37 protein-coding genes and 1 pseudogene are annotated in these 44,774 nt (G+C 35.1%); 11 read left to right on the plus strand and 27 right to left on the minus strand.

The window, feature by feature from the left end; all coding sequences use genetic code 11:
- Positions 1–401: 401 nt before the first annotated feature.
- From Q0X02_RS03590 to Q0X02_RS03620, 7 genes are all read right to left on the minus strand, one after another.
- Positions 402–1,316, minus strand: a complete 915-nt coding sequence (locus Q0X02_RS03590; protein ID WP_297811674.1) for a 1-phosphofructokinase family hexose kinase — start codon at positions 1,314–1,316, stop codon at positions 402–404.
- Positions 1,317–1,323: 7 nt separating this feature from the next.
- The gene (locus tag Q0X02_RS03595; protein ID WP_297811677.1) at positions 1,324–2,514 is read right to left on the minus strand and encodes a zinc ribbon domain-containing protein; all 1,191 of its coding nucleotides are present in this window, start codon (positions 2,512–2,514) and stop codon (positions 1,324–1,326) included.
- Between the two features lie 101 nt (positions 2,515–2,615).
- Positions 2,616–3,104: a dihydrofolate reductase gene (locus tag Q0X02_RS03600; protein WP_297811680.1), complete on the minus strand. Its 489-nt coding sequence runs from the start codon at positions 3,102–3,104 to the stop codon at positions 2,616–2,618.
- The gene (locus tag Q0X02_RS03605) at positions 3,104–3,658 is read right to left on the minus strand and encodes a hypothetical protein (protein WP_297811683.1); all 555 of its coding nucleotides are present in this window, start codon (positions 3,656–3,658) and stop codon (positions 3,104–3,106) included. Before Q0X02_RS03605 ends, Q0X02_RS03600 begins: the two co-directional genes overlap by 1 nt.
- 15 nt (positions 3,659–3,673) lie before the next feature.
- On the minus strand, positions 3,674–4,723 hold the full coding sequence (gene corA, locus Q0X02_RS03610; RefSeq protein WP_297811686.1) for a magnesium/cobalt transporter CorA: 1,050 nt from the start codon (positions 4,721–4,723) through the stop codon (positions 3,674–3,676).
- A gap of 9 nt (positions 4,724–4,732) precedes the next feature.
- A complete protein-coding gene (locus Q0X02_RS03615) occupies positions 4,733–5,068 on the minus strand; it encodes a co-chaperone YbbN (RefSeq protein ID WP_297811688.1) in 336 nt (111 codons plus the stop codon).
- A complete protein-coding gene (locus Q0X02_RS03620) occupies positions 5,055–7,433 on the minus strand; it encodes a glycogen/starch/alpha-glucan phosphorylase (protein WP_297811691.1) in 2,379 nt (792 codons plus the stop codon). Before Q0X02_RS03620 ends, Q0X02_RS03615 begins: the two co-directional genes overlap by 14 nt.
- Before the next feature lie 171 nt (positions 7,434–7,604).
- Between Q0X02_RS03620 and Q0X02_RS03625 the strand changes: the two genes are divergently transcribed.
- Both Q0X02_RS03625 and murF read left to right on the plus strand, forming a co-directional pair.
- Entirely contained in the window at positions 7,605–8,657 is a 1,053-nt protein-coding gene (locus Q0X02_RS03625; RefSeq protein WP_297811694.1) for a D-alanine--D-alanine ligase family protein, read from the plus strand.
- A gap of 2 nt (positions 8,658–8,659) precedes the next feature.
- On the plus strand, positions 8,660–10,024 hold the full coding sequence (gene murF / locus Q0X02_RS03630; protein ID WP_297811697.1) for a UDP-N-acetylmuramoyl-tripeptide--D-alanyl-D-alanine ligase: 1,365 nt from the start codon (positions 8,660–8,662) through the stop codon (positions 10,022–10,024).
- Between the two features lie 66 nt (positions 10,025–10,090).
- On the opposite strand, the gene Q0X02_RS03635 is transcribed toward murF, so the two are convergent.
- Genes Q0X02_RS03635 through Q0X02_RS03645 form a run of 3 tightly spaced genes read right to left on the minus strand, consistent with a single transcriptional unit; the run spans position 10,091 to position 12,986 of the window.
- Positions 10,091–11,350, minus strand: a complete 1,260-nt coding sequence (locus tag Q0X02_RS03635; RefSeq protein ID WP_297811699.1) for a dicarboxylate/amino acid:cation symporter — start codon at positions 11,348–11,350, stop codon at positions 10,091–10,093.
- A 19-nt stretch (positions 11,351–11,369) separates the two neighbouring features.
- A complete protein-coding gene (locus Q0X02_RS03640; protein ID WP_297811701.1) occupies positions 11,370–12,215 on the minus strand; it encodes an NAD(P)-dependent oxidoreductase in 846 nt (281 codons plus the stop codon).
- Between the two features lie 9 nt (positions 12,216–12,224).
- On the minus strand, positions 12,225–12,986 hold the full coding sequence (locus Q0X02_RS03645) for an exodeoxyribonuclease III (protein ID WP_297811704.1): 762 nt from the start codon (positions 12,984–12,986) through the stop codon (positions 12,225–12,227).
- Between the two features lie 197 nt (positions 12,987–13,183).
- On the opposite strand from Q0X02_RS03645, the gene Q0X02_RS03650 reads away from it, so the two are divergent.
- Positions 13,184–16,084 (plus strand): insulinase family protein, encoded by a 2,901-nt coding sequence (locus Q0X02_RS03650; protein WP_297811707.1) that lies wholly within the window; start codon positions 13,184–13,186, stop codon positions 16,082–16,084.
- Positions 16,085–16,115: 31 nt separating this feature from the next.
- On the opposite strand, the gene Q0X02_RS03655 is transcribed toward Q0X02_RS03650, so the two are convergent.
- On the minus strand, positions 16,116–16,391 hold the full coding sequence (locus Q0X02_RS03655) for a glycoside hydrolase domain-containing protein (RefSeq protein ID WP_297811776.1): 276 nt from the start codon (positions 16,389–16,391) through the stop codon (positions 16,116–16,118).
- Between the two features lie 112 nt (positions 16,392–16,503).
- On the opposite strand from Q0X02_RS03655, the gene Q0X02_RS03660 reads away from it, so the two are divergent.
- Positions 16,504–17,085, plus strand: a complete 582-nt coding sequence (locus tag Q0X02_RS03660; protein ID WP_297811710.1) for an ABC transporter ATP-binding protein — start codon at positions 16,504–16,506, stop codon at positions 17,083–17,085.
- A gap of 76 nt (positions 17,086–17,161) precedes the next feature.
- On the opposite strand, the gene Q0X02_RS03665 is transcribed toward Q0X02_RS03660, so the two are convergent.
- The 4 genes from Q0X02_RS03665 to Q0X02_RS03680 all read right to left on the minus strand — a co-directional run bounded on the left by Q0X02_RS03665 (position 17,162) and on the right by Q0X02_RS03680 (position 21,965).
- Positions 17,162–18,253: a type II secretion system F family protein gene (locus Q0X02_RS03665; protein ID WP_297811713.1), complete on the minus strand. Its 1,092-nt coding sequence runs from the start codon at positions 18,251–18,253 to the stop codon at positions 17,162–17,164.
- Positions 18,243–19,403, minus strand: a complete 1,161-nt coding sequence (locus tag Q0X02_RS03670; RefSeq protein ID WP_297811715.1) for a GspE/PulE family protein — start codon at positions 19,401–19,403, stop codon at positions 18,243–18,245. The genes Q0X02_RS03665 and Q0X02_RS03670 overlap by 11 nt, the downstream gene beginning before the upstream one ends.
- Before the next feature lie 101 nt (positions 19,404–19,504).
- Entirely contained in the window at positions 19,505–21,253 is a 1,749-nt protein-coding gene (locus Q0X02_RS03675; protein WP_297811718.1) for an ABC transporter ATP-binding protein, read from the minus strand.
- Between the two features lie 112 nt (positions 21,254–21,365).
- On the minus strand, positions 21,366–21,965 hold the full coding sequence (locus tag Q0X02_RS03680; protein ID WP_297811720.1) for a hypothetical protein: 600 nt from the start codon (positions 21,963–21,965) through the stop codon (positions 21,366–21,368).
- A 375-nt stretch (positions 21,966–22,340) separates the two neighbouring features.
- On the opposite strand from Q0X02_RS03680, the gene Q0X02_RS03685 reads away from it, so the two are divergent.
- On the plus strand, positions 22,341–24,254 hold the full coding sequence (locus Q0X02_RS03685) for a S9 family peptidase (protein WP_297811722.1): 1,914 nt from the start codon (positions 22,341–22,343) through the stop codon (positions 24,252–24,254).
- Positions 24,255–24,256: 2 nt separating this feature from the next.
- Entirely contained in the window at positions 24,257–25,111 is an 855-nt protein-coding gene (locus tag Q0X02_RS03690; protein WP_297811725.1) for a YihY/virulence factor BrkB family protein, read from the plus strand.
- A 54-nt stretch (positions 25,112–25,165) separates the two neighbouring features.
- Here Q0X02_RS03690 and Q0X02_RS03695 read toward each other — a convergent pair whose 3' ends face one another.
- On the minus strand, positions 25,166–26,248 hold the full coding sequence (locus Q0X02_RS03695; RefSeq protein ID WP_297811729.1) for a sugar diacid recognition domain-containing protein: 1,083 nt from the start codon (positions 26,246–26,248) through the stop codon (positions 25,166–25,168).
- A gap of 103 nt (positions 26,249–26,351) precedes the next feature.
- Between Q0X02_RS03695 and Q0X02_RS03700 the strand changes: the two genes are divergently transcribed.
- Both Q0X02_RS03700 and Q0X02_RS03705 read left to right on the plus strand, forming a co-directional pair.
- Entirely contained in the window at positions 26,352–27,482 is a 1,131-nt protein-coding gene (locus Q0X02_RS03700) for a glycerate kinase (RefSeq protein WP_297811731.1), read from the plus strand.
- A 1-nt stretch (position 27,483) separates the two neighbouring features.
- Positions 27,484–28,749, plus strand: coding sequence for a GntP family permease (locus Q0X02_RS03705; protein WP_297811734.1), 1,266 nt, complete (start codon positions 27,484–27,486; stop codon positions 28,747–28,749).
- Positions 28,750–28,802: 53 nt separating this feature from the next.
- On the opposite strand, the gene brnQ is transcribed toward Q0X02_RS03705, so the two are convergent.
- From brnQ to Q0X02_RS03740, 7 genes are all read right to left on the minus strand, one after another.
- Positions 28,803–30,092, minus strand: coding sequence for a branched-chain amino acid transport system II carrier protein (brnQ, locus tag Q0X02_RS03710; protein ID WP_297811737.1), 1,290 nt, complete (start codon positions 30,090–30,092; stop codon positions 28,803–28,805).
- A 201-nt stretch (positions 30,093–30,293) separates the two neighbouring features.
- The gene (locus Q0X02_RS03715) at positions 30,294–31,478 is read right to left on the minus strand and encodes a TVP38/TMEM64 family protein (RefSeq protein ID WP_297811740.1); all 1,185 of its coding nucleotides are present in this window, start codon (positions 31,476–31,478) and stop codon (positions 30,294–30,296) included.
- Positions 31,479–31,490: 12 nt separating this feature from the next.
- Positions 31,491–32,207: a YdjY domain-containing protein gene (locus tag Q0X02_RS03720; RefSeq protein WP_297811742.1), complete on the minus strand. Its 717-nt coding sequence runs from the start codon at positions 32,205–32,207 to the stop codon at positions 31,491–31,493.
- A gap of 42 nt (positions 32,208–32,249) precedes the next feature.
- Positions 32,250–32,492, minus strand: coding sequence for a GTP-binding protein (locus Q0X02_RS03725; protein ID WP_297811745.1), 243 nt, complete (start codon positions 32,490–32,492; stop codon positions 32,250–32,252).
- Between the two features lie 574 nt (positions 32,493–33,066).
- Entirely contained in the window at positions 33,067–37,551 is a 4,485-nt protein-coding gene (locus tag Q0X02_RS03730; RefSeq protein ID WP_297811748.1) for a Rib/alpha-like domain-containing protein, read from the minus strand.
- A 214-nt stretch (positions 37,552–37,765) separates the two neighbouring features.
- Entirely contained in the window at positions 37,766–39,061 is a 1,296-nt protein-coding gene (locus Q0X02_RS03735) for a sensor histidine kinase KdpD (protein WP_297811751.1), read from the minus strand.
- A 1-nt stretch (position 39,062) separates the two neighbouring features.
- Positions 39,063–39,758, minus strand: coding sequence for a response regulator transcription factor (locus Q0X02_RS03740; RefSeq protein WP_297811754.1), 696 nt, complete (start codon positions 39,756–39,758; stop codon positions 39,063–39,065).
- A 127-nt stretch (positions 39,759–39,885) separates the two neighbouring features.
- Here Q0X02_RS03740 and Q0X02_RS03745 point away from each other — a divergent pair, with 127 nt between their 5' ends.
- From Q0X02_RS03745 to Q0X02_RS03755, 3 genes are read left to right on the plus strand one after another with little or no spacing between them, the layout of a single operon-like run.
- Positions 39,886–40,779, plus strand: a complete 894-nt coding sequence (locus tag Q0X02_RS03745) for an ABC transporter ATP-binding protein (RefSeq protein ID WP_297811758.1) — start codon at positions 39,886–39,888, stop codon at positions 40,777–40,779.
- Position 40,780: 1 nt separating this feature from the next.
- Positions 40,781–41,533: a hypothetical protein gene (locus Q0X02_RS03750; RefSeq protein ID WP_297811761.1), complete on the plus strand. Its 753-nt coding sequence runs from the start codon at positions 40,781–40,783 to the stop codon at positions 41,531–41,533.
- Between the two features lie 8 nt (positions 41,534–41,541).
- Positions 41,542–42,243, plus strand: a complete 702-nt coding sequence (locus tag Q0X02_RS03755; RefSeq protein WP_297811763.1) for an ABC transporter permease — start codon at positions 41,542–41,544, stop codon at positions 42,241–42,243.
- A 77-nt stretch (positions 42,244–42,320) separates the two neighbouring features.
- Here Q0X02_RS03755 and Q0X02_RS03760 read toward each other — a convergent pair whose 3' ends face one another.
- The 4 genes and pseudogenes from Q0X02_RS03760 to Q0X02_RS03775 all read right to left on the minus strand — a co-directional run.
- Positions 42,321–42,941 carry a class I SAM-dependent methyltransferase gene (locus tag Q0X02_RS03760; protein WP_297811766.1) on the minus strand — a complete coding sequence of 207 codons (621 nt, stop codon included), beginning with the start codon at positions 42,939–42,941 and terminating at the stop codon, positions 42,321–42,323.
- A gap of 17 nt (positions 42,942–42,958) precedes the next feature.
- Positions 42,959–43,126: a DUF4357 domain-containing protein gene (locus Q0X02_RS03765; protein ID WP_297811770.1), complete on the minus strand. Its 168-nt coding sequence runs from the start codon at positions 43,124–43,126 to the stop codon at positions 42,959–42,961.
- 116 nt (positions 43,127–43,242) lie between these two features.
- Positions 43,243–43,992, minus strand: a complete 750-nt coding sequence (locus tag Q0X02_RS03770) for a nucleoside phosphorylase (protein ID WP_297811773.1) — start codon at positions 43,990–43,992, stop codon at positions 43,243–43,245.
- Positions 43,993–44,135: 143 nt separating this feature from the next.
- A pseudogene (locus Q0X02_RS03775) lies at positions 44,136–44,300 on the minus strand (recombinase family protein); the annotation flags it as partial.
- Positions 44,301–44,774 lie beyond the last annotated feature (474 nt).

A 44,774-nucleotide genomic window follows, 5' to 3' on the forward strand; every position in this document is an offset into this window, starting at 1 on the left:
GTATTATATTGCACTTTTTGAAAAAATAAATTAAATTTGTGATTTCGGTTTCCTCCCTTATTGCTCGTATTTAAAATTAATTATGAAAATTTTTTAAAATTATTTTTATTCATTTGAATTTTTTTTGTTTTGATTTTGTTTTTTTGTTTTTGCATAAAAAATTACTTGACTTTTTTCCTTTATTGTGTTAAAGTGGAAATAATTATGAGCCTATTTTTAATAGTTTGTCGAATTTGATTTCATTAACAAAAAACTTGCATTTGCCATATTACAATGGTACAATCATTTTAAATATCTCGAGTTTATTTTTAATAAATCTCCATTTCTTAATTTATTACACAATAAAAAACAAGGTTTGACAGATTTTCAATCTTTCATTGCCTTGTTTTTTTGTTTTTATTTTATTGAATTTTTTTAATTTTCGAATTTTCCAGACATTCTTCGATTAGGTATTTTTTTGCTAAATCTTTCGTCTTGCTGCTTGCTGAAGCCACGGCGTTTGCCATTTTAAATGATTTTGAGCAATCTGAGGTTCTGATGAATGTGCCGACAAATCCAGCTATAATTGAATCGACAAATAATTCTTTTTTTTGGCTCGGTATGTTTTCGGTTTTGAATGAGTAGATTTTTTCATCAGCGAAAAGATACACAAATCCTTCCACAAATGGAACTACTGTGAATTTAGATTTAAACTGAAATATTTCGTCTTTTAATTCGAGCAAGTCTTCTTCGGTGTTGATTTTTGTTTTGAATAAATGTGCTAGACATTTTACGCTCACACTCGCCAGTAGTGATGGCTCGTAAAGGAATTTTTCGAGGTAGTATTTGTCGATGTCAATTACAAAATTTGCCTTGTTGGCTTTTGATATTGCAATCATTCTCTCTATCACCGTTTCTGTTATGTTTCTCGGAAATGCAGTTGACAGAAACAATGTGTCGCCTTCTTTTACTCTTGACAAATAGTACAACAATTCTTGTAATTCTTGGTTCGATATGTTAGGTCCTTTTGATTCTATAAACGAGGAAGTGTCGCCTGTGATTTTGATGTTGATTCTTGTGTTGTCATCTATTTTGATGAACTCTGTCTTTATATCTTCTCTTTTTAGCCAATCTTCTACAAATTCTCCCGTGTATCCTCCGGAAAAGCCCGTTGCTACCGATGGAAGTCCAAGTTGTTTCAATATTCTCGATATATTTATCCCCGTTCCAGCTGGAATCATCATATCATTTTCTGATAAGTTGTCCTTGTCGATATTAAATTTGCTTATTTCCGTCACAAATTCAACTGACGGATTCATAGTCACTGTGTATATCATAATAAACCTACATCAATCCCGGAGCCAATCCGAAAAATATTTTTTGAAGAAGCGTCATAACCACCATAAATATGACAAGTCTTGTCACCAAAATTCCCGCTGCATTTAGTCCGTACACCTTCATAAAGTTGTCGTAATCGTATCTATCGTTCAACATTACAGTCGCAAAAAATATCATTATTAAGAGAACTAAAAGGTACACGAATGAGTGTGCTCCCAAAAACGTGAAGGTGAACACGGATGAGCCAAATCCTGCAAGTCCTCCTGCCGTTATTACTGCAAATACTGTTAAAATAGCGGATTCTATAAGTGTGAGCAAAACCACGATGTTTTTCTTCAACAGTTTGTCCAACGGTTGATACATTTTTATGTTCGAAAGCTTTAATCCAAGATTATAAGACAATAATTTCTGTAAAATATCTATCAAAAGCACTGCTACTACGACCACGATTGCTCTCATTTTTTGTAGCAATGTCCAATTGTTTGTCGTGTTGATGAAGAACAACAACAATGGAACCGCCGAAAATATCACAGCGAAAATCCTGGCAGAAATCGCATAAGTTGCATTTCCTTTGACCATTTTTGTCAAGATTTTTGTGAAGAACAAATTCACTTTGTCAAAAACTTTTTTGGAATTTATTTTCAAATTGTCAAACAATTTGTCCATATCGTCCTCGTCTTCATCTTCCATATCGAATTTATGAACGGTAAACTCTTTTTCCGATGTAAACTTGATGGATTCATCCCTTCTAATCTTTTTTTGATTGTCGTCATATCCTTTTGTGATAAAAATTGTGTCGTTGTCTTCTTCGTCGTCATTGAAATCTTGATAATTTATATTTTTTTCTTCTTGCGAAACATTGCTAAAATCTTTTTGTTGATTATTGTTTTTGTTGATAACTTGGAAAATATCTTCTATCTTTTTAGGACGATTTTTCGCTTTGTTTTCTTCAATAATCCTGTCAGCTTGTTCGTCTTGATTGGATTTTGATTGTATATTAAAAATATTCATCACGTCATTTGAAAACTCATAGTCCGTATCTTTTGTGTCTTTGTCTTTGTTTTTGTTTTTGTCTTCATCATTCGTGATTTCACGCTGCAAATTCAAATTTTCTCTATATTGCTTCAAATTATATCCACAATTGTGACAGAAATTCACATCATCTAACACTTTTTCGTTGCAATTAGGACATCGCATTGTCTACACCTCCGTAATCGTATTATATCACAACACAATATATTCAAATATAATTTTGACAAATCGTAGTAATTTTACAATAAAAAAGTAGGTCGCCCTACTTATTTTCTCTTGAACACAATGTATTTGTAATTCAGATTTCCGTATTTTTTTGTTTCAGATTCCTCGCTCACATAAAAATCTCCATCTTCGAACAGGTTTCTTATCTTTGCATCGTGTTCAAATTCTTCATCTACATAAGTGATGAGAAATTCATCCACCAAATCTATCAGCGATTCTATTGTCAACGCTCCACCAATCAAGTACTCTGTCATTTTCTTTTTTGGATTTATCTCGTCTAAAGTCAGCTTCAATTCGTCCTTGTTTTTGACGCAAATACATCCGTCTATGTCTTTACTCGTCACGATAATATTGATTCTGTCTTTTAGTGGTTTTGAGCCGGGAAGTGATTGCAAAGTTTTTCTTCCCATAATCACAATATTAGAAGTCGTCAATTTTTTAAATCGCGCCATATCTTCTGGAATCGAAAACAACATATCGCCGTCTTTTCCAATCGCAAAGTTTCTGTCAACAGCCAATATAACTTTCATCAGCAAAAATCTCCTTTTCTAATGTTACTCACAATTTCATCCATCATTTGCATTGCCTTATCGTCTGTCCAATCAAAATCATCTTGTGAAATCCTGACAACCATTATGTTCTTTTTTTCGCAACAAATATCAAGCATTGTGTTCAAAATCGCGTTTTGAGTGTCAGAAGCTGATGTAGAATTAATTTTTTCGCATTTTTGTATCCATTTTTCAACGCAAAATCCATAGAGTTTTCCTTTCGGATAATTTGTGAGTGCGATTTTTCTCATTTGTGTGAATTTTCTGTTGGCATCGTACATAAAACAAAGCTTGTTTTCTTCGTTATACGCCATCATATTTATTTCGTTTGCGTATTTTATTAAAAAATCTCGTGTGATATTTTCATCTAATTTTTTTATAATTTTTATCAAATTCTCATCGTCAATATCAGGTTTTATGCTCGTAAATTTCTTGCTAAATTCAATGTCTGCACTGTAATAAACTCGCAGTAATTTTTTGATGGCATCAATCTGATTTTTTTCATAATCAGACGCCAAAAAAGTACTGTTTTCCATAAAAACTCCTTTGTATTAAATCCATTTTTTCTTTTTGAAATAAAAAATCATCACTGAAGTTATGATAATAGCCAATATCCAAAACAAAATATATCCGTATCTTCCTTGAAGCTCAGGCATATATTTGAAGTTCATCCCGTACACGCCAGTCATAAATGTCAGTGGCAAGAATATTGTCGACCACACAGTTAACACCATCATCACTTCGTTCGTTCGGTTTGAAATATTCGTGTCGAAAGCGTCAATCATTGAGTTTATCATATCGTGATACACTTCGATAAATTCGAGCATTTGAATGATGTGGTCGTACAAATCCCTCATATAAATCGACGTGTTGTTGCTTATAAGGCTAACTCGAAATTTCGATAATTCGCTGATTACCGAGCGAAGCGGCCACAGTGTTTTCCTAAGATAAATCAAATTCTTTTTCATTGTGTAAAGTTCGTTCAAAATGTCGTCGTCGTGATTTTTCATCATAGTTTCTTCCAAATCGTCGATGTATTCTCCGATGAGGTTGAAAATTTGAAAATAATTGTCGATAAAAGCATCCAACAAAATCTGCAGCAATCCGTCTGTGCTCTTCGGTCTAAAAAATGTTGCGTGCTCCAATTTACCGATTATCCTGTCAAATGAAGAAGATTTGTTCTGCTCTACTGTCACCAATAAATTGTGCTTCAACACGAATGAAATCTGATTGAACGTCAATTCTTTTACGCTGTTGAACATATCGTAATCTACAGTGTCACTTACCACAAACAAATAATCATCATAGGCTTCAATTTTTGTCCTCTGTTCAACATCAAGCATATCTTCTATTATAAGAGGATGAATATTAAACTTTTCTTTCATTTTTATAAAATTATCAGTGTCAGATAGTCCCGTGATGTAAACCCAATTAATCCTGTCATCTCTTAGTTCAATGTCGTTGATGTCAGTCATCTGGTATTTGTCAAAATGGTGCTTGTCAAATGAACAAAATGTAATTTTCGTACTTTCTCGTTCATTTTCCTCTTTGAGATTATCGAGAATCTCGTTTATCCTATCCTCAAACAATAAATTAGCCAAGATGTTCTCCTATTTTCCTTCCAGTAATTTGTTAGCGTGGTTTCTGTAATCCGACTTAGAATTATCCCCTACAAGTCTGTTTGCAACTTTGCCATCTTTTATGAAAATCGTCGTTGGCAAAGGCATAGCTTCAAAATGTTTTATGATATCGTCGTCTGCGATTTCTTTTACTTTTTTCACAAAATACTCGTAGAACTCTATCTCACCTTGAAATGACTTCTCGATATCTTCCAAGTCACTCTTTGCAGGGATACAAGGGCAAATTCCATCTGCGTAAAAAAACAATATTTTATTCCCTTTATTAAAAGATTTTGAATTGATATCAGATTTTTTAAACTTCTTCATTAGATTTTATCCTCCAAATTTCATTTGCGTATTCTTCTATTGTCCTGTCCGATGAAAATTCTCCGAAATTTGCAATATTCATCAAACTCATCTTAGCCCATTTTCTCTTGTCAACGTATGTTTGCAGTATTTTTTCGTGGCAGTCTTCATAATCATTAAAGTCTTTTAGAACAAAATACTCGTCCAATTTTTGCGATGAATCTCTGTTGACCAACGAATTGTAAATATCCAAAAACATAAATGAACCATTGTCATTTATCAAATCGCTCAGTAAAGTGTCGACGACGCGCTTTATGTTTGCATCTCTATAGTAGAACTCCACTGGGTTGTAGGTGTCTCTTATGGAATTTAACACGTTCACTGTCGCACCGAATGGAAAATTATTTTCTTCTCCAGCCAGATTGAAAATCTCGATGTTCGCTCCATCATAAGTTCCCAAAGTCAATGCACCATTCAACATAAATTTCATATTTCCAGTTCCCGAAGCTTCCTTTCCCGCCGTGGAAATCTGCTCACTGACATCAGCTGCAGGATAAACGAGTTCTCCGATTGACACGTTGTAGTTTTCTAAAAACACAACCTTTATAAATTTGTTTACCTCTTCATCATTGTTTACGAGGTTTTTCACCTCATTTATGAATTTAATGATAGCCTTCGCCCTAAAATATCCGGGAGCCGCCTTTGCACCGAAAATAAAAGTCTGTTTTTGTATGTTGTTGATTTCTCTGTTTTTTATTTTGTAATATAAATTCAAAATATGAAAAGCATTCAACAACTGCCTCTTGTATTCGTGAAGTCTCTTTACTTGTATGTCGAAAATCGAATTTTCATCGACATCAATGTTTTCTTTTTCTTTTATATACTTTTTAAGTCTGATTTTGTTGTGAAGTTTGATTTCCATCAATCTGTCCAAAACTTTTTCATCGTCTTGGAATTTTTCAAGTTCTTTGAGTTTCGTCAAATCATTCTTCCAATCATCTCCGATAATCTCTGTGATAAATTGTGTGAGTTCGGGGTTAGAATAAAACAACCAACGTCTAGGAGTAATCCCATTCGTCTTGTTAACAAATTTATCGGGATACAAATCGTGCCATTGCTTTAATGTGTCGTTTTTCAAAATCTCTGTGTGGATTTTCGCAACCCCGTTTATCTTCATAGATGTCACAATTGCCAAATGAGCCATATTAACTGTATCATCTTTTACAATTCTCAAATTGTCGATTCTGTCAATCGAATAATAAAGCCCCGTCAAATCGCTGACAAATCTCCTGTCGATTTCTGAAATTATATCCATAATCCTCGGATTGACCTCGTCAACTACATCGATAGACCATCTCTCCATAGCTTCTTGCAAAATAGTGTGGTTTGTGTAATTGAACACACTGTTAGTGACATTCCAAGCTTGTTTCCACGAAAGCTTCTTGTCGTCCATCAATATCCTCATCATTTCAGCAATCGCAATCACAGGATGAGTATCGTTTAACTGAATCGTGTTGAATTTTGAAAAATCTTCGAAAATTTTATCGTCTGGATGATTTTTCTCATACTTTTCGATTATATCTTGAACGGAAGCACTACAGAAAAAATACTGTTGTTTGAGTCTAAGAACCTTTCCCGGTCGTTGAATGTCGTTGGGATACAAAACTCTCGTGATATCTTCCGCTCGATTTTTTTCTTTTACTGACTCATCGTACTGAAAATTGTTGAATTTTTGAAAATCAAACCCGTCATCGCTTTCAGCCTGCCACAACCTCAACGTGTTTACCACATGGTTTTTATAACCTACAACAGGCATATCATAAGGAACTGCTTTTACAATTTGATTTTTAAATCTAATGATTTTCGATTCGGATTCTACACGTCGTGACCAAGGGTCCTTGTCCAACGTCCAATTGTCTCCCACTTCCATTTGAAAACCATCGTGGAAATACTGCTTGAAAAGTCCTTGACGATATCTCACGCCATATCCTGTAAGAGGAAGCGACAAGCTCGCCGCACTTTCCATAAAACACGCCGCAAGTCTTCCAAGTCCACCATTTCCCAGCGCAGCGTCTTCCTCTTGGATTTCCAAATCGTTGATATCTATGTCCAAATCAGACAGAAGATTTTTGTATTCTTCGTCAATTCCCATATTCAACAAATTATTGCCCAACGACCTACCAATCAAAAATTCAGCACTAAAATAGTAGGCATTTCTTTTGTTTAAATTCCTTTCGGAAGTTTTTTTCCAATCTTCTGATAATTCTCTCATAATTAATTTTGAAAATGCTATGTATTTTTCTTTTATTGTAGAAGATTGCAAATTTTTCCCAAACAAATCAAACAAAATATTTTCAAATCGCTCGACAAAATCTTTTTTTTCCATAAAATCCTCCATTTTATTTGTCTATATACATTTTACCACAAAAAATTATTCCTATTTAATTTGTATGTATTTTTATGAAAATCAACAAAAAAGAAACAATTTATGATTTTATTGATATAATCGAATAGTTATAGTAATATATTAATGAGTCACAAGAAAGGACAATAATTTATGCAAAAAAATATATATGTATTATACGGTGGCCCTAGCACTGAACATGAAGTCAGCATCACAAGCGCTAGAACATTGATTAATAACTTGTCAAAAGAAAAATACAACGTCAGTGCGATTTTCGTACGTCGTGATAAAAAATTTATAATGAAAGAAAACATCACTGAAGAAATAAAATCAGATGAAGAATTGATTCTTAACACTGATCTTTCAGTAATAGAATCTGTCAGTGAAGTAATCAAAAAAATCAATCCTGAAAATACGGTTATCTTCCCTGCAATTCACGGAAGCTACGGTGAGGACGGAACTATCCAAGGTTTCATAAAAGTTTTGGATTTGCCATTTGTTGGCTGTAACGTTTTGGGTTCGGCTCTTTGTATGGACAAGGGCTACACTAATGACATTTTCGAATTGAACAAAATTCCACAAGCAAAATATGTCGTGCTATGCAAAAACGAAAAATACAATTTGCAAGAGATTTTCAAAAAGACATCTTCTACTGTTTACGTCAAACCATGTAACGCTGGTTCATCTGTGGGCGTTATGAGAGCGCAAACAGAAAAAGAATTGGAAAAAGCCATTCAAAACGCATTCCAATACGACAGAAGAATTTTAGTAGAAGAAGAAATAACAGGCCCTGAACTTCAAATCGCCGTTATGGGAAACGACAATCCAGTCGCATCACGCCCTGGTGTTTACCAAATTCACGATGTAGAATTTTTCGATTACGATGCAAAATACAACGATTCAAAAACAGAAATGCTTACACCATTTCCAATGGATGAACAACTAGAATTAAAAGCAAGACATTTGGCGGAAAAAGTCTACAAATTGATGAGCTTATCGGGATTTTCGAGAGTTGATATGTTCGTTCACGACAACAAATTAATGGTCAACGAAATCAACACAGTTCCCGGACTAACTCCTCATTCGATGTTTCCAATTTTGTGGAAATGCACAAATAATATGACAGTTTCGGAAGTATTTGACAATTTAATTGATTTGGCAGTGGAAGAATACGAAAAAAATAAATCATTTAAGTTAGAGAGGTAATTATGTTACAAAGAAATTTAAAAACAATAACAGAACTTACTAACACGATAATAAATGAAAAATATCACGATATAATCGTCAAGGGCATCTCTACTGATACAAGAACAATTCAAAAAGACAATATGTTTATTGCGCTCAAAGGCGACACTTTTGATGGCAATAACTACATAGACCTTGCATTTGAAAAAGGTGCTTCTTGTTGTGTAGTCAACAGAGATTACAGAAACATTAACGATTATCCAGTAATCGAAGTCGATGACACAAAAGAATTTATGATGGATTTGGCAAGAGGCTACATCAATAGCCTCGATGTAAAAGTCATCGGCATAACAGGTTCGAACGGTAAGACGACTACAAAAGATATTATGAGTTCACTGTTAAAGCAAAAATACAAAGTCGTTAAAACACAAAAAAACTACAACAATGAGATTGGATTGTCAAAGACGATTTTCGACATAGACGACGACACGGAAGTTTGCGTATTGGAAATGGGAACTGAAAATTTCGGAGAGATAAGTCAGCTTACCAAAATCGCCCATCCAGACATCGCTATGATTACAAACATCGGCGACAGCCATTTGTTAAATTTGAAAACAAGAGAAAACATCGCAAGGGCAAAATTCGAAATCCTTGAAGGTTTAAAAGAAGATGGCGTGTTTATATTGAACAACGACGACGCCGTTCTCAGAGAAGTAAAAACAGAGTACAAATTGCCCGAAAAAACAATAAGCTTCGGAGTAAAACCAGACAGCGATTACAGAATGGAAATGATAAAAGCTGACGAAACAGGCTCGACATTTTCTGTAAACAATCACGTGTTCAATATCGAATTGCTCGGCAAACATCAAATGTATAACGCAACAATGTCGATAATTGTCGCTGAACTTTTGGGATTGGATTATTCCGACATCGCAAAAGGACTTAAAAATATAGAACTTACTGGAATGAGAAACGAGCTTATTTTGCTGGACAGATTCCACATTTTAAATGACAGTTACAAATCAAATCCTCAATCATTGACAAGCTGTCTCGAAACTGCCTACGGTCTTCACGGTTACACGAGAAAAATCGCCGTGCTCGGAGATATGCTAGAACTTGGAGATAACGAAGTAACTCTTCACAAAAACATCGGAAAATCTATCAATCCAGAAAAAATAGATTACATCCTCGCAACCGGAATCCTCGCAGAAAACATAATCAAAGGAGCTCGTGCCAATTTTGCAGAGGACAAGTTGTTTTATTTCAAAACGAAGCAAGAATTGTTGGACAAATTAAAAGAATTAATTGTCGACAACACGTTGATTTTGGTAAAAGCATCTCATGCAATGCAATTTGACAAATTAGTCGATAAAATTCGAGAACTATAATTTCAAAATCAAAAATGTGAACTAAGAATACAAACTTAGTTCACATTTTTTTGTGATTTTTTAATTTTACGAGTTAAATTTTTCTTTGTCGAAATATTCTTCGCCAGCTCCTTTTGCGACGATGACTGTGCACACTGCATCTCCTGTTATGTTGATTGCAGTTCGTATCATATCCAATATTCTGTCTATTCCCATTATCATTGCGATTGCAGAAATAGGAAGTCCAACAGAATTGAATACCATTGACAAAGTTATAAGACCAACGGAAGGAATACCCGCTGTGCCCACCGATGCCAAAGTAGCCGCTGCGATTACTGTCAGAAAATCTTGCGGTGTCAAATGTATTCCGTAAGCATTTGCCGCAAACACAACCGCAACTCCCTGCATAATAGCAGTACCGTCCATATTTATTGTAGCTCCAAGTGGAATTGTGAATGAAGAAATTTTCCTACTAACTCCAATCTCTTCCAATTTGTTTATGTTCATTGGCACTGTTGCATTTGAAGATGATGTGGAGAATGCGAATCCCAAAACCGGGAAGAATTTTTTCAAGAATTTGAATGGATTTACTTTTGCAAAAATCGTCAATAAAACCATATACACTAATAAAAGTTGCAATCCCAATCCCGCTATAACTGTTAGCATATATTTTAGCATCGACAAAATCGCTGAGAATCCAAGGCTCGAAAAAGTCTTTGCTATTAGTGCGAACACTCCAATTGGCGCAAATTTCATTACAATCATTGTCATATCCATCATGATGTCGTTGAACTCTTCGCAAATATTTGCCACATTGTGTGCTTTTTCTCCTAAGTTCGCCAAAATTATTCCGATGAGAAGTGCGAAGAAAATTATTTGGAGCATATTTCCCTCAGACATCGCTTGAATTGGATTTGTCGGAATCAAATTGAGAAGTGTTTGCTTAAACGACACTGATTTTGCCACTTGTGTGTTGGCTTCTGCAACTTTGCTGAGGTCAATTCCAACACCCGGTTTGATAAATGATGCCAACAATAGTGCAAGTGTTATCGCCAACGCCGTCGTTATCAAGTAAAACACGAGTGTTTTGACGCCGATTTTTCCTAATTTTTTTGTGTCTCCCATACTCATAGCACCAGTTACCAATGAGAAGAACACAAGAGGTACTACAAGCATTTGCATCAATCTAATAAATCCTTGTCCCAATACATCAAATACTCCGTTGACTATTATTGTGTCTTTTATATAAGATGAAGGAATGAATAGATTGAAAATTATTCCCACAAACAATCCCAAAAATAATCCGATGAAAATTTGAGTTGTCAGTCCTAATTTTTTCTTTTTCATACTAATCCTTTCTTTGTTGTTATAAATTGTTTTTTTCGATGTATTTTCTCAAAGAAGTTTGCCAATCTGTGAATTTGTAGATATTAGAAGTGTTCAACAAAAAGTTTTCGAGCGCGGTAAAATCCGGTCTGTATCCCGAAATTCTGAGGTTTTCATCTTCAATTACTTGTGCATCAATTCCTTTGATTTTTAAAATTTCTTCTGCAAATTCTTTTCTGCTGGCAACGCCTTCGCAACTCGCATGGTAAATTCCATAGTCGTAAGTATTCATCAATTTCACGATAAATTCCGCCAATTGATACGCACTTGTAGGAGATGAATACTGAGCTCTCGGAACGTAAACTTTTCCATTTTTTTGTGCTTCGGTGATTATATCTTCAACTCTGTGGTTTACAGGAGAAAACAACCAGCTTGTTCTCAAAATAAAATGTTTGACACTAAATTCTCTTACGTAATTTTCGCCCATCAATTTGCTCTTTCCATACATCGTCGTAGGATGAGGAGTATCGTATTCTCTGTAAGCGCTTCTCGATTGTCCACTAAAAACATCATCTGCGGACATATGAATTATTTTCGCATCCACTGTATTTGCTGCCACTGCCATATTTCTAGCTCCCAAAGCGTTTACTCTGAAAGCTTCGTCAGGATTTTCTTGGCACAAAACAGGGTCTGTAAGTGCTGAACAATTTATAATTATATTCGGTCTGTTTCGTCTTGCAAAAATTGAAGTTTCGTCAGAATTTACAATGTCAACAATGTCCTTGTCAGTTGCAAGAACCTCGTCTTCAAACGGATCGAGATATCTCTGCAACACTTTCCCAGTTTTTCCGTTCGCTCCACTTATCCAAATTCTATTTCTACTCATAACCTCTCCTTAAAAATTTATTTCCAATTCAACCGGACAATGGTCTGAGCCGAAAATGTCCTGATGAATTTTCGCATCCACTAGATTATCCTTCAAATCATCACTGACAATAAAATAATCAATTCTCCATCCTGCGTTTCTCTCTCTCGCCTTTGCGAAGTACGACCAATATGAATACTCGTCCTTTTTGTCTGGATAAAAATATCTGAACGTGTCGATGTATCCATCATTTAACAAAATCGACATTTTGTTTCTCTCTTCGTCAGTAAATCCAGCCGAGCGTCTGTTTGACTGTGGATTTTTCAAATCAATTTCATTGTGAGCCACATTCAAATCCCCGCAAACAATAACAGGCTTTCTATCTCTTAAAATGTTCAAATAATTGTGAAATTCATCTTCCCACACCATTCTGTAATCCAATCTTTCTAGTTTTTGCTTGGAATTTGGAGTGTAGACATTTACCAAGAAAAAATCCTCGTACTCACAAGTTATCACACGTCCTTCGTTGTCGTGTTCCTCAATTCCTATTCCAAAACTCACACCAATCGGTTCAACTTTTGAATACACCAAAGTTCCAGAATATCCTGCCTTGTTTGCAGAATAAGAATATCTGTGATAACCTTCGATGTTCATTTCATCGGTCATTTGATTTTCTTTCATTTTGATTTCTTGTAAACAGAAAATATCTGCATTCAATCTGTCGAACGCTTCCTTAAATCCCTTTTTCCAAACGGCTCTGTATCCGTTAACATTCCACGATATTAATTTCATTTATTTCACCTCTCACTTGATATTCATTATACCATATACAATATTTTCACTGGTTTTTTTAATCAATCGAATAATTATTTATACCCAAATCGACAGAAAATTATTTTTCAAACTGGAATTTATATTACTTGGCATTGTCACTTTATCAAGTTTTCACTATTTGATATAATATATTAAAAAAATAAAAGGAGATTTTTATGCAAAACTATAAAAATTTTAAATTAATAGATACAAGAGAATTGTCCGACATCAATTCAACGGCATATCTTTTCGAACACGAAAAGACAAAGGCGAAAATATTGAAGCTTTCAAACGACGATGAAAACAAAGTTTTTTCAATCGCTTTTAAGACCATTCCACAAGATAGTACAGGCGTCGCTCACATAATGGAGCACTCTGTATTAAATGGCTCTAAGAAATACACAACTCGTGAGCCATTTATGGATTTAGTGAAATCATCTCTTCAAACATTTTTGAATGCGATGACTTATCCTGACAAGACTTGCTATCCTGTCGCTAGTCGTAACGCGAAGGATTTCAAAAACTTGGTCGATGTTTACTTGGACGCTGTGTTCAATCCTATTGTTTACAAAAAGAAAAATATTTTCTACCAAGAAGGATGGCACTACGAAATCAAAAAAGTTGACGACGATATCAAATACAACGGCGTTGTTTACAACGAGATGAAGGGCGCTTACAGTTCAATTTACACGATTATTTTTGACGAGTTGTTCAAGTATTTGTACCCAGATACGACTTACTCGTATTCTTCAGGCGGAAATCCGTACAATATCCCAGATTTGACTTATGAAAAATTCTTGGAGTTTCACGACAAATACTACCATCCATCAAATTCATTCATTTATTTCTACGGAAATGGAAATATCGAGGAAGAATTGGACCATTTGTCAGAATATTTGGATGAATATGACTACAAGAAAATCGACTCAGACATAGCTTACCAAAAGCCATTTGAAAAAGTAAAAAAAGTTCAAGTTGAATACAATATTTCGAAAGAAGAAAATCCTGACGGAAAAGATGTGTTGGTTTATGCTGTCAATACTGGTCATGTCACAAATGTGAGAGATGTTTTCGTTTCAAGTATTTTAAATGATGTGCTTTTCTCGAATGAATCCGCGATTATAAAGGAAAAATTGTTGGCACAAAACTTGTGCGAATCTGTCGAAAGTGTGTCTTCTTATGGGCAGGAACTCACGATGGGAGTAATCGCCGAAAACTCTCGTGTTGACAAAACAGAGATTTTTGAGTCACTGATTAAAAGCGAATTGGAAAGCATCGTAAAAAACGGAATCGACAAGGACGAACTCACTTCAACTCTCAACAAATTGGAATACGATTTGAAAGAAGCTGGAAGTTTTCACACAAAAGGTGTCATATATTTCTTGAAATCAGCACTAAGTTTTATGTACACTGACAGCTACTACGACCAGTTGCAATTTTCAGAAACTCTAGCCGAATGCAGAAAATTAATCGACACTGATTTCTACGAAAAATTTATCGAAGAAAAATTATTGAACAACAACTTCAAATTGATTTTGTCGTTGAAAGCAACTTGTGGTCTTAATTTGAAAAAAGACAACGAAATCAAGGAAAAGTTAAAAAAATACAAGGAAAGTCTGTCCGAGAAAGAATTGAACGAGCTAATAGAGTTAAACAAAAACTTGGAAAAATTCCAATCAGAAGAGGATTCCCAAGAACAAAAAGACACCATCCCAACATTAGAGCTTGAAGACATCGATTCAAAGCTTGAAGATGTGGAGATAATAGAGAAAAAAGTTGACGACTACACTTTCTTAAATCCAAATCTGTTCACATCGAACATTCACTACGCATCGTTTATGTTTGATTTGAAGAACTTTTCTCAAAAAGACTACTTCTATTTGTCGTTGTTGTCGGATTACATCGGATTGAGTGACACGAAAAACTTCGATTACAAAAAACTGTACACCGAAACATATCTAAAATCCGGTGGGATTTTTACCTCAATTCTATTGAACAATGTCAAGGATACTGGTGAATTGAACTCCAAATTCGTATTCAGCTTCAAAACGATTGAAAACACCGAAGATGATTGCATCAAAATACTAGAAGAGTATTTGTTCAATGTGAAATTCACAGACAAAAACAGATTCAAAAACATTCTTCAAAACTTAAAGCAAGATTACAAGCAAAAAATCTTGGAAGCTGGAAATCAATTTGCACTCACAAGGTCTCTTGCATCATTCTCCGAAAAAAGCGTGTTGGAAGATGAGTGCTCTGGATTTAGTTATTACGAAAAATTATGCGACGTGTTGAGCGATTTCGATGACAAAGCGGAAATGACTTTGAACAAGTTGAGAGAATACTACAAGAAAATCGTGAACAGAAAAAATATGATTGTAACAGTAATCAACGAAAAGGATGCTGCAATTAAATTCTTCGACAAATTGCAAAAGTCTGTGATTGTGAATATTAAAAAGGACGATAAATTTTCCAAAAGAACTCCTTCAAAATTCTTCAAGTTAAAAGAAGCGTACAAGACATCTTCGAATGTCAACTACGTTGTAAAATCTGCTGATTTGAAAAAATACGGATTCAAGTACGATTCAAAAATAACGGTGCTTACTAATATTTTGAACACTACTTTCTTGTACAACGAAATAAGGGCAAAAGGAGGGGCGTACGGAGTTGGAATGAGTGTAAGTTTGAGTGGTATTGTATATGTCTACTCTTACAGAGACCCTAACATCAAACACACAATTGATATTTACGATGAAACTTACAAATTCATTGAAAATATGAACTTCGATGAAAAAGAAATGAAACAATTCATCATCGGAACTGTGAACCAATTCAATCCGCCGATGACAACACTCACTAAGGGAACCCGTGCTATAAATATGTATTTGACGAAGCAAACAATACAAGACTACGAAGAATACCTCGACAATATGCTTCACACAACAGTTGATGAACTAAAAGAATTTTCTGGTTTGATAAAAAAGGCAATGAAAGAAAATCACTTAGTCGTTGTTGGTAACGACAGCAAAATCGAAGAAGACTCCAAACTTTTCGACAAGGTAATCAATGTGGAATAAAAATAAGGGCTGATCAACAGCCCTTTTTAAATTATAATTTTTCAAGTTTTACAGCTAATTTTTTCTTGATGGATTCCAATAAATTGTAGTCGTCTTTGTATCCACCTACGAGTTTTCGAGTTTCACTGTCGTATTTCAAATCCTCAACATTTCCAGTTAGTTCTTTTACCAAACCGACAACAAAATCCCTTCCCAATTTCGACTCGCAATATCTCAAAAACGAATAGTCTTTGTTTCCATACATCAATTGTTTCAAGCGCAAACTAATTTCCGGCATTCCCGATTTTCCCGGATACACAAAAAACATATCGCCGCAAGCCCATCGGTCTTGTCTGTAGCGAAAATCGTCGCTCTCAGGTGGAGAAAAACAAAGGGTAGCGCTCGGAAGATGTATCGTCAGACACCCACACACATTTTTGATGGACGAACCATTGAGCAATTTGGACTTCAAATTGAGATTGAAGATGAGAACAGAAATAACAAATCTACAAAACAAATTGCACAAAACATTTATATATGTAACACACGACCAAGCAGAAGCTTTGACAATGGGCGACAAAATCGTCGTGATGAAAAAAGGAGAAATCCTACAAGTTGGCGACAGCGACGAAATCTACAACAACCCAAACTGCAAATTCGTCGCAGACTTCATCGGCTCTGCCCCAACAAACTTCATAAAAGTAGACGGGGATTTGAATCTTGACGACAATACTTACAAATTCACCTACAAAAAACCGTTCTATATGTCATTTAGACCGGAAAAACCTACTGACAACCAAAAAAACGGATTCAAATTTGAGCTTACAATAAATTCCATCGAAAACTTAGGCTCCGAGAAATACCTCTACGGAACACTTCAAGGAAATTCAATCGTAATAAAAGATTTCGAAAACAAAAATTACAACGTGTCTGAAACGTACACATTCTACGTTGACGAATCCGACATCTTGTATTTCGATATGGAAACCGAAAAACGTATCGAAAACAGTTTTGTGAAATAATTTTTGAATTTATCTCGCAACACTTTATCCAGAAAAACAAAAAAATCGAGTAACGAAAATGTTACTCGATTTTTATTTAATTGAATGAATTTATCACGTCAAACATAGGAATTGTGATTGATATTACTATGATGCCTACTATCAGTGCCATAAATATTATCAGCATTGGTTCTAGTATGCTTATGAATGATTTTATTGCGTATTCTACTTCGCCGTCATAAAATTCTGACAATTTTTCAAATATGTCTCCCAATTCTCCGGTATTTTCTGCGACTTTTAGCATTGAGTTGAAGACTTGAGGTGTTATTTTTCTTTTGTTGAATGATTCTTCTAATGTGAACTCTCCCGATTCTATTTCGGTGAATATTTCGGATAGTTCTTGTCTGTAGTATTTGTTTTTCATCGATTTTTGGATTATTACTAGTCCGTCTAGTATTGTCATCGAATTTTTGTGTGCGATACTGAGGCTTCGTGCGATTTCTGATGAGATTACTATTTGAATTTGTTTTCCAAAAATATGGTTTGTCACTTTAAATTTATCGACAAAATATCCGAACTTCGTTTTGCGATATGCTGTAACTGATACTACTGCGGCTGCGATTATTAACAGTAGTATGAATGCTCCTTTTTCGTTGATTATTGTGGACACTTTAATCAAGATTCTCGTAGATAATGGGAGTATCATATCCGAGCTTTCGAATAAGTCTATGAATGTTGGTATTACATTTTTTAGCATAAATATCAGCATCACGATTCCCGTTATTGACAGTATTATCGGATAAATCATTGCGTTTTGTATTTTTTTGTTGATGTCGTATGTTCTTTCGTAGTATTTGCTCAAATCGTAGATTACTTTGTCGAGCTTTCCGCTTTCTTCTCCAAGTTTGAGCATTGATGTGAAAAACGCGTCGAAATTTTTGTCGTTTGAGAAACTTTCTGTCACGCTCATTCCACTGTTCAAATTGTCGTAGACTTTGTTTAGTGATGGTTTTAATTGTTTGAACTCTTTTTGTTCTTTGAGTAGTTTCACTATTTCGATGATTGGGATTTTGGCGTTCAAAAGTATCGAAAACTGTCTCAAAAATAAAAATAGTTTCTTTTTCGAGATTTTGAAGTTGATTTCTTTTTTCAATATGCTGTCATCTTTTATGAAATTTTCAATCTTCATTGTACAACCTCATTGCTTCTTCAAATGATGTGTTTCCTTTTGCAACTTGGATGAGTGCTTTTTTGAATAGGCTGTCTATTTTATTTGTTTCTCCGTAGTTTTTCAATGATTTCAAATCCATATCTTTTTTGATTAGACTTCTCAAATTGTCATCTATTTTTAATATCTGCATAACTGCAAGCCTCGTGTCGTAGCCACAGCTGCATTGTTCGCAACTACCCGGTTCGTAGATTTCTGATGGATTCAATCCGTTTGCTCTGAATATTTCCAATTGTTCATCTGTCGGTTGGACTTTTTTCTTGCAATTAGGACACAGATGTCTTATTAGTCTTTGTGCTATTACAACTTTGAGCGATGCTCTTATCATATAGTCTTCGATTCCCATATCCATTAGTCTGATTATGGATTGGTAGCAATCGTCGGTGTGAATCGTCGAATAGACTTTGTGACCTGTTATTGATGCTCTGTTCGCAAGTTTTGCTGTCTCCAAATCTCTGATTTCTCCTATCATTATTACTGATGGGTCTTGCCTGAGGACAAACTTCAGTGTGTTGTCAAATCTCAAATCTATTTTTTCGTTGATTTGGATTTGGTTGATACCGGAAATGTTGTACTCGACAGGATTTTCAATTGTGATGATGTTTTTGTCGATTGTGTTTTCTTGTTCGAGCATTGTGTACAGCGTTGTCGTTTTTCCGCTTCCCGTAGGCCCGCAAATCAACACCATTCCATTTTCAAATTTGGTGAATGATTCTATAATTTGTTGTTCGTTTTGGGAAATACCGAGGTTTTGCATTCCTATTTTAAAAGCTTCTGGATTCAAAATTCTGATTACGCATTTTTGTCCGTGGATTGTGTTGATTATGCTGATACGAAGGTCTATTTTTGAGTTTTTGTAAGTGTATGTAATTCTCCCGTCTTGTGGCAATCTTTTTTCTGCGATGTCGAGTTCACTCATTATTTTAATTCTGGTTACTATCTTGGAGTGCATACTCTTGTCCACTGTTTTGTATTCGACCAAACTTCCGTTTATTCTGAATCTGATTCGAACAGTTTCTTCGAATGGCTCAATGTGAATATCGCTAGAATTTTTTTTGATTGCATCATCTATTATCGAGTTTACAAATAAAATATTGTCGTTGATTTCCATTGTTGTCTCCTTAAATATATCTATTTTAATTATATCATTAAAATAATTGGATGAATGTTCAAAAAAATACCAACCGCTTTTTTAACGGTTGGTATTTCTATTTAAACCAATAATCTTCCACCTTGCGTGTATAAATTATAATAATATCCTTTTTGTTGCATCAATTCTGAATGATTTCCACGTTCGATTATTCCGTCTTCTGTCAACACGAGAATCAAATCTGCATTTTGAACTGTTGTAAGCCTGTGAGCAATTGTTAGCGAACTTCTTCCTTTTGACAGATTTTCCAATGATTCTTGTACGATGGACTCGCTTTTGTTGTCGAGGGCAGATGTCGCTTCATCTAGTATCAGAATCGGTGGATTTTTCAAGAAAACTCTCGCGATTGATATTCTCTGCTTTTGTCCACCAGATAACATCACCCCACGCTCTCCGACGTAAGTGTCAAATCCTTTTTCCAAGTTCATAATAAAATCGTACGCTCCAGCAGCTTTTGCCGCTTCTATAACTTCAGTTTCCGTTGCGTCTGGCTTTCCGTACAGTATGTTTTCCCTGACAGTTCCGCTGAAAAGATACACATCTTGCTGAACCATTCCGATATTTGAACGCAGCGATTGAAGTTTGATTTTGCGAACGTCAATTCCTTCTACCAAAATCTCTCCGTCTTCTACATCGTAAAACCTCGGAATCAAATTGCACAACGTCGTTTTTCCTCCGCCCGAAGGTCCGACCAATGCAACTTTTTGTCCGGGTTCGATGGTAAACGAAATATTTTGAAGGACATTTTCGTTGTTGTTATTGTATTTGAAGCTTACGTTTTTGATTTCGATTTTGCCTTTTACATTTTGAAGTTCAACAGCATCCTCGTCGTCAAAAATTTCGATATCTTGGTTCATTATCTCTGTAAATCTCTCGATTCCAGTCATTCCACGTTGGAATTGTTCTGTAAATTCCACTATTCTTCTCACAGTTGTGAGTAGTGTCTGAACGTAGAGGATGAAAGCTACGATGTCGCCGCTACTCATTTTCCCCTGCACGAGAAAAAGTCCTCCAAACAAAACGACTATGATGTACATAACTCCGTCAAATGCTTTTGTAATCGTGTTGAATCCCGCCATTGAAGTGTAAGTTTCTGATTTTATGTCCAAGAATTTTTTGTTGCCCTTTTGGAATTTCTCAATCTCGACATCTTCATTTGCGAATGATTTTACAACTTTAACTCCCAATAAACTGTCCTCGATGTCAGCGTTCAAAACCCCTATGTGATTTTTTTGGTCTTTAAATCCCTTTCTCATTTTTCTGTTGTATTTCGATGCAAATACAATCATTAGTGGAATTGACAAGAACAAAATCAAAGTCAAGATTTTGTTCAATCTAATCAGTATCGAAAACGACACGATGATTTTTATGAATCCTATGAAATACTCTTCTGGACAGTGGTGCGAAAATTCTGTAATATCGAACAAATCCGATGTGATTCTCGCCATTATCTGACCGACTTTTGTCTCGTTGAAGTACGAATCGGAGAGTTTTTGCAGATGATTGAACACGTCGTATCTCATATCCGTTTCAATCCTAGCTCCCATTATATGCCCAGTTCTCGTCATATAATATCCCGCAAACAAATCTATTATTTTCATAACCAACAAAAGCCCCGCCATTCTCAACACCATTTCCTGTGTCAATGTGAACTTGCCAAGACCAGCATTTGTAATTCGCCTCAAAATCATCGGCAAAACCATATCCGAAACGGTAGTCAATGCGGCGCAAAACAAATCGAAAAGCAAAATAAATTTGTATTTTTTGAAATACGGCATAACTTTTTTGATGAGATTTATATTTCTTTTCATAATCATTTCCCCTCTTGTAAAATTAATCAATATCACATATTATAGCACAATTCATTTAATATAAAAAAATCGCATTAATAGATTAATCAAAACCCAAACTCAAAAGTCAAAATCATTTAGTAGATAATTTTCTGAAAAAAATCGTCACCGCCGACAAGACTAATACGATTAAAATGTAGACGAATATGTTCAAGTGGAGCAAATCCTTTTTGATTGGACCCGAAGTAATCGAAAAATACGAGAACAAAAAAATCCCAACAGCAGATATGAAAATCAGAATGCGTTTGAAATTTTTGTCATCAAACCTCTTTTCCTTGCGGTAAATTATAATAGGTGTTGCGATTACAGCCGCAAACGCCGTCAAATACAACACGACTGCATTCACAACGACAATCTCAAATCCCAGTGCGAGGAATGTTTTCAACAAATTTACAACAGTTCCCGCCAAAGTTATCAACAAAAAATAAAAAGCAAATTCGCACAATTTGCTTTGCAAAGAAACTTGTGCACAATCTTCTATGTAGCTGTTAAGCTTTTTAAGCTCTGATTTGAACAAATCCTCCGTCACGAAAAATTCTTTTTCTTCTAGCGCCGACAAATCATCATCCAAAAGCTTTTCGCACTCAAAAATCGTCTTAAAATAGAGGTTTCTGCTTTTAATATTTATCATAATTCGCTGTTTTAATTCTGAAAAATCTTCATTCAATTTCACTTATTTTCACCTCTCATATATCTTACCATAAATTTATCGTAAATTATCCAATTGATATTCACAAAATATTCAGTACAATTTTTCGGAAATTGTTGGTAAATTTATGTGGATAAATGTGGATAATGTGGATAACTTTGTGGATATCATAAAATAAGCCATCTTTTTTCCACAATTTTTTGCAAATTTTTGTGGAAAAATTTTGTATAACTCATCTCTAAAAATTTTTTATTACATTTATTTTACAATGAGTTAATAAATATAATCCAACTTTCAAAATATTTACATTAAAATTCATCGGCATTTTTAATTTCCTAAAGTATATTGAAAAAAATTGAATATGATATAATTTATTTAACAAATTGAAAGGAGAAAGATATGAAATATTTTGACTACGATTCATTCAAGGATTTTACATTTGTATCTAATTTAAAAGCTTTGAAAAATTCTGATAACATTTTCTGCGTTACAACGAAGGCAAACGTAGAAGAGAACAAATACGATTCCAATATTTACAAAATCAACGGCAATAGACAGTTCACAAATCACAACAGCGACAGCTCGTTTTTTGAATTGAAGGATGGCGATTTGTTGATTGCCAGAAAAAATGACGATAAATCTTCCGACAAGAAAGATTGTAAATGTGATGAGCTGACATCTTTTTATAGACTTTTTAAAGATGGTGGAGAGGCTGTCGATGAGTTCAGCGTCAATTTAAAAAACGCTCAAATTCTTTTCGAATTGGATGATTCTTTTATTCTAAAATACGAGTTTGACCGTCACGATGAGCTTTTGAAAATCAAAGACGAAGAAAAAAACGAAGATGTTCGCGTGTTGACAGAAATTCCTTTTTTTGAAAACGCCGTCGGATTTACTGACAAGAAGAGAACTAGACTCGTGAGATTTTTCCCGAGCATCGACAAGTTTGACATTCTTACGGATGAATTTTCAAATATTTCTTCTGTCGATATTTCTGACGACAGTTCCAAGATTGTTTTCGCCAGAAATTCCTTCGAAAATTTGATGGATATTCACGATGAGTTGGTCGAGTACGATTTGAACTCGGGAAAAGAAAATGTGATTTTAACGGGATATATGATTGCCTCTGTTAAATACTTCAACGACGAGGTTATAATCGTCGCAACTGATGGCAAAAACAACGGACTCAATCAGGACTGTGAAATCTACAAAGTCAAAGACAACAAAGCCATTCAATTGAACCAAGAACACTACTGCTTGTACAATTCTATCGGCTCTGATTTGAAATACGGCTCTGGCTGTCAAATCGACAAGACTGATGATTTTATGTATTTCATCATTCTTGAAGGTTACAAGAGCTGTGTTTTGAGGATGGATTTGGATTTCAATTTCGAGACGATTTTTTCTACAAGTAATTCCATCAATATGATTTCAGTGAAAAATGATGATTTGTACTGTGTTATGCAAACTGAAAATCACGGACAAGAAGTGTACAAAAATTTCGAAAAATTGACTGATTTGAACAGCGTGAATTACAAAATAAGCAAAAAGGACAAGTTTGAGTTTGAAAATGATGAAAACTCATTTACAGGTTGGGTTATCTATCCAAAAGATTACGACGAAACAAAAAAATATCCTGGAATTTTGTCTGTTCACGGCGGTCCGAAAACCGTCTTCGGCGAAGTGCTCTTTCACGAAATGGAATTGTTGTCCGCTAAGGGATATTTCGTTTTCTACACAAATCCTCGTGGAAGCGACGGATATGGAAACGAGTTTATGGATATTCGTGGAAAATACGGAGATGTTGATTACTCCGATTTGATGAAATTCACAGATATCGTCATGGAAAAATATCCTATCGACAAGTTGGGCTACACAGGTGGCTCTTACGGCGGATTTATGGCAAATTGGATGATGACTCACACCGACAGATTCGACTGTTTTGTGTCGCAACGTTCGATTTCAAATTGGATTTCTTTCAGTTTGATTTCCGACATTGGTTATTACTTCGGGACTGACCAAAACCACACCGAAACTGTTTTGAAAGATTACGAAAAATTGTGGGACAAATCTCCAATAAAATATGCAAAAAACGCTCACACTCCTACACTTTTCATCCACTCTACACAAGATTACAGATGTCCTCTATCCGAAGGCATACAAATGTTTCAGGCGTTGAAATTAAACAACGTAGACAGCAGATTTGTGATGTTTTACGGAGAAAATCACGAATTGTCACGTTCGGGCAAGCCAAAAAATAGAATTAGAAGACTTCAAGAAATCGTAGAATGGTTCGAAAACTATCTGAGGTAATAATGAAAAAAGGAACAAAAGAAAAGAAAAATTTATTCATAAAAAAATTAATACAGTCTATCCAAGACGACAATATTTCTCTGTTGAGCGCTCAAACAACTTACTATTTCATAATGAGTTTGGTTCCGTTTTTGATTGTCCTGTTGAACATTGTATTGATGGTTGCGGCAAGCAAAATAGATTTTATTTTTAAATCTATGGAGGTTTTCCCACCAGAAACCAGAAATATTTTGATGACACTCGTCGACACGATAATAAGTAACAGGTCGTCATCTGTACTGTCAATCTCTTTGTTAGTGGCGTTGTGGTCGAGTTCAAAAGCGTTGAAATCATTGATTACGGCGATGAACAAGGCGTTTAATGTGAGATGTGCCAACGGATTTATCAAGAGCCAACTAAAAAGCATTTTGTTCACAATTGTGCTGGTCTTGTTGTTGACAATCACGCTGGTTTTCATAGCGTTCGGAGGAGTGATTCTCGATTTAATCGAACAATACTTGGATTTCAACATTCCAATAATAGCAAAATTTTTCAGGTATTTAATCCCTATTGTCGTGATGGTTTTTGGATTCACGCTTTTTTACAAATACGCTCCCGATTTCGATTCAACACGAAGTATCAAGTGGAAATCCGCACTTATGGGAGGAGTCATCGCGACAGTTGGCTGGTCATTGATTACAGTATTGTATTCTTTCTATGTATCGAATATTTCAAATATGTCATTGACTTACGGCCCACTCGTCGGAGTGTTTGCGCTTTTTGTGTGGATAAATCTTTCCTCGCAGATAATTCTAATATCCGCTGAAATCACAGCGAACTTCGACCAAGTGAAAAAAGGTGTAATATATTCAACATAAATAAAATCTCCAATTTTATAAGGTCTGTGGCGACCCATAAAGTTGGAGATTTTTTTAATTCAATATGAAAGCCAAGTACAATCTTATGAAATCCTCAACACATCTCGGGTCAAATCCAGTTATGTCTTTGAGTTTATTCAATCTGTACTGAACGGTGTTTTTGTGAACGTACAAATCATCTGCGCACTTCGTTATGCTCTGATTATTTGCCGCGTATATTTTAATCAAATCCTTGTAAATATTGTAATCTTCTTCTGAAATATCTTTCAACACAACTTTTTTGAATTTTCTAATTCTGTCTTTTTTAATGCTTCCAAGCAAAATTCCCAAATCGAGAGTCGAATAATCCACAATGTAGTCTTTTTTCTCCAAATTTACAATCCAATCCAAAGCTACAAGACAATTGTCGTAGTTTTTCTTGAACTCATTGATTAATTTAAAAGAATCGCTTATTGCGAATGAAATTCTGTTGTCAATCGCACTGTTAATTTGCGATTTTATTTTGTTGAGTTTTTTCATTATAATTTTTTTGTCGACATTGTTGGATAGTATGACAATCTCTCCGTAAAAAACGCTGTAAACAAAATTATTCGACAAATTATTTTCCAACACCTTATAGATTTGGTCGGAATCTGTCAACAAAAATCTGCTGTCAGAATTTTTGCCGACTATCACGTATTTTTCTTGTTCGTTTTCAAGATATCTGTAAGAGCCGTAATCTTCTAAATTATTTATCAAACTTTCAAACAAATACTTGTTCATATCCTTTTTCTTTAGTTTGTTCTTCTCGACGAGTTGCTCTTTGACGAGAATTTCGGTCATTTTTTTGATGATGTTGCCGTATTTCATCACCTCTTTCCTGTCTCCAGTGATTCCTATTACAGCGATAATCTCATCGTCAATCGTGACCGGAACATTGATTCCCTTTTTCGCACCGACGTATTCCTTATCATCTTCAACGTAAATCGTCTTTTTTTGTTTTACACATTGAAGCGCTGCTTCGTGATATGTACCGATTCTGTCGAAATTTGTCGAGTAAATTATATATCCTTCTTTGTCAAAAAAATTCAAATCGTATTCTATAACGTCTTTCAATTTTTCAACAATCATTTTTGCTGTGTGGTCTGAAATTCTCATTTGTTCTCCATAATAATTATTTTATTTGTTTTCTTAACAATATTATTACATAAAACATACATTTGTGCAATCGTTTGTTATAAAATTTAATTAGGAGGTTTGTATGGATATTTTAATATTGATAGACTCCTTTAAAGGGAGTTTGAGTTCTTTGGAAGCAGGACTTGTAATCAAAAAAGCCTGCGAAAAAAATTCGTCGGGCAAAGTCACTGTTCTTCCAGTCGCTGACGGCGGAGAGGGAACTATCGATTCATTGAAGGATATTAAAAATGCAGAATTAATAAATGTAGATGTACATAATCCTTTGATGGAACACCACACAGCGAGATATTTGATTGTAGATGATAAGCTCGCAATTATGGAGATGAGTGAGTCGAGTGGTCTTACTCTGATTAAAGACAATTTGGACCCAATGAATGCTACGACTTTTGGAGTCGGCGATATGATAAAAGATGCTTTGGACAAAAACATCAGGGAATTTATCATCGGCATTGGCGGCTCTGCGACGACTGACGGCGGAATGGGGATGTTGAGAAGTTTGGGTGTGAGATTTTTTGATGAAAATGGAATCGAAATTTCAAACGGCCCAATAGGCATCAACGATTTGGACAAAATAGATTTGAAACATTTTGATAAGAGACTTTCTGAGTGCAAATTTCAAATCGCATGCGACGTTGACAATCCTCTTTGTGGAGAACGTGGCTCGGCGAGAGTTTTCGCTCCGCAAAAAGGCGCAACAGCATCTCAGGTTGAGGAATTGGACGAGCTTTTAGGGAAATATCATCTGATTACGAAAAAAATCATTCCAGAAGCCAATGCAACTATTGAAGGAGCGGGCGCTGCAGGTGGATTGGGCTACGCTTTCAAAAATTATTTAAATGCAGAATTAAAACCTGGAATCGACATTATTCTCGAGATGTTGAACGCAGATGAGTTGATTAAAAATTCGGATTTGATTATAACCGGAGAGGGCAAGATGGATTTCCAAACTTCAATGGGTAAAACTCCCGTTGGAATTGCAAATGTTGCCAAGAAATACAACAAAAAAGTCGTTGCTTTTTGCGGAGTTTGCGATAACGATGCGATTAAGGTCAATGACAAGGGAATTGATGCTTTCTTCCCTATTTTGAATGATTGCATCAGCACAAATCAAGCGATGGATAAAAAAGTCGCAGAAGAAAATTTGTATAGAAGTGTAGATCAAGTAATGAAATTGATAAATTTATGGAGGTAGTATGAACAACGCAACTTTTTCAACGATGGGAGCATTGATTGGCTTGGCGCTTTCAATTTTCCTTATCATCAAAAATTTCCACGCAACTTACGCTTTAATTATCGGCGCATTAGTTGGTGGACTTATCGGAGGAGGCGGACTTGTAGGAACAGTGTCCGCAATGATTAAAGGTTCTGAATCTATGATGAGTTCAGTTTTAAGAATTATGACAAGTGGTATATTGGCAGGTTGTCTTGTAAAAACGGGTGCCGCAGAAAAAATAGCCGACACGATTATCAAAAAATTAGGCGACAAAAAAGCTTTGATTGCAATTGCAATATCCACTATGATAATCTGTGCAGTTGGTGTTTTCATCGACATCGCTGTTATAACTTGTGCTCCAATCGCACTAGCTGTCGGAAAGAAATCAAATCTTTCGAAATCAAGCATTTTGTTGGCTATGATTGGCGGAGGAAAAGCCGGCAACGTCATAAGCCCGAACCCTAACACGATAGCAACTGCTGAAGGATTCAAAGTAAATCTTACATCTTTGATGTATGTCAACATCGTTCCAGCGATTTGCGCATTGATTGTCGCAATTTTGTTGGCAATGTATCTTGCAAAAAAGAAAAAAGATGTAATCGATTCATCTGATTTGGAATCGAGTGACAGAACGAATTTGCCAAGTTTTATAGCGTCAATCGTGGGACCTTTGACTGTAATTGTTTTATTGGCTCTTAGACCATTGGCGAAGATTACAATCGACCCATTGATTGCTCTTCCACTCGGAGGATTTGTATGCTTACTCGCTACAAAAGAAACTAAAAACACAAAAGAATACGTCAATTACGGATTCGGTAAGATAATAGGCGTGTGTGCTCTTTTGATTGGAACAGGGACAATCGCAGGTATAATCAAAAACTCAACGTTGCAACACGATATGATTAATCTAATCACAGCGTTCAACTTACCAGCATTTATCCTCGCACCAGTTTCGGGTATTTTGTTGGGAGCTGCAACTGCATCTACAACTGCAGGAAGTACAATAGCTTCACAAACATTCGCAAAATCATTGATTGCTTCAAATGTCAACGCACTTAACGCAGGTGCAATGGTTCACTCCGGTGCGACGGTAATCGACTCGCTTCCTCACGGTTCATTCTTCCACGCAACAGGTGGTTCGGTTAAAATGTCAATAGCCGACAGATTGAAAATAATTCCATTTGAGGCTGCAGTAGGATTGACAACGACAATCGCATCAGTAATAGTTTACTTGGTGACAAAATAATATAAAACTAAAAATATCACAGAGGATAAAATTTCCCTGTGATATTTTTTCGTTTATTTTTCTTTTTTCAAAATCATTTCGACAATTCCGAACAAGATACCAGTTATGACCGCCGGAATCAACCATTCGAAACCTACCGAATGAAGCGGCAAGTTTTTGATAAGTTCTGCTGGTTTTTCTAAAATATGAAGGTGTTTGTTCACATTTTCAGTCAAGCTGACAACAAACGTCGCAAGAACTGCTCCCTTGTAAATCATATCATATTTTATAAATTTATCGACCATTCCCATCAAAATAAGAACGATGATTACAGGATACACAGTCGCCAAAACCGGAACAGCCGCATTTATCAATCCTTCGACACCAATCAAAGACAAAACACCTGACACGATTACAGCCAAAATTACAATCGTCTTGTAGCTTATTTTATTCTTAGAAATTTTCGACAAGAAATCCCCCGCCACAGCGCTCAATCCGACAGAAGTTGTAAGACAGGCAAGTGACACGGCAATTCCAATTGCAACCATTCCAATCGAGCCGAGAATATTTTGAACAGTTCCGAGCAAAATGTCTGCTCTTGTGTTTTGAATTGTGTACAACTTTGACGCAGTCGCTCCGACATACATAAGCCCACCGTAAATAACCGATAGCAAAATAAATGCAACAAGTCCGACCCATTTAATAAGCTTGTATCTTTCAGCATCATCATCGTATCCTCTTCTTATCAAATCATTTGCGACAATTCCTGTCATCAAACTAGCACCCAGTGCATCCATCGTTTGATAGCCTTCTGCAAACCCCTTCAAAAAGAGCTGATTAGTACCGGGCGCATTCAAAGTGCCAATCGGTTTGACAATACATTTTACAATAATAAAAATCAAAATCAAGACAAGACCAGGAGTCAAATATTTTCCGATTTTGTCGATAACTCCGGATTCATTGAATACGAAAATAGCCGTCAAAGTGAAAAAAACAATCGCAGTCACCCACTCCGGAGTTCCTGCAAAAACCTTCGACACAAAAACCTCGTGAGTCGTAGCAGCCGTTCTAGGCACCGCAAAAAAAGGGCCTATGGTAAGAATTGTAACTGTGCCAAGTATTTTCGAGAAATTTTCTCCTACTCTTTTTCCCAAATCTTCTGCTCTACCGCCGAGCTTCGCTGTAATGATTACTCCTAAAATTGGTAGCACAGGGTCTGTCAATAAAAATCCAAACATAGATTTCTTGAAATCACTTCCTGCCACAACACCCAAGTACGGAGGGAAAATCAAATTGCCCGCACCGAAGAAAATTGCAAACAAAGCAAATCCAACAATCATCACATCTCTAAATTTCTTATTCAAAATATCCTCCTGAAAAATTATGTATATTAGCATATCAGAAAAATGTTGCTTAATAAAATTTTAATTGTAAAAATATTTATTGTCAAATTTAATCATTGCAATCACAATTTAAAAAATTTTAAAATTCCAATCTATTCGAAAATTTCCAATCTATTGAACAAAAAAATCATAGGCCAATTTTCATAACCTATGATTTGAAATTTATTCGACGACTTTTTCGCCTTTTTTCTTTTGTTTATCGTTGTACATTTTCTTGGCAATTCCAATCATTATCGACAACGCGAATAGCGTCAACAATCCGACGAAAAGTTTCTGAGCTCCACCTGTTAGAGTTCCCCCAACGTAAGAGTACACAATCGTCGCCGGCAATTGTCCAATTCCAGTTGCTATGAAGAATGACCAGAATCCCATATTTGTCAAACCGGCTCCATAACTTACAAAGTCAAACGAAACGAACGGCAACAATCTACAGATTAATATCGCGTATTTCCCGTAGCGTTCGAAAAACACGTCGACGCTTTCCATCGCTCCTTTGCTAGTCAATTTTTCGACAACATCTCTTCCCAACGCTCTTGCCAAGAAGAAACAAAGTGCTGCACCAGCCATAGCCGATGACCACGAAAGAATCGCTCCCTTTACCCATCCAAAAATTGCCGCATTAGACAGAGTTATTAGAAAAGCTGGAATCGGTGCTACGATTGATTGTAAAACCATCAGTATAAACGACACCACCGCTGCGAGTTTTCCGTAAGACCTCAAATACGCTATTACAACTTTTGTATCCAATTTTGAAATTGTTGAGAAAGCTTCGTTGACTTTTAATTTTACGCTAGGAACGAGTAAGTACACTCCGAACATCACCGCCAACAAAACAAGCGCAATAATTCTTTCTTTTTTCCTCGATTTTTTGATTTCCGCAATTTCTTCCGCAGATTTTTCCTCTCTCAAATCGCTCAATTTGACTTCTTTTTCTTTCATAGCTCGTTTTTCTTCTCTCGTGTAGAATTTTTGATACTTCTTTTGAGTGAGAACTATATAAAGATTAATCAAATTAATAGCAATTACTGCTGCAATTGTCGCTACGAATATATTTTTCACGGGTCCTTTGTACATTACAAATTCCTTGACAATGTAGATGAGAGTTTGTGTTTTTCCTCCAGCCAACGCAATGATTGCAATCAACGCTTCCAATATGAAAAATATATATCTGTTGATGTTTGAGTAGGCAATTGCAAGAACCAATCCGAAAGCTGTAAAGATATACATTACTAGCTGCTGGCTGACCATCATTTCATAATTTACATTGAACAATAATAGCAAACAAACAAGAAATCCAATGGCCATTCCCGTAGTTAAATAATAAAATATCGCTCGTAATTTTTTCACAGAAAACCTCAATTATTCTGCCAAAGAATATGTTACAGCTACGAAAGTTCCATCTTCTGGAAGAACGTCTGCGTTTCCTGTAAATTTAGTTTCATTTCTTTTTTCAACAGCACCGTAAGTGTAAGCTGCGTTAGAAACAATTCCTACTGGACAAGAATCCAAGCAAGACAAACATCCTGTTTTTTTCTTGTTGGCTCTTTCCAAGTTGCCGCCAAATCTGAAATCAATTTTCTTTCCAGAACTGTCTTTGATTACATCGTTGATGTCGTAATCTTTTCCTGCGCCTTCCCAAGTAACTGTTGCTTTTATTTTTGAACCTTCAACGTGAGTTTTTGTTGCGTTGTCCGGATTCATATTGTTTCCTGGTTTTGCTCCGATTTTAACTAATGCGTTGAAGAAATTTTCAGGTGTTCCATAAGCAGTAAGAATTGATTTTGCACCGTTACTTCCGTCTGTAAATACGGATGCGTGTCTTGTATTTTCAGTAAAATATTTACCGTTAACTGAACACAAAACCGTTACAGTTTTCTTTTCTTCGTCAACTTTTATAGGGTTTTCTTTTGAAACTCCGTTGACTTCATCTGGTTTCTTTTCTTCTTTCTTTTCTGTTGATGATTGTGTTTGAGTGTTGTTAGCTTCTTTCTTTTCGTCAGCTTTTTGACCACATCCAGAAAGTCCAACAATTGCTAGACACAACAATCCTGCCAATAATTTTTTTCTCAAATTCATGACTTTCTCCTTTATCTTTTTATTTTGAATAGTTGACAATATTTAAATAATCAACTTGTTCTTGTCGATTTTTTCGATAATATTTTTAAAATCAATCTTAAGTCCACAGCAAATACAACCTGAGTTTATTTCGATAAGCTCGTCGTTTTTGATGAGCATAGAATCTATACTCACATCGCCAAACTCGTTTTCTATCACAAGAGTATTTTTGTTAAATCCCAATATGTGATTGATGAATGTGGTCTTGCCTGAACCTAAAAATCCTGAAACAATAACTGTTTTCATATTATCACCTATTATCATTCTATCATATTTCGCTAAAAAGTTGTTGCGTATTATATATATTTATTGGATAATTGAATAGATATTTATTCATTATTTTATACGCGTATTTTTCTCGAATAAAATCCGCTATTCAAAATTTTCGTTGAAATATTACGGGTGTTTAGTGTGAAAAATTAAAAGCAAAAGCGAAAAAATAAAAATATTTTTTTATTTTGATAAATAAATTTAATTTTTTTTAATTTTTATCGGATATTGATTGATAATTTCCGCCATTTATTGTTTTTTTCAATAAAACATATTGTTTTTATGTGATAGAATAAAGCTGAATTAAGAAACACTTGAAGTTTGACAATTTTGATTTATTTTTAGTGTTATTTGATTTTATGGTTTCTACAATTAACACCAGATTGGAAAACTCATTAGCAACCCCTTTCTTAATACAATCCTCTTATTTGTAGTCATAATTGACAAAACAAAAACGCCACAGCTTATCAACCTCTAAAAGCTGTGGTATTTTTGTGCAAAAGAAAAGATGCCCAAATAAATTGAGCATCCGTTCATTAAAATCAAAATTTTATTTTAATTTTCTCTTTTTTGTCAAATACAATCCAATTGATGACAACATCGTTGCGATTGTCGTCGTAGCTTCAAAACCAATTCCAGCTTTTGGCAATTTGGAATTATTTTGAACTGAATTTGCGTTTGCTTTTTTGTGTTTTATTGTATCATTTTCATTTTTCACAACGTTGATTACAACTTTTGTCTTGTAAACCACATCTCCATTTGCCATCGTCACTTTTTCGCTTGAAATTACTTCTTTTCCGTTTTTGAACAATGAAAATACTTTTGTTGTTTGATTTTTTATCGTGGCAATTATCGTCACGACAATTCTGTCGCCATCTTTATAGCCAGTCGAGTCGAATGACAACTCGCCTGTGACAGGATTTATTTTCACGCTTTTTGGCGAGTGTTTTTCCAATGAAAATACAGTTGTGCTTGGCATATTTATCTTATTGCCCCATTCATCGACAAATGTCGCAACAATCTTGGCTGTGTTTCCTTTTTTCACGTCAAATGTGTTATACTCCAACGCCCCTTTGTATCTTTTGGATTCTTTTTGTTGATGTTTTGATTTTTTGTCCGCGTCAGCTTTAGGTTTTGATTGTTTTCCGTCGGCTGTATTGTCCTCAGATTGTGTGCTGTTTTCTAAATGTTTGTCCTTGGATGTTTTGTTTTGAGCGGTTTGCGGAGTTGTTTCAGGAGTTGTTTCAGGAGTTGTTTCGTGGTTTTCGTTTTGATTTCCGTTATGATTTCCTCCCGGTGTTTCTTCAGGCTTCGTTCCTCCCGGTGTTTCTTCAGGCTTTGTTCCTCCTGGTGTTGTGCTGTCTTTCGTCACTTTTATTTTAAATTCTTCAATTTTTGTCGAGCCATCTTCGTTTGTGACTTTGATTTTAATCGTGAACTCTTTTTCATTTTTATTATTCCAGTCAGAAACCACAGGTGTTCCAGATATTTTCTTCAAATCCTTGTCAAAAACCAATCCCTCGATCAACCCTTCAATCTCTAGCTTAGCTTTCGGGTCGGTCGGCTTTATTGTGATGTCTTTTATCGAAGAATTTTCCTTGACTTCTTGATTGGAAATTTTTTCCATTCCCATAATCGGCTTCACAACGCTTCCTCCGATTTTGTCGATTACTTCCACCGAAATTTCCGCATCTTTTGCAGAGCCATCTTTGAATTTGATTGTGATTGTAGATTTATACACACCTGTGTTTTTCGTGTCAGCCTGCGATTTGATGTCGATTGATTCAATTTCAGCAATGTTCGATAGCAACGACTTGTATTCTTCAACAGTTGCGACGTGATTTTTGTTCACAGTCAATTTTTTCGCAATTGGGGCAAATTTTTCTGCCTGTGATTTTTCCACTACGACATTCACATCGACAATTCTAGAAGAACCATTTTTGAATGTAACTTTGATTTTTCCGGTGTAATTTCCAGATTTTTTCGTGTCGATTTTCCCTTGCTCTGTTATGTCTTCTACTTTTAAAATCTCATCAGTTTTTTCTACGTTATCTGTCAAATCGAATTTTTTTCCGTATCCTACGACTTCGTCTGTCGTTTTGACACTCGGAATCGGTGTAATCTTCGATGCCGTTTCTAATACATCAAGTTCCGTTGTCACCTCATCAATCGAGCCGTCTTTGTATTCTACGACTATTGTTGCCGCAATTTTTCCTGATTTTGTCGTGTCAGGCTCTTGCTTCCATTTGAAAGTTGTTTCTTCTGGCAATTTGTCATATTCTACAAGTTCTTTCGCTTCGATTTTGTCGTTGACTTTTATTTTTTTCTTTTTCGCAATCGGAGTGTTAATCTTGGCATCAGTTTCTGTAGCATTTCCAACTATATTTGCGTTTTCGTTGATTGCTACACCGGGAGCAATCGTCCAAGTTACAGGTTTTTTGTATTCATTTTTGCTTTGTGCTTTGATTTCCAAAACCGGATAATCTTTTTCGGATAATTTCTCCCCTTTTTTAATGTCGTATATTTTTTTAGAACTTCCTTCTTTTATTTCAGTCCCCACTCCCTTGTCAATCGTGACCCTAACGTAACCTTTCGGAGTTGGTTCGTTCGGATTTTGTGTCACATCGATGATTTTCTCGGTTGGTCTGACAAATATATCAACCGTCGTTGTTTCTTGTGAGTCATCATAATACACAATGTCAACCACGACTTTTATTGTTTTTCCAGCATCTTCTTTTTTTGACTTGTAAGTTATCTTGCCAGTTTTTTTGTCGATTTTAAGTCCATCAATCTGAGGTGACAATATTTTGTACGAAAATATCTTGTATTTAGTTGTGGTTTCTTCTCCCAATTTTCCTTCAGTTTGCTCGAATAATTTTGGGGAATCCACAGTGGCAACTTCTTCTGGATTAATCGTGACATTGGTGTATTGTGGCTCGTATCTTTTGCTTTTTTCAATTTCTTGGACATATACATCTACCCCTGATACTTCTTTTCTGCCAACTTTTTGTTCAACATAAAAATGGACGGACTTTTTCATATCATCCAGACCAGAAATTTCCCAATTTCCATCGTCATCTACTTTGATTTCGGGGTTTGATTTCCCTTCAGGAGTTACCAAGTGTTTTATTGTGACAGTCGCACCGGGAACGCCCTTTCCTCTAATCGACGTGGCTTTTTCTCTTATTGTTTCAACTTTAGGTAATTCCGTAGCTTTTGCGACAAATACACAGTCTTTTGTTATCCTATCCTTGTCATATTTTACTGAATTTGGGTCTTTTGTAAGCGATTCGTCATACCAAGTCGGATTTCCAAAAGATTTTGCGTCTTTCACTTTCAATCCTAAATATTCAAATTCTCCAAGATGGCTCTTAATCCTTACAAATTCTCCTCCGTTTGTCTGGAAAATATTTATCATATAGTGTTCTTTAAATACTGCATAAGTTCTGTCGAAATATGATTTTCCATCCTTATTTATTTTATCTTTGATGGAGTCTTCCTTTATCAATTTGACCTTGCAAATGTCTTCGGGCAAAGGAGTTTTTGTTAAATCTACATCTGTGATGTCCGTCCCACTTTTAATAACACGAGCTGAGTAAACATCTCCGTTTTGCACAGCTTCGTCTTCTTTCGCAGCGATGTTTTTTGTGCCATTTTTTTCGTAATACCACAATTCGGTGAATCTACCTCTTTTATCTCTCGTCATTAATTTAATATCGCTTAATTTTTTGTTCGCATCTTTTCTGACGTAAACTTCCACCTCGGCATCAATTTTACCCGAAGTCTGTAGTTTAGTAGTTTCACCATTTTTAACCGAATATTTTCCTATTAACGTTTTCTGAATTTTCGAAAATTCAAGCTCTGTATTTTCTTCTTGTGTATTTAGTATTACCTTGTCGTAGTCAACTTCTTTGTTGATTTTGTATCCATCGGAGTCGTACTCGAGAGCATTGTCTGATTTTTTGTAGTAGATTATGTCATTAGTTTTAAACTTTGCATAAAAATTAATAGAGCCGTTCAAATCAGCTTTGATTTCTTTTGGTTCTACAATTTTTTCCAACTTATCGCTGTCACTCCAGCCGATAAATTTGTGGCCTTCCCCGTTTTCTACACGCAAATTTTGGTAGACTTTATTGCCGTCCTTATCGGTGTAGTTGATTACATCATCCCACTTCGCATTCTTCAACACCCAATACGTCCTCATCTTCGTTGCATTGATTTCATTGTTTGCCTGTATTTTTTTGTCACCATCTCCGATTAATTCGCCGTAATTAACCTTGCCATCATCGTCGATTTTTGTAATATAACTGAAATTTATATTCACATAATCGGATTCATCTTCAGGCTTTTCAGTAGTTACAATAGGCTTTGAATTGCTTTCTGGTGTGCTTTGTTGACTCGTCTGTTCACTCGTACGTTCTTGTTGGGCTGATTTTTGTAGTTGATTTTCATCATCTGATTTCAAATCCAAATCTTTTTTTTCGATTGGCTGTGAAGTTGGTTTGTCCCTCCACACAGCGTAAACCGTCTTGTTTTCGGATAAATTTTTTAAAACATCACCTTCAGAATGTTTTTCATTCGGCGTGCTTGCCCATCCGATAAATTCTTTAGTTCCATTTGAAGGAATTTCCGGAACAAATTCACCGTTTTTAGAATTTGCCGTGAAAATCGAGCTGCCATTTTTGAAATTTCCGCCATTAGCATCAAAAGTAACTGTGATAGTCTTTTTATCCGTCAAATCTTCTCTCGCAGAACTTGCAATTTTGTTTTCCGATAAAATTTGCGCACCGGCTTGGTTGTGTTTTTCTGGTAGATTGACTTCATCTTTGTCGGTTTTTTCAATCACTTCCATTTGTTTTGTTTCGGGATTCACCTCTTGTTGTGCAGACGATATCCCTCCGGAAAACACAATCGCATATCCAATGATACACGACACAACGCCAACGGTTAATTTTCTAAGCCCGTATCTCGGTCTTCTGCTCGAACTTTTCGCTCTTTTTTCTGTGATAACTCTAGTAAAAATCTTCCTGCTCATCACATTTTCCTCCACTTTGATTTGATATTTGAATATAATACAAAATCACCCTCATTCAATCAATTCTCAAAATAAAATGATTAAGTCAATATTCTTAACTATATAATATCATATTATTTTAACGTGAAATCATTTTTATAACCAATTTTTTATCCCACCAAAAAATTTTAACAAAGGTAATTTCCCGGTATTTTTATTTATAACTAAACAAAACTTATTTGGTATTTTTGAATGCAAAAGACACTTCAAGTCCCGGATTTTTGTTTTTTATGCTGAAGGTTGCTTCGTGTAATTCGGCGATTTGTTTCGAGATAAATATTCCAAGGCCGTGTTTTGTTATGTTGGTCAAATCCTGTCTGTTGATTTTTTCGATAATATTTTCGGATATCCCTTGTCCTTCATCTAGGACAGTGACTACAAATAATCCGTCTGTGTTTTCGAGTATAACTCTGATTTTCCCGTTGGTATAAATTATGGAGTTTTTCAAAATATTTTCAAGCATTCTGTAGAACAAATTCTCATCCAGTTTTATTTTTGTGTTTTGGTTTTCGATGTTATTTTCAAAAATAATTTCCCTGTCCGGGTTTTCGTTGAGCTTGTCCACAATGAGTTTTCGAATTGTTTTTACCGGGCTTTTCTCCTCGAAATTTTCTCGGTCTATGTTGGAAATAGATAGCGTTAGATTTAGCCCTTCTAGTATGTCGGAGATTTTCGTGACTTGGGATTGTATGTTTTGTACATCAATATTTTCTTTGTTTTCTTTGCTTATCTCCCAAGAGATTTTTGCGAGTGGAGTCCTCACGTCGTGGCTTACTCCTCTTATCCACTTTTCCTGAGATTCTTTCAAATTGTTGTATTTTTCGTTTGCCTCATTTATGCTGAGTGCCAAATCCTTCAGTTCTCCGTATTCATCTAATTTTTCGTAGTCTTTTTCATATAGATTGTCTATCGCTTTTTGAAATGGCAGGATGTTTTTGAAGATATCTTTTATGTCAATCCTGTAAATTGCATATACAAATAGTAGAAATAGGATTAAAAATATGAAAACCAGTGCCAAATTGATGATAAATTTGTCGTAATTGTAATAGTTAGATGGCAATTTGTCCAGAGAGTTTTGTGGATAGGCGAATACAATCAATCCATCTTTCACGATATATGTGAATACTGGATAGTCATCCAAATAATATCTTGTGAATCTTGCAACATCCGTTATTTCAAATTTGTTTTTGACTTTTGTGGGCTTGTTAAAGCTTTCTATAATATTTCCATTTTTGTCGAGCCTTATCGCCCAGATGTTTTTTTCTTTTAAAAAATTTTTGTTTTTTGAATTTAGATATTCGCTTGTTTTGTTGTGTTCCACGTAGGAAAAAACATCGTTGGGGTTTGGGTATTTGTAATTTAATTTGTAGTTTAGGTAGAGGAAAATCATCAGTAATGCCGCCAAGAAAAAAATAAGGGATATTATTCTTATCACAATTTTTTTGAATCTTTTTAAAATATAATTAAACATTTTATTCCTCTTTAACTAGCTTGTAGCCTAGGCCTTTTATGGTGATTAATATTTTAGGCTCTCTTGGGTTATCTTCGAGTTTTTCACGAAGCCTGTAAATGTGCGTGATTAGTGTGTTCTCATATCCGTACGAATCTTGCCATATATTGTCCAATATTCTGTCGATTGAAACTATCATATTCGCATTTTCGCATAAGTAATCTAGGATTTTATATTGTGTTTTTGTCAGTGCAATTTCTTCGCCGTTTTTCACGAGTATTCCCTTCGATTTGTCGAAAACCACATTGCCAATGTTTATCTTTTCTTCGTTGTTGATTTTTTTGCTTCTGCGCAAAACCGCATCGATTCTCCACAGAAGTTCGTCTGGCAAGAAAGGCTTGACAAGGTAGTCATCTGCCTTGTTTTCAAATCCTTCTCTCCTGTCATCTATTCCGTCAAGTGCCGATAAAATTATTACTGCAACATCAGAAGACTGTCTAATTTCTTTTAATAACTCGAAGCCACTTCCATCTGGAAGCATTAAGTCCAAGACTATCAAGTCAATTTTGTTGTTCTCCAATTTAAACCTCGACTCTTTTAAATTTTTGGCAGTGTAAATTTTCTCAAATCCCTTATCTTTCAAAAAATTGTAGAGATTTTCCAGCAAATTTTTTTCGTCATCAACTACCAGTACGCTAAAATTTTTTCTAAAATCCATTTTATCCCCCTCATTAAGCCTATTATACAACACTTTTTGGGCACTTTTGTTTTTGTGATGTAAAAGTGAGCTTTATTACACTTTATTTTTATCTGTGGTTGCTATTCTATTTTTAGGAGGAATGATTATGAATAAAATATTGGAAATAAAAAATTTAAAAAAATCATACAACAACAAAAAAGTCTTGGATTTAGACTCGTTGGTGATTGAGGAGAAATCTATTTACGGTTTGATTGGAAAAAACGGAGCTGGCAAATCAACTCTAATGAAACTCGTGCTCGGCCTTGTCAAAAAAGACGGAGGGACGATTAAAATTTTTGACTGCGAATTAAATTCCAAAAACCAAAAAGATTTCAACAAATATCTCGGCGCTCTGATAGAAAATCCGTCCTTTTATGAACATCTAACCGGATATGAAAACTTAGAAATAATCTGTCAGCTAAAGGGAATAAAAAAAGAATTAATTTCAAAAACACTACACCTTGTCGGGCTCAACAATGTAGAAAAAAAGAAAGCCCGCGAGTATTCACTCGGTATGAAACAAAGACTTGGAATAGCGATGGCATTGATTGGAAATCCCAAGCTTTTGATTTTGGATGAACCGATAAATGGACTCGACCCACAGGGAATCGAAGAGATGCGAAATTTATTTAAAAGCATTGTGAAAAACACTTCTACAAGCATCTTAATTTCTTCGCACATTCTCGATGAGATAGAAAAAATCGCAACTCACATCGGAATACTCCAAGATGGAAAATTAAAGTACAACGGAAGCTTGGAAGATTACAGAAAACTGCATCCACCATATATATCCATCGTGACATCCGACAACAAAAAAGCCATCGAATTGATAGACCTTGACCAAGACGACATCAATGGAAACAAGATAATTTTGGGCAAAAAATCCGACCAAGACATTGCAGATATCGTGAATTTTTTGCACGGGAAAGTGGATATATACAGGATTGAAGAAGAAAAAGAAAGCCTCGAAAAACTATTTATCGAAGAAAGCAGGTCTTAGAATGAAAAATTTGGAGAGAAAAAAGTACAAGAGACTTGGGATAAACTTCTTGATGACAATAGTATTTGCCGCTCAAATGCTAATAGTGGCTGGGGTTAACCATTCAAAAACTTTTTTAGATAGCAAGCACCCACTTTTCTACATTCTGGACACTTATTTGTTCATATCGTTGCTAATAAATCCCATATTGATATCATCTCTTGTAAAAAAAGTTGTCGAGATTGAAGACAAAAACAAAATGTGGCAGATGCAGATAATTCTCGGCGAAAAAGTCAATTCTATACTGCTCGATAAATTCAAAAATTTGTCACTTAGGTTGATTTTGTTGCAAATAACAGAATCAATCACATTTATCTTATTGGCAAAACGCTCTGTTAATTTCAGTGTTGACAGCGAAATTATTTTGAGATGTGGAGTAGTAAATCTATCCGCACTCGTTGTAAATTTGTTTTTATTGGGATTGTTTATGACAATAGAAATGAAATCAAAAAAAGTCTACACTATGTCATTTGTGTCGATAATAGGAGGCCTTAGCGGAGTAATCACTATGCTCACATCAGAAAATCTGTCGTTTGTAAATCCATTTGCGTGGATGGCGAGCCTGTTGAGTATTTCTTATGTGAAAGACAACGGAAAATTCGTCCAAGTATTAAACCCGATAAATTTTTACACATTGATAATTGCAACGACACTTTTAATCTCAGTTGTTATTTACCTAAAAACAATGAAATCTTACAACTTATACAAAGAATAGGAGGAAAAATGTTAAAATTAGAATTTAAAAAAATAAAGTTTATGAATATCTTGTTGGTAAGTCTTATAATACCACTTTTAGCCAATGCTTTCGGCCTGATAAACTATATGGGAAACAGAGAAATCCTGACAAATCAATGGCAGAGTCTGTGGACACAAGTGAGCCTGTTCTACTTTTCATTTTTCTTTATCCCGCTAATAGCCATCGTGACAGCAAGCCTCTGGTCAGTCGAACACAAAGCAGGACTGAAATTCATAAGATTGAGTCCACAGAAAAACATATCATTTGTATTGGCAAAGTTGACCTTGGCTTTGATAATAACAGCCCTTTGTCAAATATATTTCTTGGCACTGTTTTATGTAGGCGGGAAATTTGTGGCGAATTTTTCTGACATAGACTTCAAAATATATCTTTACTATACAATTGTCAGCGTATTTCTCGCGATTCCCATAATAGGAATTTTCACGGCTATCGCAATTAAAATAAAATCATTTGGAATCATAGTGCTGTTGTCTACAATCTTTACAATGTTTGGATTTGCTTCGGCGTACAAATCCCTAAAAATTATCGGATTAAGCTTTCTTGCAATCGAATCCAACAATTTCAGATTCATAAGCGCACACAATTTAATGATACTGACTTTTTTTGCAGTCGTAGAATTGACAGCCTTCTTATATCTTTCCAACAGATTTTTAAAATACGAAAAATGATAAATCAAAAAGGGCTTTTGTGTAAATTGTAAAATTCCAAAAGCCCTTTAATTTTGTATATATTTTCTTAAAACCTGCTAGGATAATTTTTCAGCAATCATCACGCCAATCGGTGCAACAGCCCCGTACGCCAATTTCATTTCAACTACCGAAAATCCATATTCCTCGACAAAATCTTCAAATTGTTTTTTATTCCATTCTCGATACATCTTAAATCCCAAAACAGACATCAAACTCTTGATTATTTTTCGTTGCTTTCCCTCTGACCACAAAAAAGTAGGTGCAAACAAAGTCCCATTTGGTTTTAATACCCGAAATATTTCTTTCATCGCCTCGTCCGGATTAGGCATAATATGCAGTGCGTTGGCGATTAACACACAATCAAATTTGTCATTCTCATAAGGCAACTTTGTTGCATCGGCTACTTCAAACGTGAGGTTTTTGCCCTCGCCACGCTTTTTCGCTTCCATTATCATCTGTTGCGAAAAGTCTGTGCCAATCCAACTTCCAGTATGCTTTGAAAGGCTGAACGACAATTGCCCAGAACCACAAGCGAGTTCGAGCACATCCATATTTTCATTCAAATGAGGAACAATGTATTCGCAAACTTTATCGTAAACTCCCCTGTCTTTTTTCATAAAAGGGTCGTACAACTTGGCAAATTTGTCCCAAAATTTTTTATTGCTTTTATCAATCACTTTCAACACTCCTTTTGCTATAAATTATTAATCCCTTTTTCTTCTAATTCTTTAATATTAATTCCTTCCTTCGTTTTCCACTCAGTTCTTCCATTCCTGCTCATGCCAAGCACAAACATCGCTGCGTATGATGGACTATTGAAAAAAGATTGAAATTTTTGCTGTGTTTCATCATAGCACCCCAAACATTAATTAATTATCTATATTATACCAGTTTGAAATGTCTTTATTTGTGTTTTCCTAGAAATTAAAAAACCTGATAAACTTCTAAAAATTTTAAAGTTATTCTAGGCTTCAATTGCTATATTTCTTTTAAAAATTTCAATGCCAAATGCAATTTTCCAAAATCGTGGTTGCCACTATGGAGTCCTTCGACCTCATACGAGCTATCATTTAGGACATCTCCTGCTTCCAGAAAATTATAAAGTTCAAATCCGTAAAAATCACAAGCTGCTTGAACACCTGCAAGCTCCATTTCCACTGCTATACACCCTTCTGACTTTCTCTTTAAGACAAGTGCTCGTGTCTCACGAAGCATAACATCTGTAGTCCAGACCTTTCCCTTAGTATAGGGAACTTTTTCCTTGGTGAAAAATTCTTCTAGCTTTTCATGATTTTTAATATCCAAATAATCTGAAGGAGCCGCATAATAATAAGATGCCCCCTCACCTCTATAAGCCTCTGTTGGTATAATGTACTTTCCAAAAGTCTTTTCCTTGTCAAGACTGCCACAAGAGCCAAACATAATAAATTTATTTGCACCTGTAATCCAATTAACTTCTACACAACCTCCTGAAGCAAGGGCTGAACCTATCATAGTAAGGTAAAACACAAATTCTTGACCCTCAAATCTGCTTTTATATACTGGCCTTGACCCATTTACAGAGCCTATATTTCCAATTTCTTCGCACTCAAAGTTATCAAGCAAATATTCTAGTATGCTTTTTGAAAATATTATCAAGCATTTTTCTGCAATATTTTTCTTTTCTCCGTAAAAGTCTCTTAGACTGATAAGTGACTCTGTTTCATTATCATAACTGTCTATTATCATAGTTTCACCTCTTAATTTATATAATATATTATAGCATTCACATTTTCTTGACAACAGCACTACACTCTCAGCCGTCGAATCTTACCAATCGATGCTCTTCAATAGCATCTCCTGGGAAAGTTTTGCATGGCACCTACCTCTGTTATGGAGATAGTTTTTGTTGTAGGGTCATAATCATAGCCAAGGCAACCTTGAAAACCAATAAGCTCCCCCTTTTCCATTTTAATTTTCAGTCTTTTTTTTACATGGGCTGAGGTATTTTCTACTTCTTGTTGAGCTACTGAACTTAATATTGTTAATGGCAACTCTCATACTATAAATCTTTATTGCTTGCATTTTACCTCCTATGTAAGCTGATTTTTTCCCTTGATAAGCGTAATGGATTTGAAATATGCTAATCTCACATAAAAAATTTAGAAATATTCACACTTTAAAGTATTTTGATTTTTATAGAAAGATGACAAAATACCCCTCACTTTATAAAGTGAAATTCACCCTCTTTGGTAACCAGAATTTTTATTTTTCTGTAGTATTTTGATTTTTAATGATTAATTTGGACATAAAAAGAGGACTTATGCTATTAAGCATAAATCCTCTTAAGAGAAATAAATTTGCTCTTTATCTATATTTTAAATTTGATTTTTTATGAAAATTACCAGTATAGCTTAAACAATAGATGTAAATTAACTCCATTATTTAATCAATTTTTCCTCACAAATAAATATTGATTAAATCACTCCTGCTTTTTCAAAATGCTTTTTGAGTATCTTTGTTGCAACGAA

It is taken from the genome of uncultured Finegoldia sp. (genome assembly GCF_947252345.1).
GTDB lineage: Bacteria > Bacillota > Clostridia > Tissierellales > Peptoniphilaceae > Finegoldia.

Bases quoted from the DNA above. Each gene is read 5' to 3' on its own strand.
- Q0X02_RS03590 (WP_297811674.1), bottom strand. From the start codon at position 1,316: ATGATATACACAGTGACTATGAATCCGTCAGTTGAATTTGTGACGGAA.
- Q0X02_RS03595 (WP_297811677.1), bottom strand. From the start codon at position 2,514: ATGCGATGTCCTAATTGCAACGAAAAAGTGTTAGATGATGTGAATTTC.
- Q0X02_RS03600 (WP_297811680.1), bottom strand. From the start codon at position 3,104: ATGAAAGTTATATTGGCTGTTGACAGAAACTTTGCGATTGGAAAAGAC.
- Q0X02_RS03605 (WP_297811683.1), bottom strand. From the start codon at position 3,658: ATGGAAAACAGTACTTTTTTGGCGTCTGATTATGAAAAAAATCAGATT.
- Q0X02_RS03615 (WP_297811688.1), bottom strand. From the start codon at position 5,068: ATGAAGAAGTTTAAAAAATCTGATATCAATTCAAAATCTTTTAATAAA.
- Q0X02_RS03620 (WP_297811691.1), bottom strand. From the start codon at position 7,433: ATGGAAAAAAAAGATTTTGTCGAGCGATTTGAAAATATTTTGTTTGAT.
- Q0X02_RS03625 (WP_297811694.1), top strand. From the start codon at position 7,605: ATGCAAAAAAATATATATGTATTATACGGTGGCCCTAGCACTGAACAT.
- murF (WP_297811697.1), top strand. From the start codon at position 8,660: ATGTTACAAAGAAATTTAAAAACAATAACAGAACTTACTAACACGATA.
- Q0X02_RS03635 (WP_297811699.1), bottom strand. From the start codon at position 11,350: ATGAAAAAGAAAAAATTAGGACTGACAACTCAAATTTTCATCGGATTA.
- Q0X02_RS03640 (WP_297811701.1), bottom strand. From the start codon at position 12,215: ATGAGTAGAAATAGAATTTGGATAAGTGGAGCGAACGGAAAAACTGGG.
- Q0X02_RS03645 (WP_297811704.1), bottom strand. From the start codon at position 12,986: ATGAAATTAATATCGTGGAATGTTAACGGATACAGAGCCGTTTGGAAA.
- Q0X02_RS03650 (WP_297811707.1), top strand. From the start codon at position 13,184: ATGCAAAACTATAAAAATTTTAAATTAATAGATACAAGAGAATTGTCC.
- Q0X02_RS03655 (WP_297811776.1), bottom strand. From the start codon at position 16,391: ATGTTTTTTGTGTATCCGGGAAAATCGGGAATGCCGGAAATTAGTTTG.
- Q0X02_RS03660 (WP_297811710.1), top strand. From the start codon at position 16,504: ATGGACGAACCATTGAGCAATTTGGACTTCAAATTGAGATTGAAGATG.
- Q0X02_RS03665 (WP_297811713.1), bottom strand. From the start codon at position 18,253: ATGAAGATTGAAAATTTCATAAAAGATGACAGCATATTGAAAAAAGAA.
- Q0X02_RS03670 (WP_297811715.1), bottom strand. From the start codon at position 19,403: ATGGAAATCAACGACAATATTTTATTTGTAAACTCGATAATAGATGAT.
- Q0X02_RS03675 (WP_297811718.1), bottom strand. From the start codon at position 21,253: ATGAAAAGAAATATAAATCTCATCAAAAAAGTTATGCCGTATTTCAAA.
- Q0X02_RS03685 (WP_297811722.1), top strand. From the start codon at position 22,341: ATGAAATATTTTGACTACGATTCATTCAAGGATTTTACATTTGTATCT.
- Q0X02_RS03690 (WP_297811725.1), top strand. From the start codon at position 24,257: ATGAAAAAAGGAACAAAAGAAAAGAAAAATTTATTCATAAAAAAATTA.
- Q0X02_RS03695 (WP_297811729.1), bottom strand. From the start codon at position 26,248: ATGAGAATTTCAGACCACACAGCAAAAATGATTGTTGAAAAATTGAAA.
- Q0X02_RS03700 (WP_297811731.1), top strand. From the start codon at position 26,352: ATGGATATTTTAATATTGATAGACTCCTTTAAAGGGAGTTTGAGTTCT.
- Q0X02_RS03705 (WP_297811734.1), top strand. From the start codon at position 27,484: ATGAACAACGCAACTTTTTCAACGATGGGAGCATTGATTGGCTTGGCG.
- Q0X02_RS03720 (WP_297811742.1), bottom strand. From the start codon at position 32,207: ATGAATTTGAGAAAAAAATTATTGGCAGGATTGTTGTGTCTAGCAATT.
- Q0X02_RS03725 (WP_297811745.1), bottom strand. From the start codon at position 32,492: ATGAAAACAGTTATTGTTTCAGGATTTTTAGGTTCAGGCAAGACCACA.
- Q0X02_RS03730 (WP_297811748.1), bottom strand. From the start codon at position 37,551: ATGAGCAGGAAGATTTTTACTAGAGTTATCACAGAAAAAAGAGCGAAA.
- Q0X02_RS03735 (WP_297811751.1), bottom strand. From the start codon at position 39,061: ATGTTTAATTATATTTTAAAAAGATTCAAAAAAATTGTGATAAGAATA.
- Q0X02_RS03740 (WP_297811754.1), bottom strand. From the start codon at position 39,758: ATGGATTTTAGAAAAAATTTTAGCGTACTGGTAGTTGATGACGAAAAA.
- Q0X02_RS03745 (WP_297811758.1), top strand. From the start codon at position 39,886: ATGAATAAAATATTGGAAATAAAAAATTTAAAAAAATCATACAACAAC.
- Q0X02_RS03750 (WP_297811761.1), top strand. From the start codon at position 40,781: ATGAAAAATTTGGAGAGAAAAAAGTACAAGAGACTTGGGATAAACTTC.
- Q0X02_RS03755 (WP_297811763.1), top strand. From the start codon at position 41,542: ATGTTAAAATTAGAATTTAAAAAAATAAAGTTTATGAATATCTTGTTG.
- Q0X02_RS03770 (WP_297811773.1), bottom strand. From the start codon at position 43,992: ATGATAATAGACAGTTATGATAATGAAACAGAGTCACTTATCAGTCTA.